The following is a 57,671-nucleotide window of genomic DNA, read 5'->3' as shown; positions in this document are numbered from 1 at the left end:
TATATTATGCTCAGTGCGATTAATTCATTATCACCTGATAAATGGACTGAATTAATTGATTATTTTACCGCTAAATATTTTGCCGACCTCTACTTACGGGATCGTACCCAGTTAGATTTCACCCTTGTTCAAGCAGGCTATTTAACTGAAAAACAAGGCACATATAAAATTACGACCAAATTGGAAGATAATGCTACAAAAGGTGAAATCACTATTGATAATGTCGCGGCAACATTAGCAGAGATACTAGATAAGCCGAATACATTTAAAAAATGCATTCCTATATTAGATGGTGACGAGGCGATTAAAACAGCCCTCAGTCGAATTTAGAAACGATTAGTTTACTGATTTTGATAAAAAACAATCTGACCCTGATAAACATTAGGGCCAGATGTGTTAGTCACGAGCTAGCTTATCAATGTACACAACCATTATTTGTTACTGACATTTATAAACTTGTCCACTCATTTTGCTATCTAGTGGCGCAAAGCTATCGACAATGCTACCTGCACCTGTACCAACATTAAAAATAACATTACCACCCATAGCGGCTGCTTTGTTGCGTAAATCATTAGCAGCACCACGTAGTGATTGGCTTTCAGTACGAGAGCCTGATAACCAATTATTCTGAACGCCGGTTACTGTGCCTAATAACTGGCACTCGCTGCCTGGTTGCGTATCAGTAATTTGTACCTGTGAACCTGCACTGGTCAATGTATTTGTTGCAGAACAGCCTGCTAACAACAACGCTGCAGTGGCTCCCAATAACAATTTAATTCGCATGATCCCCTCATTTCTTTGAGTGTCCGTTTAGTCATGACAACAATATACCCTGTCACTCCTCTTAAGCGCAAAAATAAATCATCACTATCTTACATTAGCCTATAGTCTTAAGAGGTTATTTCCACTTGTTACTTATTTTGACTTAATGATTTAGCTTTAAGATAGACAAAGCAATATCTATTTATTTTACACCGCTTTGCGGCTTTTAAAACATATTGTGTGCTTTTCAGACACCACAGTGCGAGACTGGGCACATTATTTGGTCGACGTTCTTAGCCTAGTCCTCTGCTTTAATGGCATAATCAGGTAATAGGCCATTGATAGAAATTATTTTTTGATACTTAAATAATAGGGAACATTAAATCATTATGTACTGGCTCAATAACAAATTTAACATTATTGCTATCATCGTTGGTGTACTGAGTATTTTTACTATTTTGATTAATCAAAGTTTGGAGCGCGAATATGTTCAAATGAGCCCCAAACTAGAACAAATCGTCCATGAAAAAGTGAGTAGCTTAAAAAAATCAGTCGTTGATGCGATAAAAGGGAAAACTTATCAAGCTGCTTCTATAGATATCGAGGCAGAACAGAGGCAAAAATTGTTAAATCGGATGGAACAAATCAAACAAATTGGTTTAGTTCTGAGTGTATTAGGGATTATTTTTACTGCAATTTCATTTATTCGACATGAAAATAAATACTCTTGTCGGATAGCATTAGCACTTAATGGAAGTATCCTGTCTATTTCTCTTTTAATGTATGTTGCAACAAGCATTGCTAGTATTGTTACCATATTACTTCTTATATGGCTGCTAGGTAATATCTTCGGTTTCTGTTAAAGACAATAAAAATGATATAAACAGCCAGAACGACTTATTATGTAAAAAAACCCGAGCCTAAGCTCGGGTTTTTGGTGTAAAACAGCTAGCTGATGAATTACATCATGCCGCCCATTCCACCCATGCCGCCCATTCCACCAGCAGCACCTAAATCCATTTTTTCGTCTTTAGGTAAATCTGTCACCATAGCTTCAGTGGTGATCATCAGACCTGCGATAGAAGCTGCGAATTGCAGAGCAGAACGAGTCACTTTAGTTGGATCTAAGATACCCATTTCAATCATATCGCCATAAGCTTCTGTTGCAGCGTTATAACCGTAGTTACCTTGGCCTGCTTTCACATCGTTAACTACCACAGAAGGCTCTTCACCTGCGTTAGCAACGATTTGACGCATTGGCGCTTCCATTGCACGTAGTGCAACACGGATACCAACTGTTTGTTCTTCGTTATCACCTGTCATTTCACGCAGCGCATTAGCAACGCGAACAAGTGCAGTACCACCACCAGCAACAACGCCTTCTTCAACTGCTGCGCGAGTTGCATGCAGAGCATCATCAACACGAGCACGTTTTTCTTTCATTTCAACTTCAGTTGCCGCACCGACTTTAATTACCGCAACACCGCCAGCTAATTTAGCCACACGCTCTTGCAGTTTTTCACGATCGTAATCTGAAGTTGCATCTTCGATTTGTTGACGAATTTGAGCAACACGGCCACTGATAGCCTCTTGTTCACCCAGACCATCGATGATGGTTGTCGTATCTTTGTTGATAACAACACGTTTCGCTTGGCCTAAATCTTCCAGCGTTGCTTTTTCTAACTCCATACCGATTTCTTCAGAAATCACAGTACCATTAGTTAGAATAGCGATATCTTGTAACATTGCTTTACGGCGATCACCAAAACCTGGTGCTTTAACCGCAGCAACTTTCACGATACCACGCATGTTGTTGACGACTAATGTTGCCAGTGCTTCACCTTCAACATCTTCTGCAATGATCAGCAGAGGTTTGTTTGCTTTAGCAACACCTTCTAAAACAGGAAGTAATTCACGGATATTAGAGACTTTTTTATCAACTAATAGGATGAATGGATTTTCTAACTCAGCTGTACCTGTTTCTGGTTTGTTGATGAAGTAAGGAGACAGGTAACCGCGGTCAAACTGCATACCTTCAACAACATCCAGCTCATCTTCTAAGCCAGTACCTTCTTCTACAGTGATGACACCTTCTTTACCCACTTTTTCCATTGCTTGAGCAATCAGAGTACCAACGGTTTCATCAGAGTTAGCAGAAATAGTACCTACTTGAGCAATAGCTTTAGTATCTGAACATGGAACAGACAGTTTTTTCAGTTCTTCTACTGCGCCCACAACGGCTTTATCGATACCGCGTTTCAGATCCATAGGGTTCATGCCAGCGGCAACTGCTTTTAAGCCTTCGGCGATAATTGCTTGTGCTAACACTGTTGCAGTTGTAGTACCGTCACCTGCCGCATCATTAGCTTTAGAAGCAACTTCTTTCACCATCTGAGCACCCATATTCTCGAATTTATCTTCTAATTCGATTTCACGGGCAACAGAAACACCGTCTTTAGTGATAACAGGTGCACCGAAAGATTTATCTAAAACAACGTTACGACCTTTAGGGCCTAAAGTTACTTTAACTGCATCTGCAAGAACATTAACACCACGTAACATTTTATTACGAGCGTCTATACCGAATTTGACGTCTTTAGCTGCCATCGTATATTTCCTTTGAATTCGTTCAGTTTAAGAAGATCTTAAAAGAGAAAAATTATGCTTCTACAATTGCTAAAATGTCGCTTTCAGACATGATAAGCACGTCTTCGTTATCAATTTTTTCTGATTTAACACCATAACCATCGTTAAAAATTACGATATCGCCAACTTTAACATCGAGTGGTTTGACTTCACCGTTTTCCATAATACGGCCGTTACCAACTGCTAAGATTTCGCCACGAGTTGATTTACCCGCTGCAGAGCCAGTCAGTACGATACCACCTGCTGATTTAGCTTCGACTTCTTTACGTTTAACAATAACACGGTCATGTAATGGACGAATCTTCATTAATAGATCTCCTATAAAAAAGTCCATATCAGGATTAAGGTTGATACCAGTGCCTAAGATGAACCAGTACCATGACGATACAAGTGGGGGCATCCAATAAAACTTCAAGGGGGAGAAAAGTGTTTTTTTTCAAAAAATCCCCTTTTTAGATGATTATGCTTATAGTTAATTATTTTTTATCAGAAAAATGGTCATTATCCTGATGTTCATCCTTATTATTCAGTTGCTTACTAGGTGAATCTTCTTTACGTTGATATTCACCTTCAAAAGTACTCCCACCTTGATGGGAAGAAAAGCCATTTCCGCCCTGTCCGGGGGTATAAATTTTGATACGCGTAATCAGTTTTGTTACCAATAGCGCTTGTAATGGGGGTAACAATAAAAGTAAGCCGAGGAAATCAGTAAAGAAGCCAGGGATCAATAACAAAATCCCTGCCAACACCAACGAAACGCTTTTCACCATTTCAGCCGCAGGCACTTCTCCCATGGCTAATTTTTGTTGCATTGAAGCAATATTTTTCACACCTTGATTTTTGACCAAAGAGATCCCGACACAAGAAGTCAGTACCACTAGGAATAGGGTTGTAAGAACGCCAATTGAAGAGGCAACATGCACAAAAATCACAGCTTCTATATAAATAAGAAGGCAGATAACAATTAATGGGAGCCAACGCACTTGGTTCTCCTTTTATAAAAAAGATTCATATTATTAATAGAAAGGAGTGTGAACCACCTCTAAGCTAACAGCTTATACACTCGCTTTTTCTTAGTTTATCTACATAATAATGGGGAGCCTAATCCTCCTTTTCAAGGGAGCATAAAAAGAGAAGTAGAACTGTAAAATCCATGAGATAGATCACAAAAAGAAAATAATTCAGCGTTATTTACTTATAAAGTGATCCAGCTTAAAGGTATTTGCTTACAACCCGAATATGATCGTGTCAGTACCAAGCAAAACGGTAAGTTATATTACATTATTAACCGTTAACGATATATTTTATTAACAAGCGCATAACTAGACAGTTAAAATTTTAATAAGAAGGTTCTCATGTCAAATAAAACTCGTATCGAAGAAGACCTGTTAGGTAAAAGAGAAGTTCCTGCTGATGCTTACTACGGCGTCCACACTTTACGTGCAATTGAAAACTTCTACATCAGTGATCGTACAATCAATGATGTTCCAGAATTCATCCGCGGTATGGTCATGGTGAAAAAAGCCGCTGCATTAGCAAACAAAGAGCTTCACACTATTCCTCGCGAAATTGCTGATACGATTATCAAAGCCTGTGATGTTGTTTTAGAAACAGGCAAACACATGGATCAATTCCCAGTTGATGTATTCCAAGGTGGTGCTGGTACTTCATTAAACATGAATACTAACGAAGTTATCGCAAACATCGGTTTGGAATTAATGGGTCATCAAAAAGGTGAATATCAATATCTGAACCCTAACGATCACGTGAATAAGAGCCAATCAACAAACGACGCTTATCCTTGTGGTTTCCGTATCGCAGTTTATAACTCTGTTATTAAATTAACTGAGTCTATTGAGCTACTGAAAGCAGGTTTTGATAGAAAAGCAACTGAATTTGAAGACATCCTGAAAATGGGTCGTACTCAATTACAAGATGCTGTACCAATGACTTTAGGCCAAGAATTCCACGCTTTCTCAGTATTAATGAAAGAAGAAATCAAAAACCTAAAACGTACTGCTGAATTACTGTTAGAAATGAACTTAGGTGCAACTGCTATCGGTACTGGTTTAAATACTGCACCTGGCTACCAAAAATTAGCTGTTGAAAAATTAGCAGAAGTAACTGGTTTACCTTGCGTTCCAGCTGAAGACTTAATCGAAGCAACCTCTGACTGTGGTGCTTACGTGATGGTTCACGCTGCATTAAAACGTCTAGCAGTGAAAATGTCTAAAATCTGTAATGACTTACGTTTACTTTCTTCTGGTCCTCGTGCCGGCCTGAAAGAAATTAACCTGCCAGAATTACAAGCAGGCTCTTCAATCATGCCAGCTAAAGTAAACCCAGTTATCCCAGAAGTTGTGAACCAAGCTTGCTTTAAAGTTATCGGTAATGATACTTGCGTCACCATGGCAGCTGAAGCAGGTCAATTACAATTAAACGTAATGGAACCGGCTATTGGTCAAGCAATGTTTGAATCAATTTCTCTATTAAGCAACGCTTGCCGTAACTTAGTTGAAAAATGTGTTGATGGTATCACTGCTAATAAAGAAATCTGTGAACACTTCGTATTTAGCTCAATCGGTATCGTAACTTATCTAAACCCATTCATCGGTCACCACAACGGCGACATCGTTGGTAAAATTTGTGCAGAAACAGGTAAGAGCGTACGTGAAGTGGTATTAGAACGTGGCTTATTAACTGAAGAACAACTGGATGATATCTTCTCTGTTGAGAACCTAAAACACCCGGCTTACAAAGCAAAACGCTTCGATGATTAATATTTATGTTTCATAACATAATCATGTTAAACATAAGAATGAGCTCTTAAAAATACAAGGCACGGACTCTTTAAGAGACGTGCCTTTTTACTTGATTGTAAAAACAAAAATTTAACTTATCTTTCTCATTTTTTTAATTATCTCAAGGAGTAAACGCTATGTTAGCCGTAGAATTGATTATCGTTCTGCTGGCCATTTTCCTCGGTGCGAGACTAGGAGGAATTGGTATCGGGTTTGCCGGTGGTTTAGGGGTGTTAGTATTAGCCGCTATCGGTGTTAAACCAGGTACTATCCCTTTTGATGTGATCTCCATCATTATGGCTGTTATTGCCGCAATCTCTGCGATGCAGGTTGCTGGTGGTTTAGATTATTTAGTTGATCAAACAGAAAAACTATTAAGACGTAATCCTAAATACATCACAATACTTGCGCCAATTGTGACTTATTTATTAACTCTCTTTGCAGGTACAGGTAATATCTCTTTAGCTACATTACCCGTTATTGCTGAAGTTGCTAAAGAGCAAGGCATCAAACCTTGTCGCCCATTATCAACAGGTGTGGTTGCTGCGCAAATTGGTATTACAGCATCACCTATTTCTGCTGCGGTTGTTTATATGGCATCTGTCATGGAAAACCCTGCAATGGTCGGTGAAGGTAATACAGTAAGTTATATCACTCTGTTATCTATTTTATTACCAGCGACTTTCCTTGCTATTATTCTGATGTCATTCATCATCTCTTGGGTATTTAACTCAAAACTGTCTGATGATGCGATTTATCGTCAACGTTTAGAGCAAGGTCTAGTTGAATTACGTAATAGTAAAGAGCGTAGAGAAACATTACCGGGTGCTAAATCTTCTGTAATGCTATTCTTACTTGGTGTTATTTGTGTGGTCACTTATGCCATTATCAATAGCCCAAGTTTAGGCATTGTAAAAGAGCCGTTAATGAACACCACTAACGCTATCCTTATCATTATGCTGAGTGTGGCAACACTTATTACTGTTTTCTGTAAAGTTAAAACAGATAACATCTTAAACTCAAGTACATTTAAAGCAGGTATGAGTGCATGTATTTGTATTCTGGGTGTTGCTTGGTTAGGTGATACTTTCGTTTCAAGTAATATCGATTGGATCAAACTGACTGCCGGTGATTTAATCACAGGTCATCCTTGGTTATTAGCGGTTATTTTCTTCTTCTGCTCTGCCTTATTATATTCACAAGCGGCAACAGCAAAAGCATTAATGCCGATGGCTTTAGCTTTAGGTGTTTCTCCATTAACAGCAATTGCATCATTCTCAGCAGTTTCTGGTCTATTTATTCTACCAACTTACCCAACACTAGTTGCTGCCGTTCAAATGGATGACACTGGTACAACTCGTATTGGTAAATTAGTCTTTAACCATCCATTCTTTATCCCTGGTACTATCGGTGTGATATTAGCGGTCGGATTTGGTTTCCTCTTCGGCGGTATGATTTTGTAGTTTAAAATCAATATTTAAAAAGACATTGCAAAAAGCTTTACTTTTTAACTAAATATAAAAATAAATCCCCTCACCCAAATGGATGAGGGGATTTTATTTTGACGCAATCCCTCTAGCAGCAGTGACTTTCCTTTCTAATTAAAATCTGTTAATTATGGGGCTCTTGCGACACTATGATTTAAGGAGATTTCCGTGCAACGTGAAGCATTATTAGACCACGTACTTATCCAATTAGAGCAACATGGGCTTGCCGCTACGTTGCCTGAGTTATTGCAGGGATTTGATATTACTGAATCTGAACTCCAACCTTTTTGGCCTGATAAAGACGCGTTAATTTTTGATTGTCTGCGCCATCATGGACAGCAAATTGATATTTGGCAACGCCAAGTGATGTTAGATGATACGCTGACCACAGAGCAAAAATTACTAGCACGTTACGATCAGCTGGCTATGCGCTTAGAAAAAAATCGTTTCCCAGGCTGTTTGTTTGTCGCGGCTTGTAGTGCTTATCCTGATGAGCATTCACAAATCCATCAGTTAAGCCAGCGCCAAAAGCAAAGTTCATTTGAATACTCTAGAACGCTACTACGCAAGCTTGATCTTGAAGATAGTGAGTTAGTCGCTAAACAAATGGAGCTCATCTTAGAAGGCTGTTTAAGTCGCTTAATGGTCAATCGTCGCGCTGACGATATCACGACAGCAAAACTATTAGCTCAAGATATTCTTAAAATCGCCCAATGTCGTAAAAATGGTGCGCTAAGCTGATTGCATATCAATATTGCAATTAGAGTAATTGCTCATTTCATTCTCTTATACCATTACTCTCAATGAGGGGAAGAGAAAAGCGGTTAAGTGATAAGCAAAGGAAAAATATCTCTTTAAAAGATAAAAATGGACTATCTTTACTGATTGTTATTTAAGCATTTTTTATTAGAAAATCGCTCGTGCTGAAAAATCAGACTCAAATAGAATAAAAAGAGAGCAAACAAACTTATTTTTGCATTTTTTATTAAAAAGACGTTGACGCATCACGCTGAATACGGTTTAATGCGCCTCGTTGCCCGGATAGCTCAGTCGGTAGAGCAGGGGATTGAAAATCCCCGTGTCCTTGGTTCGATTCCGAGTCCGGGCACCATTTTAAAACTTGTTAATCAGCAATTTAAATAGCTGAGAGAACAACTAAGGGTTAGAAAAATATATTTTGATATTATCATCTTATATTGAAACTCTTAAATAAAACAGGCTTGTTTTGCAAGGCTGTTTTTTTTATTTTTACTACTCTCTACCGCATTTACTTATATCGTAGTCAAATACTACTTCTAATATTCTCGCCCCATTAATTGAAACGCTTCAATATGATATTTGTCTTTTTATTTTTGGTAACTCCGCACCGAACCATCAGGAATATGAGATTTTCATAAACTAATTTAAGCTGGCTTGATTGACAGTATTTGCTGATATAATGGCGAGCGAGAAGCATAAGGTACTCGGCCTGAAGGGACATATACTGATGCTGGCTCAAGATGAACATCTTGATCATCAAAAAATATATGAGGATTGAAAGCTTTAAGTATTTTTGTTTTCTCGACCCCACCTAGAAAGAATGCCTCATCAACATTTATCCCCCAAGCTCTTAATGTTTTTATAACTCGTAGTTCAGATGGACTATTCCTTGCTGTAACAAGAGCAATTCTTATCGGTGAATAATCAACTCTTGCAGGTAATCGGTCTTGTAATCTCGCTATTTTTTTTAGCAGCATTGCATAAGGGCCTTCCGCCAATGGTTCATTTTGCTTAGCATTTTCTTGTGCATGGAAACTGTTTATTCCTTTCGTTTTATAGACAATTTCACTGGACTCATCGAATAAAACAGCATCACCATCAAAGGCAATTCTTACCTGATCTTGAGGATATTTTATAGATTCTTTTGGAGGTTCCTTTAAAATAGCTACTGCACAGGCATTAGAGTCGATAACACGCTGTGCATCATCAATACTGGTTGTAAGAAAAAGATCCACATTGAAAGCCTCAAGATAATCAACCACCGTTTCCCCACCTGTGAATACTGACCTTGTTATATCTACTCCTTTTTTCCTTATATTGTTCAATATCATAAGTCCTGTATCAGGGCTATTTCTTGACATGACCACTACTTCAACAAGAGGAGATTTATCAGCTTCTTTTTTATACTTGTTTAGTCCCAGCAAAGCCTCTACCAAAGGAAATCCAGTTCCAGGAAGTAACTCATCCTCCTCATGCAAAAGCATGTAATTTCTATATTGCTCAATTGCTTTTTCCGGAATGCTGGAACAGAATTCCTTAAAAAGATTATCTGATTTCTGCATATCAAAAAGTGCTGTTGAGCTAATACCAATGACCAGTGTATTAGTCAAATCATAAGCCATAACCACCTCCTAAAAAATTTATTAGTTAACGTTTACATATTGATTAAGAGAAAAAACCTATTCATATTCAAGACGCTATTAATTTATTTTCAATTTCTTGTTTAGCGAGAATTGGTTTATCAAACCAATATATTATTCAATAAAAGGCTGTTTTTTTATTTTTACTACTCTCTACCGCATTTACTTATATCGTAGTCAAATACTACTTCTAATATTCTCGCCCCATCAATTCCGCTTCAAGTATATCTCGCAAGTTATCAACACTTTCATCAATGTATTCTAATATTGATGTAATACTGGCATGCCCTAATAGCCTTTTCACAACATGCAGATTACGCTCTGGTGATTGCATCATAAGATAAAAATAGCGACATATTCCTCTACCAACTCCCTGAAGCGCCCCCACCACCACTCGAACCACCACCCCCACCGCTAGAAGAACTAGAAGAGCTGGATGAACTTGATGAACTTGATGAATAAGACGAACTCGAATAACCACCAGAGCCTGAATAACCACTACGTCTACGAATACGTTTTGAATATGGCAGTTGATTAAACGGTGAACCAAACGGACTAGCGACACAAATCGCTTTCCATTCTTTTCGTTGTTGCCGATAAATTGGAAATAACAGGTTGATAATACCAAATAAAACCACTAATACGATAAAATTACATAATAATGACAATATGACTATTATCACTAAAACAAAATTATCAATAATACCATCAAGAAAGACTTGTGTATAAAACATCACCGCCGCAAAACAGAGTGTCATGGGGAAAAATAACGTTGAAAATGTAGGAAAATAGTACGAATATTGCAGATAATTTTTCAACTGTTTACGTTGCTTTATACTTAACTTACCTTTTTGGTCTGCTGGATTTTTCTTTTTTCTTCCTCTAGGCGCTAATAATTGATTAATTTTGTTTTTTATTTTTCGCGTCGAGAATATCAACTGAAAACAATAAACACCGCCTAATATTACCAAATAAATTAAGATGAAATGTGTGTGGAATATTTTAAGTGTATTAGTATTTATCTGTGAGTTAGTGAAACTTATTGGTTCATGATTAACGGCTTGAATAGCCTTTTTAACCCCTTGTTCGATGCCTGCATAATAATTATTTGAACGAAAAGATGGCAACATTCCATTGCGAATAATTCGTCCTGCCAGTACATCAGTTAATGCTCCCTCATAGCCATACCCGACTTCAAAACGAACATTACGATCATTAATTGCCACCACGAGCAATAATCCATTATCTTTCCCTTTTCTGCCTATCTTCCATTGATTAAAAACACGAAAAGCAAAGGATTCGATGGTTTCTTTCCCTGTCGTTGGAACGATATAGACAACAAATTGTGATCCATCATTACGACTATTTTCGAAGTTAACCAATAAAGTATTTAACGCTTTGAATTGTTGTGCAGTCAATAAATTTGCACTATCAATCACTCTATCTGTTTTTAGTTGAGGAATATCATTCGCTGATGCACTCACTATCACGCTAAAGCTAAATAAGAACAATGAGAATAAGAATAAAACCTTACGTATCATGAGGCAAAGTCCACCACTGGTGTTACTTTTATTTCCTGTTCACTCTCAACAGTGAAATTGACTTTTTTATCATATCCCATAACGATAGCTATGAAGTTATAAGGAAACTGTCTAATCTGAGTATTATAATGACGAACTGCCTCGATATATCGCCCTCTAGCAACAGAGATACGATTTTCGGCTCCCTCTAATTGCACCATTAGATCTTGATATAATGTGTTAGCTTTCAAGTCAGGATATCTTTCTGAAATAGCTAAAAGACGTGATAAAGATTTGCCCAAATCATCCTGTGCTTTTTGATAACTGGTAGCAAGTGTAGAATTTTCAAATAAACGCGTATTGACATTAATTTGTCCAACAGACGCTCTTGCCTTTACAACATCTTGTAATACTTGGCTTTCATAATTTGAGTACCCTTTAACTGTATTGACTAGATTAGGGATCAAATCTAAACGACGTTGATATTGATTTAATAATTCTGATGCCGCCGCAGTAACTAACTCGTCATTCTTCTGGATTTTATTATAAGCATTAATCAATACAACAAAAATAATGATAAGAAGCAAAACCAAACCAACGACTAACTTACGCATAAAATATCCTTTTATTGGTGAGCTTTTAGTTCTATGACAGCAATAAATTTATCATTTTTATCAACTAAAAAAAATCATTTAATATTATTACCCATTTTTTATTGTGGTTACTATTTTTAGTCGATCTTTTCTTGAGTATTTTTCAACAATACTCCTATCTTCTTAATGAAATAGAATATTCACTCAATATATTTATTTTTTGCACAACAAAATAATTATTATCTTAAGATAAGGTATGGCCATCAGAGTAAAATCACTTTTATCTTTTTTAAAGAATGATCTGATTTTCTAATACAGAAGAATTAATACTATCTCATTGCTATCTCAGTCATTTATCTTAACTACCAATGAACATAAAAATAAATTAAGATAGACAAAATGTGTTCTCAACCACATGTTTTTGCAACCATTTAACATAGTATTATTAGTATTAACCTAAAAGAGACACGCTCATCTCGTTAATTTAAGAGAACGCTTTATGAACCTTTTTTTCCAAAATAGCTTAGCCTTTCCTAGCATTATCTTTAGTGCCTTACTTATTATTATCCTCTTTTATTGGCTATGTGCTGCTTTTGGACTATTAGATATCGATTTATTTAATATCGATAGCGAATTAGATGTCGATGCGACGGGCCTTGCGGGTTGGCTAACTAAATTAGGGCTTGCCGGCATTCCGGTAACCATTATATTAACCTTCTTCACTTTGTTCGGCTGGTTTATTAGTTACTTTTGCGTACATTGGTTTATTCGTTTTATTGAAACAGATTTATTGCGTTATGTTATCGGCTTTATTGCTTTTATTATCATCAGCTTTGTTTCTCTTAATTTAACAGCGCTATGCTTAAAACCAATCCGCAATAAGCTCATTTCTCGTAGCAAACCTAAATCAGTTCACCAACTAGTAGGAAAATTTGCTGTAGTACGCTCCGAATATGTCACAGAAAAAAAAGGTGAAGCCCTATTAGAAGATGGTGGTGCCGGTTTAATTTTACAGATCAGAGCGCCAGCAACAGAAAATATTAAACGAGGGGATAGCGTAATTATTATTAGTTATGACGCGCCTACTCATAGTTATCAAGTCGTAACGGAAGATGAATTTCACCGCTAATGATAAATTCGGTGAAAGGAAAATAAGTTAACAGACACATTAAGATTAAAAATGACGACATCGTCTGAACCTATGGAGAAAAATGTATGGATTTGGCTTTCGTTATGCCTTTCTTAACAATTATTGGCTGTGTGATCTTAGTTATTTTAGGACTCTTTGGTTTGTTCAAAGCGTTTTATATTAAGGTTCCACAAGGTACAGCATTAATTGTTAACGACATGACATCACAACCTAAAGTTCATTTTACTGGGGCTTTAGTTTATCCGGTTATCTACAAAAAAGAGTTTATGCGTATTTCGCTTTTAACCTTAGAAGTCGATCGCCGTGGTAAAGATGGATTAATTTGCCAAGATAATTTACGTGCAGATATTACTGTCGCCTTCTACCTGCGTGTTAATGAAACGACAGAAGATGTATTAAAAGTCGCTAAAGCGATTGGTGTAGATAGAGCATCAGATCATCAAGCCGTGAGTACATTATTTAGTGCTAAATTCTCTGAAGCCTTAAAAACCGTCGGCAAACAATTTGAGCTATCGAAATTATTTGAAGATAGACAAAATTTCCGTGATCGTATTGTTGATGTGATTGGTAAAGATCTCAATGGTTATGCGTTAGAAGATGTGGCCATCGACTATTTAGAGCAAACCCCTAAATCAGCCCTTGATCCAAATAATATTTTTGATTCAGAAGGTATTCGCAAAATTACCGAAATTACTGCAATACATAATATCGAAACGAATCAAAAAGAGCGTGACCAAGAGTTAGCGATCCAAAAGAAAAATGTTGAAACTCGCGAAGCAAGTCTGGCTTTAGAGCGCCAACAAGCAGATGCAGAAGCTCGCCAACAGCGTGAAATTGATAATATCCGTGCCCGTGAAAGTTCAGAAACCTTACGAGTACAAGAAGAAGAGCGTCTAAAAGCAGAGCAAGCTCGTATTCAAACTCAGCAAGAAATTGAAATACGAGAAGAAAACCGTATGCGTGAAGTCGAAGTCGCGCAACAAAACCGCACCAGAGCGGTAGCTATCGAGCAAGAGCGCGTTAATCGTGCCCGTGAATTAGAAATTGTCGCTCGTGAGCGAGAAGTTGAACTACAACGTATTGAAAAAGAAAAAGCGTTAGAAGAAGAGCGCAAAAATATTTCAAATGTGATCCGCGAGCGTGTTGCTGTTGAAAAAACGGTCGCACAAGAAGAAGAGCGAATTAAAGAAGTACGTGAAGTCTCAGAAGCTGAGCGTATGCGCCAAGTGACGGTGATTAATGCGCAAGCTGAAGCCGAAGAATCTTTAGTACGCCAAGTGAAAAAAGCCGAAGCGGATGAATCAAGTGCAAAACATAAAGCTGAAGAAATCAGCACCATGGCAAAAGCAGAATTAGAAGCCTCTGTGAAACAAGCTGAAGCGAAAAAACGCTTAGCTGAAGGGATCGAAGCTGAACACGCAGCATTAGGCCTTGCCGAAGCACGTGTTCGTCAAGCAACTGCCGAAGCAGAAGAAAAAGAAGGTTTAGTACAAGCTAATATCACAGCGGAACAGCTGTTGGCACAAGCGCGTGGCTTGAAAGAAAAAGGCTTAAGCGAAGCGCAAGTCATGGAAGCAAAAGCACAAGCGCAACAACAACAAGGTTTTGCTGAAGCGAAAATTCTTGAAGAGAAATTAGCAGCTCAAGCTCGCGGTGAAGAGCAACAAGCGAATGCTAAAGAAAAACTGGGTCTTGCTGATGCGAAAATTCTTGAAGAAAAACTGGCCGCTCAAGCGCGTGGTGAGGGTCAATTAGGTTCAGCACAAGCAGAAGTGATCCGCCAACGTCTGAAAGCAGAAGCTGACGGTTTAACAGATAAATTCAAGTCAATGGATCACCTCAGTGATACTGCTCGTGCTCATGAAGAGTTCCGTATGCGCCTTGAAAAACAATTTGAACAAGCCATGGCTTCTATTGAAGCAAATAAAGAGATTGCTCGTGAGCAAGCGGATGTATTAGCAGCAGCACTGAGCAAAACGAATATTGAAATTGTCGGTGGTGATGGCAACTTCTTTAATACCTTCTCTAAAGCACTGAGCTTAGGTAAAGCGGTTGATGGTTTTATGGATAAAAGTAGCTTTGCCAAAGAGAACGTTGAGAAATTGATTAATCGTACTCAGCAAGATAAAAAATTAGATGTTGCTTCACTGCTAAAAAATCCAGAAGTTCAAGAATTAATTAATGGATTTATGGCGACTAAAGGTGCGGGTCAACTGATCAAAGAAGTCACAGCAAAATCAGACACCCCAAAAGAAGATTAATATCGCTCTAAAAGGAGAGGAAAAGACATAGAGAAATTCTCTATGTCTTTTCGATTGTTTCTATCGTTTAAGCCAAGGAAATCCGTTATACCATGTCTGATATTCATGATACGAATCGCGAACAGGAAATACTTGATAGCGCTGTTGCACAAGGTGGCGCATATGAAATATTGCGTAAACGCCTTACCGAGCAAGGTCAGCAGTTACATGTAAAAGCCACTGAACTCAATCAGCATCGATTAGCTGAATTTGGTCAAAGCCAAATGGATATCATTGGCCGTATTCGTATTCGAACAGAGAATAATTGCCAAGCAAGAGATATTGTTCGCGTTGGTGAATGGTTACTATTTGGTTATAACGTTTTCCTCGGTTTAAAACGAGAAACGCATCTTGAAGATGTTTTTTCACTTTATCGCTTAATTGATAATGATGGCGAGTTTGATGTTGAAGCGGTTGCTTATGAAGGCACTTTTTTAAATGATAATCGCTTTATCCAAGATTTTACCGAGTTATACACTTACTATAAAAATACGCAACTACTACAGCTAGTTGAGCGTGATGGTAAATTACTCGCTAGTTTTCAAATTGGCGATCGTATTACCGATGTACGCGTCTTCCGTTGGTCGATATCCAGTGACAAACAACGTATTGAATATATTGATAATCGTGGCGAACGCGATATAGCACTCCCCCCTGCTTACGATTTTGATTGGATAAAAACACAACGTGAAGATACGGTAAATGGACGTTTTCCTCATATCAACATTTTAGATACAGTCTTTGTAGAAACCACCGGTGGCGATCTGACTGTCAAATGTGAAAACAATACCGAAGATGGTTTAGGAATTTATCGTGAAGCGGTGTTAGATAAAAACCAGTCCCTTGATGATGCACAAATTGAATATGCACAAACTGGCAGTTTAATTTTATTAAAAGTGCTTCCTTACCGCGAAGAGAATTGGCGTTATTTAGTCTATAACACACTAACACAAAGTGTTCAGCGTATTGATGCCATTGGGCAAGCTTGTGTGCAACTTCCGGAAGATCACGGTATCATTTTCCCTGGTGGCTACTATCTACAAAATGGCGATTACAAAACCTTTGATCAACCAATGGAAGGTATGTATTTTCGTCGTTTACGTCGTTCACCTAACGGTGAAGATGTGCTGTATGTCTTCTATTCACCGACACAAGGTCGTCTCGCGCTATTTAATTACAATATGATTGAGCGTAAATTGGCGACACCATTGGTCGGTCATGGCTATGCCATGCTAGAAGATGGCAAAATGGTGCTATTTGAAGGGGAAGGCGAAGAAGCTACCCGTGTTCACCCGATGCAAGTTTGGCAAACGCCCTTCTATTCTGAAGAATTTGCCGATAAACAACCGCCACGAAACGGCTTTTATGGGCGTATTGGTAATGCCGATTTAGTTCGCGGGATCTCAGAAATTTTACATGTCGCCAAAGAAATTGAAGGTAGCCAAGTTTCCATCGCTCGTTATGAGCAACTTAGCCAACAACCAAAAAGCTTATTAGATCTCTATTACTGGTTTAATGATGAACACTGTCTAGGTATTGGCCCCTTACTAAAAGAGATCGCTCAAACAAGTGAATTAGTGCTTGATGAATATGAAAAAGTCGAAAGTATTCGTCAACAATCAGCGAAATCAATGCAAGAAGCGATCAACCGTCAGAAATCTCTGTTATCACTGACACTGCCTGATAGTTGGACCGATATTCAACAATTTGTTGATAGTTTAAATTCGCTCAATACACACCATGGACACCTTATTTCTTTGCGTGAATTCCGATATATGGATTTAACGCAATTAAATAAAATGGAAACGGAAATAACCGAGGCACAGCAACGTGTTTCGCAAGCCACAGCCCAATTTCTTGCCAGCGACAAAGCGCTACAGCCTTTTAAAACACAGCTTACTACTTTTGAACAACAGATAGAAAAAGCACAAAACAGTGCTCAGCTTGATGTACCAATGAATGAGATGGCGCAGATGTCAGAAGATTTAGACATGCTGTCAAATCTGATGGCATCACTCACCTTTGAGGATGTGACGCAACAAACACAGATTATTGATGCCATCTCCCAAATTTATGCACAACTCAATCAATCACGAGCTCGCTTACAGCAAAAAAGAAAATCACAAAGTAGCGTAGAAACCGTCGCTCAATTTGGTGCGCAATTCCGCCTATTTAGTCAGGGGATCACCAATGCTTTATCACTGGCAACAGATCCGGAACGTTGTGAAGAGCAGCTTTCACGACTGCTAGTACAGCTAGAAGAATTAGAAAGCCAATTTAGTCAGCATGATGAATTTCTTGATGATATCTTGTCAAAACGTGAAGAGTTATTAGAGACTTTTGAGGCGCATAAACAATCGTTACTTGACGATCGTCAACGTCGTTCACAAAGCTTATTAACTGCTGCTAATCGTCTCTTAGAAAATCTGCAACGTAGAACAACTCGGTTGCAATCACAAGATGAATTAAATGCTTTTTTTGCCTCTGATCCTTTAGCATTAAAAACACGTGAAATCATTGAAAAACTAAGAGAAATCAATGACAACGTTAAAGCAGATGATATTGATGCCCGTCTTAAATCGTCTCGTGATCAAGCCATCCGTATCTTACGTGATAAAACGGATATCTTTGAAGAGGGTGGCAATGTTATTAAATTAGGCCCTCGTCACCGTTTTAGTGTTAATACACAAGAGCTAGATCTTACTATTTTACCGAAAGAAGATAAGCTTTGGTTATATCTAACCGGTACCGATTTCCAAGAGCCAATCGACCATCCAGAGCTTGAAACACTGCGCCCTTACTGGAATGCGACATTAAGTTCAGAATCTGAAACGGTGTATCGTGCGGAATATCTCGCCTATTCAATTATCTATGCTGCATCAAAACGTCAAGATGGATTAACCCTTGAAATCTTAAAAGAAGCACTGAGTGTACCTGAAAAATTAGAAAAGTTAGTACGTGATTTCGCAACACCTCGCTATAAAGAAGGCTATGAAAAAGGGATCCACGATCATGATGCTATCGCCATTCTAAAGAAACTCCTACCTGTAGGTGAAAGTGCCGATCTGCTTCGTTACAACCCAACAGCACGGGCAATTGCTGCTATTTTCTGGGAAAAAGTACAAACTAATGAATACCCAGCATTATGGCCAGAGCGCGCACGAACGGCAGTGAATATTCAACAACTGTTTCATAATGATGATGCATTAATTGATTTACAGGCAGAAATAGAAGCGGATATCCGCCTATTCCTTACTGATAATCCGATTAAATGTGGATCTTATGTTCCGATCCAAGCCGCTGAATATTTAAGTTTTGCACTAGCAAGAACACCAATAGAATTGGTTTACAGTAAATATGCCAAAGAGCTCGTTGTTGCCTTACAAAACCGATTAGAAGCCGCTCATATGTGGATTGATTTTAATCGTTCACAACAAAATTTAGCCTCACGTTATGCACAACGTTGGGCATTGATTCAAAATTGGCTACAAGGATTGTGCTCTCAAGCCGATTATGCTCATCTAACCCCTTATATTCCGGGGGCAATTGCCATTATTATGTTAGATAAAATCGCCTCTGCACGTTATAGCGAGGTTGATTTATACTTTAAGGTAAACGGATTATTAGGTGAGCATCCTACTATTGAAAATCAAACACTTTCATTGAGTTTAGATGATTATTTCAGTCGTATGCGCGGACAGCGTAAAACCTTTATTCCCGCCTTTAATCATTATCTGACTTTACGACAAAAAATTGTTCTTGAAGAGCGCCAGCGTTTAAAACTAGATGAGTTTAAAGCAAAACCTCTCAGTTCATTTGTGCGTAATAAACTGATTAACGATGTCTATTTGCCAATTATTGGTGACAATATGGCAAAACAGATCGGTGCATTAGGTGAAGGGAAACGCACTGACTTGATGGGATTATTATTAATGATCTCCCCACCAGGTTACGGTAAAACGACCTTAATGGAATATGTAGCCGATCGTTTGGGACTGATCTTTATGAAAATAAATGGTCCTGCTTTAGGTCATAATGTTTTGTCATTAGATCCCGAGCAAGCGCCAAACGCAACAGCAAAACAAGAGCTAGAAAAACTCAATCTTGCCCTTGAGATGGGCAATAATGTGATGTTGTATGTCGATGATATTCAGCATACACACCCTGAATTCCTACAAAAATTTATCTCGCTATGTGATGGCACACGCCGTATTGAAGGGGTTTGGAAAGGGAAAACCCGAACCTATGATATGCGCGGTAAAAAATTCTGTGTGGTGATGGCGGGTAACCCTTATACCGAGTCTGGTGAACTATTTAAGATCCCCGATATGTTAGCTAACCGTGCTGATATCTATAATCTTGGTGAGGTATTAGGGGGAATGGATGACGCCTTTGCACTCAGTTATATTGAAAATAGCTTAACCTCTAACTCAGTTCTTGCTCCCCTTGCTTTACGTGATCTAAACGATCTCTATCTTTTTGTTGATAAAGCCATGGGTAAATCAGTTTCAACCAATTCCCTCAGTTATCCTTATTCGGATGCGGAAATTAATGAAATTGTGATGGTATTAAAACATCTAATTACTTTGCGTGATGTGATTTTAAAAGTAAATCAACAATATATAGCAAGTGCCGCACAATCCGATAAATATCGTACTGAGCCTGCATTCCGCTTACAAGGCAGTTATCGCAATATGAACAAATTAAGCGAAAAAGTCTCTGCGGTTATGAATGAGAAAGAAATTGAACGCTTACTCGACGATCACTATCTTGGCGAAGCCCAATTACTCACAACGGGTGCTGAAGAGAACTTATTAAAACTGGCGGAAATACGTGGCACATTAACCGAACAAGATGCTATTCGTTGGCAGCAAATCAAAAAAGATTTTATGCGCAACAAAGCATTAGGTGGCGATAATGCCTATATTGGCGATCGCGTAGTGTCACAGTTGGCGAATTTAGTAGAAAGTGTGCAGAGTTTGCGCTAAAGAGATAAATTAACCTTATTTAGCTCACTTATTTTAGTGGGCTAAATAGGGCATAAATAATGGTTTATAAATCGAGTAATCCTCCCCAAAAATCATTGATTAATTGAAATACTACAACCCATGTACAATCCTTACTAACAATCTTTCTCATGTTTCCATGTTCACGATATGCATCTGTTCAAGATTAGTGAACAAGGGAATATCGTGAACAGAATATGGTTAAATATTTTTACAATTAATATTGTATGGTCTTAAAAATAAAAATGTATACATAATATAAACATTATTAATGTTAATTTTATTTGCTACATAATAAATGCCTTTATTATTAACAATAAATAAAAATTTAATTTAACAATCCATTGCATTAAATACATAAAATACATATCTACTCATATATTGAAATAAAAGAAACAACTTAAATATCAATATGGATTTACTATTTATAAATTTATGAGATCTCTATCTAAAGATAAATAGTTAGCTTAGAACAAGGTATTTAAAAATGATATAATTAAAAATCGCTATAAACCAACCATATAGATTATAATAATTTCCATTTAATAAATTGGAAATAAATAAAAATATATTAGCTTTATTTTATTAACACTCTTGGCAATATAAATATTTTATTTAAAATAAGATTATTATAAAAATTATTCTATTCTTATCTGGTTTAACCTCGTTTTTATACCAGATAAGTAGCAACACAACAAAAATATATCAATAAAGTGGGCGTACTATGAAAAGCATGTTTACGACTCGAGAGCTCCCTGACGTAGATCGGTTTTCCGTATTCAGGGATACCATAAAAGACCGCTTTTTATCGTCTTATGAATGCAATGAAGTCGAATTACCGCCTCATTCTCGATTTTATGCCAACATTGTCGAGCAGAAGGTGGCTGATATTCGCTTTATTCAGCTAGAATCTAACGGTCATTGGGCAAGTAGCCGTCCTTTAAGAAACAAATTGAGTCTAGAAGAGCATTTTCAAATAGAACTCCAACGCTCAGGTACAAGTCATCTGACTCAAGATGGCAGAACGGCCTTTCTACGACAAGGCGATTTCTGTATTTTTGATATGGCAAGACCCGTTTCTTGGTCGTTCGATAACGACTATTCGTTATTTAAGCTTTTGATCCCAAGAGAAAAATTGGCACCACGTTTAGGTAATACACAGAACCTAACAGCAAGAGCAATACGAGGTAATAGTATTACAGGCTCCCTCGTTTATAGCTTTGTGATGCGTTATATCCCTTTCTTAGATTCTATGCCCACTCAACATGCTCAGCAACTAGCTGATATTTTATTGAATTTAATTACGTCAGCTTTCAGTGAATACAGTATTGCAACTCCACCTCAAAGCTTAGGAAGATCAACACTGTTTTATTTTGCTCAACACTATCTTGAGCAACATCTGTCTGATCCAGATCTCAGCGTGAATGAATGTGCAAATGCTTGTGGGATCTCCGTGCGCTATTTACAGATGTTATTTAAAGAACAAAATACATCTGTACTTCGTTGGATCTACCAAAAACGTCTTGAGAATTATAAAACGGCTTTAGTAAATCCTCTTTTAGCAGAGAAAAATATTACACAATTAGCTTATGAATGTGGATTTAGCGATATTTCTAATTTAAGTCGAAAGTTTAAATCTGAATTTTTTATGACCCCATCAGAGTATCGGAAAATACATTCATTAAGATAAATAAACTTATTATCTCCCCCTCTAGTTAAATTTTTGGAGGTTATTCTAGAAGGGGGATAAAAGTTATCATATCAGCCGTAACGAAACTCAATCCCTAATGTGCCACACGGATATTCCCATTTTTTTAAAATCGTTTCGCCACATAAAATACGGCAAGTACCACACTCTAAACATCCGGCATAATCAAAAAGATATTGCCCTTTTTCATCTTTCTTATATAAACCAGCAGGGCAGGCTTTCATTAAGATTTCAAATTGAGCCGGATCAATATCATCCTTTAAGACGATATGTGGATTTTCTTCATCCACATTAAATTTATTGACCCCTAATTTAACGTCTACGTTTACCTGACTCATAAAGAACGTACCCCCTTAAATCCATCTTTAATTAAGTTCATCACACCGACTTTCTTAACCTGAGACAGTATTTTCTTACGCACTGGTTTTTCTGGACCATTAATCACGAATAAGTCATGCATGACATTGGTCGCCATTTGCGGATAATCCGTAAAGAATCTTGTATTATCGAGGAAAGAAGGTAAATCTTTGTATAACTTCATATCTTTTATGACGAAACTATCATTTAATAAAGATTGATAGCAACTTAGTTCTTTCTGGCTATAGCTGTTTTGCTCTTTCGCCATTAATACCGCTTTTGCAGCCGCTTCACCTGAAGCAATGGCTAAATCCATTCCTCTTACGGTATAGCCAACGTTAAGGCAAAATCCAGCAGCATCTCCCGCAACTAGTACACCATCTTTGACTAACTCAGACACCATATTCATACCCCCTTCAGGTACCATATGTGCTGAATATTCTAATAATTTTCCGTCTTTGATAAGTGGAGCAACAACCGGATGTTGTTTAAAATCTTCTAATAATTGAGGAACCGTTTTTTCGAATTTGTCGACATTATGTAGTCCCAATACAAGACCTAAAGAAACTGTATTTTTATTGGTATATAAAAATCCACCACCTAAATACCCACCTGAAGGTGCGCCAGCAAAAAGCCAAGCTAAACCTTCATCATTAGTACAACCAAATCGGTCTTCCATTTGTTGTGGTGTAAACTCGAGTAGCTCTTTAACGCCCACAGCTACGGTGTGAGGATCCACCTTTTGTGTCATACCTAATTGCTTTGCTAACAGTGAATTCACACCATCTGCTAAGATCACCACATGAGCTTCAATTTCATCATCACCCGCTTTAACACCACAAACTTTTCCGTCTTTCACTAACACTTCATCAACGCGAACACCGGTGATCACTTGTGCGCCTGCGTCTTCTGCTTTCTCCATTAGCCATTGATCAAAAGAAGAACGTAATACGGTATAAGAGCGAGCGGCTTCCTCTTCTTGTTGAGTATGCTGATAATCTAAAGTGACCCCATCTGTTTCCGTTAGCATGGAAATTTTTTCACGCATTACAAGGCGCTCAACTGGCGCTTCTTGAGCAAAATTGGGAATGATTTTTTCAAGACTGTGCGCGTATAAACGTCCCCCCGTCATATTTTTACTGCCAGCGAAATTACCTCGCTCTACAACTAAAACATCACACCCTGCTTGTGCTAATACATAGGCAGCAGTACCACCAGCAAGTCCACCACCCACAATAATGGCGTCAAAAATATCGTCTGACATACTTTCCTATCCTTTTATTATGTGTGGTCGCTTAGTACATTATCACTAAGCGACCTACGGTGATTAGTCGCCGAGCTTCGCGGTTAATGCAGGTAACACTTTGTAGAGGTCGCCAACAATACCGTAATCTACCATATTGAAAATAGGGGCATTTTTATCTTTGTTGATCCCAACAATGATTTTTGCTCTATCCACACCCACCATATGCTGGATTTGCCCTGAAATACCGACAGCGACATAAACATCTGCACCTAAGGTCACCCCTGAAACACCAATGTAGCGATCGTGTTCCATCCAGCCTTCACCTTCAGCAATTGGACGAGAACAACCCACTTCGCCTTGGAGGGCTTTCGCTAATGCTGACGCTAATGCAATATCATCAGCCTTACCAAAACCGCGTCCGACACCCACAACACAATGCGCTTTACCTAAATCAACAGTACTACCTTGTTTTGGCTTACGTGCTAATACTTTTAATGTATGTGCGGGAGCGATAAAGATACTTTGCACCACTTGTGCATTGGGTGCATCTTTAATGGCTTCCACATCTAATGCACTGCCCACAGTAGCAATAGCATAAGGTGAACGAATTTCTGCTTTCGCATGCGCTAAACCACCGTAGACTTGATGTGTGGCAATCACAGTATTATTTTCAATAGCAAGACTTAAAGCATCGCTGACAACACCAGCTTTTAAAATCACACCAAGACGAGCCGCAATCGCTTTTGCGCGTTTTGATGCAGCAAGTAAAACCAATGCATTTGCCCCCGCTTCTTTAATAATTTCGGCAAAAGAAGCTGCATAATCTTCAGCAATCACACCGTCTTGCGGGGCAAAACAATAAACACAGTCAGCTCCTAAGTTGACACATTCGCGCGTGCTTTCATCATCACCAATAAACAGCACATTAACCTTTTCACCAAGGTCACGAGCAAACGCAATCAGCTTTGCTAAATCATCCGCTTTTTCGGCATAAACAAAGGTAGTAGGTAGTAAACTAGCCATTTTTAATCTCCTTATTGATTAACCGCTTGGCGTAAATGTTCAGCAAAAGTGGCAATATTTTCATCTGAATCACCGTCTAAAATAATCCCAAGGCGATCAGACTGCTCAGGGGCACTCACTTGTGTTTGCACAACCGTCAGAGCAGAAATATCAACACCGATATCGCCTAATCCCAGTTTTTCGACCGGCTTTTTATTCGCCGCTAAAATCGCTTTCATTGAAGGGAGTTTTGGGGTGTTAATGCTTGAAGTGACACACACAATGGCAGGTAATGTCAGTTCAAGTTCTTCTGTGATATTTTCTAAATCACGCTCAACAATAATTTTGTCACCTTCAACAGTGATTTTGTTTACGGCGTTTACACAAGGTAGACCTAAATATTCACCTACCGCTAAACCCGTTTGTTGAGCGTATAAATCGCCAGAACCTTCACCGAAAACCAATAAATCAAAACCCACTTTCTGTGCTGCTTGCGCAATAATATTGGCAGTATCCATTGAATAAAGCGCATGACATGCATCATCCGCCACCAGAGTTAATGCATCAGGACCACGCGATAAAATATCTTTTTTAATTTTCGCGTTTTCAACCATGGCACGTGTTCCTACACTTAATGCAGTGACTGTGCTATCGCCAAGGGTAGAGGCAATTTCTACGGCGGTTTCAATTGCATTCAAGTCATACAAACTAATTTTTAAACCCGCATTATCGGTTGCGAGTGTACGATCAGGCCGTGTTGTGATGTCTTGTTCGTCATGAACAACCTTACAGCAGGCAATAAGTTTCATAATTCACATTCTCCGTTTTGCACAATGCAACAAATTAATCTCATTACGCTAAAATATGCTTAGCGATGACCATACGTTGTACTTCATTTGTGCCTTCAAAAATCTCAGTGAGTTTTGCTTCACGCATTAAACGTTCAACAGGATAGGATTTGGTGTAACCCATACCGCCATGTAATTGGACGGCTTTTTGAGTCACATAAGTGGCAGCTTCTGCGGCATAAAGTTTGGCTTGAGCAGATTCACGCGTGTAAGGAAGACCCGCCATTTTGGCGGCAGCAGCGCGATAAACCAGCATACGGGCGCAATCAACACGCGTTGCCATATCCACTAATACCCATTGAATACCTTGATTAGCTGCAATGGGTTTACCAAATTGAATACGCTCTTTGGTGTAAGCAATCGTGGCATCTAAGGCACTTTGTGCGATCCCTAATGCAAGTGCAGAACAACTTAAACGCCCGCCATCTAAGGTTTCCATTGCGATATTAAAGCCTTTACCTTCTTTACCTAGCATTGCACTAGCAGGAACAACACAATCACTGAAACTCACAGAGCAAGTTTCAGAGCCATTCATCCCCATTTTGTCTTCAGGTAAACCAATGCTAATACCTGGGTTATCACGCTCAACTAAGAATGCCGTGATCCCTTTTACGCCTTTGCTTTTATTTGTCATGGCAAACACGATAAAGAAAGCACCCTGAGGTGCCGCCGTGATCCACAGTTTAGAACCATTGATCACATAGTTATCACCTTGGCGAACGGCTGTTGTCTCTTGAGCCGCTGCATCACAACCCGCACTAGGTTCTGACAAACAGAAACACCCTAATTTTTCACCCGAAACCACCCCCGGCAAAATACGTGCTTTAGTCTCTTCATCAGCATATTTTTGAATAATGGGTCCGGTTAAAGAACATTGTGATCCCATGATCATTGCGTGAGAGGCACTCACTTTTGCCATCTCTTCGGTGGCTAATACATAACTAATTGCATCTGCTTCTGTACCGCCATAAGTTTCATCAATATTGAAACCAAAGAGTCCTAATTCAGCCATAGGTGCAATACTTTCACTTGGAAAGCGGTGCTCTTTATCAATTGCACCTGCAATTGGTTTGATGTCGTTTTCAACGAACTCTCTGACCGTATCGCGGATCAGGACTTGCTCTTCTGTTAGCTGAAAATCCATGTTTATTTTCCTCTGAGAATATTTAGGGTTATCTCTACGGTGTGCGATTTCACGTTTGTCGTCTTATCGCACGCATTAATGGGTTAACGTTATTTCTACATCGTCGCGATAGATGCAGGTAAAAAGGTGTACAGCAGCAACATAAACATCATGGCTAACAGTGGGATAGCGAGGGTTAATGTCCCCACAGGACCGTATCCCTCTTTATGGCTGACACCACAGACGCTAAAGACAGTAATAATCAATCCGTTAAATGGCGGTGTTGTACTCATAGATGCCATTGTGGCGACACGGTGTAATGAACCTTGATCAACCACGGTGGCAGGGAACATCGCAGCAATCATTGGCATGGCGATACTTAACGCCCCAGAGCCTGAACCACTGATAAACACCAGAGCACCGACGGAAATCGCCGTGACGACAAGGGGATTAAGTCCCGATTGCGCAATCGCTTGGAATGATTCTTTGAACGCAGGTAATGTCATGACTAACGCACCAAATCCGACAATCACCGCGGTATTAAAGAGGGAGGTCACCCCTTCCATTGTCCCTGCGGCTAAATTAGGGACGAGTTTTTTCCAATCGAGATAACGCAAGTACACAAGCAAGGCGGCAATAATGGCGCAGAACAGCGCAATAGCCGGATCCCATTTCAGGATATTCAGCACGACAAGCAGAATAAGCATCGGCAGTAATGCAACGAGCACATTAGGTAATTGACGATCTTTTTTACCTTCCTCTGCTTTCGCTGTTTTTTCGTCTTCAACCCAGCCTTCACCTTTTGCTTTTACACGCTTAAATAACCAAGTGAGATAAATAATCACTAAAGTGACTTGAAACAACGCGGTCAACATACCCGGTACTAAACCCGCTGTTGCTGAGGTACCTAAGAATTTCATTGGGATAAGATTTTGGATCTGAGGCGATCCTGGCATTATCATCACAAAGGTACCCGCACCTGCAAAATAGACAGCCGGAATAAGTCTGCGAGGAAGATTCGCTTTGCGGAATAAACTCACCATCATTGAATAAACGGTAAACAGTGCAACAAACACTGAAACACCGCCGTAGGCTAAAATGGCACAAGCCGCAACTAATGAAGGAATAACGGCTCTTTCACCAAATTTACCAATAATAAAAGAGGCAACACTATCAGCAGCGCCACTGATAGCGGTTAATTTGCCAAAAATCGCACCAAGTACAAAAATGAAGAAGAAGCTACCGAAATAACCACCTAATCCGCCGGTATACACTTGCAATAGTGCATCGACAGGATTAAGCATATCTGGTGATACAAGCCATGCGGTCACAGCAAGAAACAGGCTGGTGGTAAAGACAGAAATAAAAATATGTATGCCTTTCATACACATAATCATTAATATCGCAAGCCCGATGATTAAACAAATAATACCCATGATTGCCCCACTTATAGGTGTTAGGGTTCAATTGACCTGCGTAAAGCACACAGGCCTTTTGTGACTATTAATTAACGTTGTTAAGCAGAAAGCACATCTGCAAAAGTTTGCAGCGCCGTTCTTGCCTGCTCATATGTTTTAGTTTGCTGATCAATTTCGATAATGATGGAAGGAATACCTTCTCTATCGAGGAATTTCTTCACAATAGGGGCATCAAATTCTTCAGGATCGCAAAACTTCGTCAGCAAATAGACGACACCATCAGCGCCTGTGTTTTTCACCATATCGGCAATTAAACGACCACGTTTTTTCTTTGGGTCATACAGCAATGAGCACCCTTCTAGCTGGGCCATTTGCTCTGCCATCGCTTCATAAGGTGAGTTATTTTCAGGAATGTCTTGGCGAAACTGACGAGATTCATGCGCGACTTCATCCGCTACAATCGCCATTTTGTTATCAGCCAAAATTTGTAGAATAGAAGGGCTATCGGCAATAATGCCTGTGACAACAATCTTGTGCCCTTTCCAAGGTTCTGGAGACAAGGTTTTGCATTGTGTGACAATAGCTTCAACAGCTTTTGTATGTTCAACGACATCCATAAGATAGCCACTTTTGATCACGGTATTACGACGTTGTGGTGTGACTAAATTTGGATGGAGTGCTGCTATTTGAGAGAATTCACGTAATGTAGCACGACGCTGATTAAAAAGACGGATGGCATTTTTCAGTGCATCGTCAGTCACCGTTTGGCCTGAAATTTCCCCTAATTGCAACGCTATTTTCTTATATTGTTCAGTTAAAAATGCAATACCTGCTGGCGTTTTACGGTTCTGTGGATGTACCAATTGAATAAAAGGCACTTGTGGTACACCCGCTTTCCAGTTTTGCCCTAAGCATTTTAAGGTGTCACAAAGAGAAGGAATTAATGCCGCAGACAACTTATTTAATGCCCCATCTAATCCCATCTCAAGAGAAGAAAGCACTAACGCACAATAGAAGGGAGGAAAATATTTCTTTGCTTCTGAGATCTCACGTCCTTCTGCGCCCCAAATACCAAAAGGCACCATACCCGCAGCATAGACGATTTCATTTGGCGTATATTCAGGGAAACAGCCAACAACCTTTTTACCGCTACGAATAAAACCATCTAATTGAGCAACTGGGTTATCCACCACGGCTTGTAACTCATCAAACAATTGCGTTAATGTCTTCATCAGAAGTCTCCCTTTTTCATTTCTGCTTTGTTAGCAGCCATAATTTCAGTCAATGCTTCAACACGGGTGACATACTGCGCTTCAGAGAAAACTCGAGGATCAGCTTGGTCGCCATCAAAAGTCACAGTTGGGATCTTAAGTTCATGACGAATACGGCGCTCAATTTCAGGCATAATGCCACTCCAGAGCTTGCAACTACGATTAACATGAATAATCGCACCATCAACTTTATTCTGACGGCTCACGTTAATACGCATATCAGCAGCACGCTCAACAGAGACACAGTTAGGGACATAAGAGTAAGCACGCATCATCTCGTTACTGTTTTGATAAATCACACCAAATGCAGTGGCGTAAACAGTTGCAGTCACGTTGATACCCTGCTCTTTTAACGGGGTCGATGTGGCTCGTAAGTAAGGCCAGCACGCAATACCTTCAAAGAGAACACGGTATTTTTCTTCACCGCGGTAAGTCGATTTTTTCTCTTTGATATTTTGTTCCATCTCTTCACACAGTTGCTCAAAAGCCAGAGCAGCTTCTAATTTACCGCGAGCACAAACAGCAACAGCCATGTGATTAAAGAGATCAAAACCATTCATTGGAGACGGCTCATATTGGCAATATTCAGCCGCTTTTAACCATGCACGCCCTGTACGTTGCGAAATTTCACAGACTTCTTTAAATTTCTCTTCGGAGAACACTTTGCCTGTAACTTTTTCGAGCTGTTTGATGGCATCATCAAATTGAGCTTGAACGTATTTCACCGTGACATCATCGGTGTCATAGTCATTTTTATAAGGAATATCGATAAGGATCATCGGAATATTCAGCTCATAAGCGATATTTTCATACCACTTGATCATACAGTTACAGATATTGTTACAACACAGTAAGAAGTCTGGCTGTGGCATATCCATCTCTTCACACTGTTTAATATCCATGTAAGAGAGGCTGATACGAGCATAAGCACAGATATCGTTGGAATATCCCATGCTTTCTGCATGCTCACACATTTTTAAACCCGCACCTTTCGCTGCAATTGCAGCGGCTTGGTTTTCAGGGTAAACCACACATAAACCTAATGTTTCAGCAATTTCTTGAGGGAAGTTAGAGGCACACCACCCTATTTTTTCACCGCTGTTTTTTGCATCCCACGCACGTTGATAAGCATCAGCAGCGATTTTTTGCAGTCGTTTTTTCGCAGGAATGTAATCCGGCGCATTCATATCTATATTGCTCATTTTAATGTTCCTATTGTTAACGCATCGTCTTCCAGTTGATGGCGATACGCTTCAAAGGCATAAATGGCTGCACCTATTGCCCCGTTGTATTGTGATAATGGTGAAGTGGCGATAGGGACGTTCAGCTCTTCGCTAACATAACGAACAACTTCAAAATTACTGGCTACACCGCCTGTCATGACAACAGGAGCTTCCACACCGACTCGTTTGGCAAGACCGGCAATACGACTAGCCACTGAGCGATGAATACCATTAATGACGTCGGGTATTGTTTCGTTATTCGCGAGATGGGAGATAACTTCAGATTCAGAGAACACAGTACAGGTTGAGCTAATAGTGACTTTTTTAGTGGACTTAGCGCCCTCTTGAGCGAGATCGGAAATCTTGGTTTCTAATACTCGCGACATCACATCTAAAAAACGTCCTGTACCCGCAGCGCACTTGTCATTCATCACAAAGTTTAATAAACGGCCTGTACCATCCATATGAAGTGCTTTAACGTCTTGGCCACCGATATCAATCACCGTTTTCACACCCGGAAAAAGAAAGTGCGCACCTTTCGCATGGCAGCTAAGTTCACTCACCTCTTTGTTGGCTTCTTTCAGAGAATTACGGCCATATCCGGTTGCACAGATCCAGCTGATCTGACTGAGATCGCCACCAAATTGATGTAATACTTCATTGATTGCTTTTTCAGGCCCAGAGGTTCCAGCTCCTACTGATGCCAACGACTTCGCGACAATAGTGTCACCATTTTTCATGATGATGCATTTTGATGCAGACGATCCGATATCAACGCCCATTGTGAAAATGTCTTGTTGCATGCCTTTGCTCTCCTGAAAATTAAAAAAATCAGTGGATTATTCTTTCCACGTCATCACGTCTTTATTGGCTTCAAGGTTTGCTATCTCTTCAGCGCTATACCCTAATTCAGCTAATACAGACGGTGTGTCTTCGCCTAACAAAGGACCACGACGGTATTCAGGTAAACCACTTTCCAAGAAATCAATCGGTGGACGAACCAAGGCTTTTTCACTGCCATTTTTGTATTTCATGTGGTAGAAGGTGTTAATTGCCCAAGCTTGTTTATCTTCCAACACTTCTTCCCAAGTTTGAGCAATGCTGAATGGGATATCGTTTTTGGTGAAAATATCAGCCCACTCTGACGCTGTTTTTTGCTCTACTTGTTGCCAAATCAGATCATACAGTTCAGGAGATCGATTATTTTTTGCCACTTCTTGTAGACGTGTATAACGAGCATCCTCTGCTAAATCTGGACGACCAATACACGAAATAAAGGTTGGATAATAAGCATCGTAAACAGGCATACAGACTTGAATAAAACGATCGTCTTTCGTTTTATAAGCCAAAATAAATGGGCTGGTAGTTGTACGGCGATCGATAGGATAAGCTTGGCCATAATCTGGATATTGCGCCGCTTGGATCATAATCGCTTGAGTGTAAATAGAGGTATGCAGTAAGTTTGTTGAAACGTACTCACCTTGACCGATGTTTTTAGCACGAATATAAGCGGCTAACACACCTGAAACCAAGCCTAATGCACACTGGTGATCGCCAAGACCGGGGATCACATTCATCGGTACTGTGCCTTTTTGGTACAGAGAACCTAAGATACCACCACGGGCAAAGAATGCAGTATAATCAAAGCCCGGTAAGTCTTTATCTGGACCTTCATCGCCATACCCCGTCACACTGGCGTACACTAATTTTGGAAAACGTTGTTTTAATGTTTCATAATCTAAACCTGCACGCTCTCTTGCGCCGGGACGCCAGTTAGTTAAGAAAATGTCCGCCTTTTCTAATAGTTCAAACAGGATTTTTTTCCCTGCTTCTGTTTTCGTATTTAACACAATCCCACGTTTATTCGCATTTTCTAAATCAAAACTGGTGTTTTCATGTTGATCTAATGGACGGCCTTCTGTTGGTGCTGTATAGCGTAAGTTATCGCCACTTGGAGATTCGATTTTAATTACGTTCGCACCCATATCAGCTAAAATACGCCCCGCTGCAGGTACTGCGATAAAGGTCGCCAATTCAACTACGGTGACACCTTCCAGTGCTTTATGACTTGTCATTTCTTCTCCTAATTATTTTTAGACTTCATACTGCTGTTGTCAGAATGTGGATAAATCCGTTGCCACTTAACCCGCTACCATGTTTTTTTCATCCTTGATTGAAACGCCATAACCCAATTGCAATTTCAGCGCCTGCACATCAATTTTTCCGCAAGGGGTATGAGGAAATTCTGTAAAGAAATGGAGTTCTTTGGGGATTTTGTAGCGAGCTAGTCGCTCTTGTAGAAATTCACGTAATTCACTTTCACCAATGCTGTAGCCTTTTTGCACACAAATAGCGACAATCACTTCTTCACCTAAATCGGCAGAGGGGATCCCAAATGCTTTTGTTGCATCAACACCCACATATTCAGCAATGGCTTCTTCTATTTCACACAGGCTGATATTTTCACCACCGCGTACCACAATCTCTTTTATACGATAGGCATAGTGATAATTTCCTTGTTCATCGATATAGCCAATATCCCCCGTGTGCAACCAACCCTCTTCGTCTAACGCTTCTTTGGTTTTGTCTGGCGCATTGTCATAACCCATCATCACATGAAAGCCACGGGTGCAAATTTCACCTAAAATGCCTACTGGCACCGGTTTACCTGTTTTCAGATTAATAATTTTCATTTCAACAAAAGGTAAAGGCTTACCAATAGAATGACGTTTTATCTCTAAAGCATCATTAGGGAGAGTTTGCGTGCAACACGGTGAGGCTTCTGTTTGACCATAAGAGATAGTGATCCCTTTCATTCCGAGGATAGTTTCAATGTCATCAATTAACGCAGGAGGGAAACTTGCTCCTGCGATAATGCCTTTATCAAGACTCGATAAATCATAGTGAGAAAATTGTTCATGCTTCATTAAACGACTAAAAATGGTCGGTACACCATGCATAATGGTGCAACGATGATGTTGAATGGCTTTTAATACATCTTCAGCGTTGTAATTATCAAGAAGAACAAGTTGGCACCCTGTTGTTAACGCAAAAAAGAGACAAGAAGAGAGTCCAAAGCAGTGGAATAGCGGAACCGCAAGACAAATCACATCATCATGCGTAACACCTAAGCGCTGTGCTGACAGCATGGCATTATTAATAACATTATATTGGCTTAACATGACACCTTTCGGCATTGCTGTACTGCCAGAGGTCATTTGAATAGTTAGTAAATCTTTTACGCTAACTTGTTCAATAGCATGTTGATATGCTTTGTCTGATATTTTTTGGCTAATTTCTTTTAATTGAGATAAAGAGACGCTTTTTTCTGCCTGTTGATTTCCCATGCTAATAAATAATTGAGGTAATGCGTCTTTATTTTTTGATGCTTTTTTAGAAAGATAATTAATAACCTCAATAAAATGATTACTTTTAAAACCATCAGAAAAACAGAGTGCTTTAATTCCAGTTAATCGGCATAAATCTAATAACTCTCTTTTTTTAAATGAAAGTTAATACAAACAACCGGAATACCAATTTGAGCAGCTGCAAGAAAACAAATTATCCATTCTTTACTATTAGCAGACCAGATACCTAAACGATCGCCTTTTGTTAACCCCATGGATAAAAAGCCACGCGCAACACTCTCGACTTCTTGTTGTAATTGTTGCCAAGACAGTGTTTTTTTACTTTGGTTTTCAATTAAGGCCGTTTGTGACGCATATTGCTTCACTACATTGTTTAGACATTCTTTAACTGTCGTTTCTAATAAGGTCATAAATACCTACTTAACCGCTTCTTTTCTGATGTTTACATCTGTAATGACCTTATTCTGGGTAGGGGAAATAATTCATTCTTGGTAAATAACGAACTGTTTTTCGTCATTTGAATAATCTGAGAGAGATTTGTGATTGAGGTCTATATTTGGTGAGTTAAATATAATTTGTAATTGAAGTATAATTAATAACAATAAGATAAAATTGAAATCAAGGCGTTATAAAGGTGTTATTATTAATAAAAAAAGAGAGCGGTATTTTATTTAAATAAGAAAACAACACCACTCTCTTTTTCAATATAAAAACACACAAATCATTTAAGAATATAAAAAAATCTTATCAATAAACATTAACGTAATCATTAAAATCAAAATAATATAAAAACAATAACAATTAATTTTTATAACATCTAAATAAAAAATTATTTAAAGCACTTAACTTATTTTATTAATGATCAATTAAAGGTTTTATTTACCACGTCGCATAGGCATCGTTGATGTCTGCTTTAACGTTAATCCCTTCGTTTCTGGTGCAAACAGTACTGATACCATCATCCCAAACAGAGAAATAGCCGCCCCCACCAGCATTGTGGTATTGATCCCATAAGTGGCAATAAAAGCGGGAAGCGCACAGGTGGAAATAACCGTCCCAATACGGCTTATCGACATAATAACCCCCACCGCCGATGCTCGGATATCGGTTGGAAATAATTCATTCGGATAAAGCCACTGTAAAATTCCAGGTCCTCCCGAGAAAAAAGCATAGGTAGCAAACGCTAAGATAACGAATAAAATCGGTAAATTCGGGAATATCCCCAGCGTGAATAATGCTAAAGTCATCATCGCAAAACTACCAATTAACAGTGGGCGTCGCCCCGTTTGGTTTAACCAAAACATTGCGGGAATACAACCCAACATAAAAAATAGGCTGATCACGACATTGCCTAATGCCGCACTTCTTCCTGTATCCCATCCTAATAAACCGACAATTTGAGGGCCAAAAGTATAAATGGCAAACATCGGGATCACTTGGCAGGTCCAAATTACGGCAACAAAGAGCACAAATGAGAAGTGGCGTTTATTAAATAATTCGATAAAACGGGTCGTTTTAGCATCTTCTGCTTCAAAGACCACAGGCTCGCCAAAGAGTTTGATCATCATTTTATTACACTCTTTAATACGCCCTTGGCGTATTAACCAAAGCGGTGATTCAGGGAGATCAAAGCGACCAATTAGAATAATAACGCAAGGAATAAAAGCACTGCCTAACATCCAACGCCAGCCATCTTGGACATCATATAAAAGATAACCCACTAAATTGGCACATGTCGCACCGATATACCACATAGCAGCAATAAATCCGACGGCAAAGGCACGTTGCTTTTTATTGGAAAATTCGGTGATCATCGAAGTTGCAATAGGATAGTCAGCGCCAATCACAATCCCAATAAGGAAGCGCATCACTAACAACCCTATTGGTGTTGAAACAAACATGGTCGCAATAGAAATCACCGCAATAGCCACAATATCAACGAGGAACATTTTACGGCGCCCTACTTTGTCACAAATATAGCCAAAAAGTGAGGTACCAATAAAAAGCCCTGCTAATGTTGCCGCACCAAGCAAACCAATCCATCGCGTATCAAGCTGTAATATAGGTGTTAATTGTTCGAGCGCCACACCAATAATGACTAATACATAACCATCAAGAAAAGGGCCGCCACTTCCCCATAACATCACTCGACGATGTACTGAGGTAAAACGAATATCATCAAAGTTTCTGGGCTGCATGACTGCGTCCTAGTCTATTTTTAACCAAAGAAAGAAAAGCTCCCAGGCCGGAGACAGCGCTGGGAGAAAAGTAGCGATATATCATCCGTAACGATATTCCACGCCAAACGTTCCGCGTGGGTATTCCCATTTTTCAAGCGCACTGTCTAAACCGAGAATTCGACACGTTCCACACTCTAAGCACCCTGCATAATCAAAGCTGACGCTACCATCTTGTTGTTTTTTATAAAGACCCGCAGGACAAGCTTTTACCAGTGTGTCTAATACTTGCATATCAGGTTGCTGTTTAATGATGATATGTGGATTTTCTTCATCGACATTAAATTTATTGATGCCCAATTTGACATCGACATTTACAGGAGAACTCATATTGCTTTTACTCCTTTGATCCCATCTTTTATTAAATTCATCCACCCCACTTTTTTGCTATGACGCATGATGGTTTTACGCATCGGTACAGGGGCATCATCGGTGACAGTAAAGAGATCTTTTGCAATACCAACCACCATGTCAGGATAAGCAGTAAACATACGCGGATTATCTAGTAAATCAGGCATACGTTGATATGCTTTCATATCGCGCAAAGGCCCCTGTGCTAAATGGTTGAGATACTCATTAAGGGTTTGTTTACTAAAATCATTTTTTGCCATTGCTGAAAGCACCGTTTTTGCAGCAGCTTCCCCTGATGCCATGGCTAAATCCATCCCTCTAATGGTAAAGCCTAGATTCATACACATGCCTGCCGCATCTCCTGCTATCAAAACACCATCGCGAACAAGTTCGTGTTGCATTCGCAAACCTGCCTCAGGTACCACATGGGCGCTATATTCCACCATTTTTCCATCAGCAATCAGCGGTGCTACAACGGGATGTTGTTTAAAATCTTCTAGCATTTGTGGAACCGATTTTTTGGCATCTTTAATATGGTGAAGCCCACAGACAAGCCCCAAAGAAAGCGTCGTTTTATTGGTATATAAAAAACCGCCCCCCATTAGCCCATCGGTAGGAGAGCCGGCAAATAACCAAGCCACACCTTCGTTATCTTTTAGGTTAAAACGATCTTTAATGACACTTTCAGGCAGTTCGATGATCTCTTTTACGCCCACGGCAACATTTTCAGCTGCAACTCGTTTTGTCATGCCTAACTGTTCAGCCAAAAGTGAGTTCACACCATCAGCCAAAATCACTGCTTTGGCTTCTAATACATCACCATCTGCTTCTACACCGACAATTTTACCGTCACGCTCAACTAACTTATCAACACGAATGCCCGTGATACACTGGGCGCCTGCATCTTCGGCTTGCGCCATTAGCCATTGATCAAATTCACCACGTAATACAGACCAAGAGGCATGATTAGGGTTATGCGTTTCAGCGTTTTGATAGTCGATAGTCATAGCCCCTGTTTGTGTCATAAATGACAATTTTTCATGGGTGATCACCCGCTCAACCGGAGCCTGTTGCGCAAATTCAGGAATGATGCGCTCAAGGGTATGGGCATATAGACGACCACCCGTTACATTTTTTCCGCCGGCGTAGTTCCCTCTTTCTATTAGCAATACCTGCGCACCTTCTCTGGCTAAAACAAGTGCAGCCACAGAGCCCGCTAATCCTGCGCCAACAATAATGGCATCGAAAATATCTTCGGAATCGGACATAACATCTCCAGAACTTGCAAATAAAGCAGAGAAGTTATCTTCTCTGCTGACTAAATCAGTTAGATAGTTGACGGGTAAGTGCAGGCAAAATCTTCATTACATCACCGACAATGCCGTAGTCAGCAAATTGGAAGATAGGTGCATTTTTATCTTTGTTGATCGCCATAATGGTTTGTGATCCATTTGCACCAACCATATGTTGGATTTGCCCTGAAATACCTACCGCCAAATACAGATCTGGCTTAAGCATCAAGTTAGAAATGCCAACATAACGCTCATGCTCCATCCATTTTTCATTTTCAGCCACAGGGCGGGAGCAGGCGATTTCAGCCCCAATCTCTTTTGCTAACTCTTCTGCAATAGCAATATTTTCTTTACTGCCAATACCACGACCAACACTGACCACAAAACGGGCTTTATCCAGATCGACGGCATTGATTTTTCTTGGCTGAATGGACTGGCAAATAATGCTTTGTGAAGGGGCAATCCATGCTACTTTTTGTGCCGTACCCGTAGCCTGTGTTTCTGATGCAACGTCAAAAGCACCAGTACTTGCGGTAACAACACAATAAGGTGTTGTTAATGTTTCATCACCAAAGGCAAGTCCACCGTAAACCATATGTTTTGCCACTAATGCATCATTTTGGGTACTTAACGATTGTGCATCATTTGATACTACCGCGGCTAAACGGTGACCTAAACGAGCGGCAAATAATTTGCCACGACGCGTATTTGGCAGTAAGACCAAGCCGGCATCGCTATGTGATTTAATGGTTTCAACGATACTTTGTGCATAATCTTCCATAATGCGATCATCAGGTTTACCTTCTAATTGGAAAACCGCTGTCGCCCCTAATTTAAAGGCAGCGATGCTTTGCTCATCATTAAAGGTAAAGACATTGATTGATTGACCTAATGAAGAAGCTCCCCCCATTAATTCTGGTAAAGGGGAAAGTACATCACTCAACACCCAAACAGTTGAAAACTGGCTCATAACTCCCCCTATTACTTAATAATTTTTCGTAAATATTCTGCAAATTCAGCAATTTGATCGTCGCCATCACCTTCAATAATGATGCGCTGACGTACTTTTTGTTTCGGTGCTAACACGGTTTGCTCTGAACGTGGTGTTATGGGCTCTAAACCAAGATCGGCCACACTCCATTGTTGAACCGGCTTTTTAGCGGCACCTAAAATGGCTTTCATGGATGGAATTTGCGGAGAGTTGATATCGGTAGAAACGGCAATCACCGCAGGTAAGGTGATAGTAAGCGTTTCAATTTCGTTTTCTAATTCGCGTTCAACGGTGATGGAATCAGTTGTAATAGAAACAATTTTATTAACCCCATTAATGGCAGGAATATTCAAGATCTCCCCCACCAGCAAACTCACTTGTTGGGAACTTAGATCTGCCGAGCCATCACCACATAAGATAAGATCGTACCCCTGCTTAGTTGCAGCTGCTGCAAGCACTGTCGCCGTTTGATAAGGAAGAGAAGCTTCCAATTGCTCATCGACCACCACCACGAGATCATCAGCACCACGAGATAACACATCTTTACGTGCTTTAACGTTAGTCAGCGCGTTACCACCTACGCTCATTGCCGTAATTTGAATACCATCAAGTTGTGTTTTTAACTGATTTGCCGCTTCAATCGCATTTAAATCATATTGGCTAATTTTGTTATTGGCGCGCGAAAAATCGAGTGAACCATCGGCATTATTGACCACAATATCCTGTTCATCGGGAACACTCTTGTAACATGTAATAATCTTCATTACATCTCCTGAAATTAATAAATATGTCATTTACTCTGGCAATGTAATATACAATTAACACAATTAAATGATTAAGAAATTAAATCTAGATCACCAATATTGAAGATTATTAAATAAGAGATGGATAGCGTTCAATATTGCTAAATACATCACCAATATTGAAATTAAATTTAATTAAAGTGATTAACTTTCAATATTGTTATCTGGATCAACAATATTGAACATAATAAGAAATGATTTATTTAATATTCAATATTGCCACAAAGATCAACAATATTGAAAGAGCGAATATAACACATTTATTACAAGCCTAAATATATCATTATTTATCAATCAATTAAAATGAAAATAAAAGGTTATAAAACGTAACATAAAATCGACAAAAAGAATAGTGTGAAGTGAATAACAGAATGAAACATTAATAATATCCATTATTCTTCTTCATTAATGATTTTATAAATTAGCCAATCGGCTTGTTTTTTGATTATGATAAAAACCAATTAATGGAATATATAGGATCTAACTAATAGAGTTTATTCGAAATTAGGAATTAACACTTATTAAACTTCTGCGCTAAATATATTTGGAAAATTTACCTATGAGCAAAGATAATAAAAAGGCAGGAATAGAACCGAAGGTTTTTTTTCCGCCATTAATCATTGTTGGTATTTTATGCTGGTTAACGGTACGCGATCTTGACGCTTCAAATGAAGTGATCAATGCCGTTTTCAGCTATGTTACCAATGTCTGGGGTTGGGCCTTCGAATGGTATATGGTGATCATGTTCGGGGGCTGGTTCTGGTTGGTTTTTGGACGTTATGCCAAAAAACGCCTGGGCGATGAGAAACCAGAATTTAGTACGGCAAGCTGGATCTTTATGATGTTTGCTTCTTGTACATCAGCGGCTGTGCTGTTTTGGGGCTCAATTGAAATATACTACTACATTTCAAGTCCTCCTTTCGGTATGGAAGGTTACTCCGCACCAGCCAAAGAGATAGGGTTAGCTTACAGCTTATTCCACTGGGGCCCGCTACCTTGGGCAACCTATAGTTTCCTGTCTGTCGCCTTCGCTTACTTCTTTTTTGTACGCAAAATGGAAGTGATCCGCCCAAGTAGCACTTTAACGCCATTAGTGGGTGAAAAACACGTTAATGGTTTATTTGGTACTGTCGTCGACAATTTCTATTTGGTCGCCTTGATCCTAGCAATGGGCACCAGCCTTGGGCTTGCAACGCCTTTGGTAACTGAATGTATTCAATACTTATTTGGTATTCCTCACACTCTACAATTAGATGCCATTATTATCTCTTGCTGGATCTTACTCAACGCTATTTGCGTGGCATTTGGTCTACAAAAAGGGGTAAAAATCGCCAGTGATGTGCGTACTTACCTGAGCTTCTTAATGTTAGGTTGGGTATTTATCGTGGGTGGTGCCAGCTTTATTGTCAATTACTTCACAGATTCTGTGGGTACATTGCTGATGTATATGCCACGTATGTTGTTTTACACCGATCCTATTGGTAAAGGGGGTTTTCCTCAGGCTTGGACTGTCTTCTATTGGGCTTGGTGGGTTATTTACGCCATTCAAATGAGTATCTTCTTAGCGCGTATCTCTAAAGGTCGTACTGTTCGTGAATTATGTTTAGGAATGGTATCAGGTTTAACCGCAGGAACTTGGCTGATTTGGACTATTCTGGGGGGTAACACTTTACAACTGATTGACCAAAATATCCTTAATATTCCGCAACTGATTGATCAATATGGTGTGCCACGCGCCATTATCGAAACATGGGCCGCTTTACCCCTCAGTACAGCAACCATGTGGGGCTTCTTTATTCTCTGCTTTATCGCCACAGTCACTTTAATCAATGCCTGCTCTTACACACTAGCAATGTCAACTTGTCGCTCCATGAAAGAAGGGGCTGAACCACCATTATTGGTACGCATCGGCTGGTCTGTATTAGTCGGTATTATCGGCATTATTTTACTAGCATTAGGCGGCTTAAAACCGATCCAAACCGCCATTATTGCCGGAGGATGCCCACTATTTTTCGTCAATATCATGGTCACCTTGTCCTTTATAAAAGATGCCAAAGTGCACTGGAAAGATTGATCTCCCTATACGCAAAAAATGACACATTAAGAGGTTATTAACATGGATTTTAGATTGAATGATGAGCAGGAACTGTTTGTTGACGGTGTCCGCGAATTAATGGCCAGTGAAAACTGGGAAGCTTATTTCGCACAGTGTGATCGCGAAAGTAAATACCCAGAGCGTTTTGTTAAGGCCTTAGCGGATATGGAAATTGACAATCTGCTTATCCCTGAAGAGCACGGTGGCTTAAATGCCGGATTTGTTACTGTTGCCGCAATTTGGATGGAATTAGGTCGTTTAGGTGCGCCAACCTATGTGCTCTATCAATTACCGGGGGGATTTAACACCGTATTGCGTGAAGGGACTCAAGAACAAATCGACAAAATCATGGCGTTTCGTGGTACAGGCAAACAGATGTGGAACTCAGCGATCACTGAACCGGGGGCTGGCTCTGATGTGGGTAGCTTACAAACCACTTATACCCGTAAAAATGGCAAAGTTTACCTCAACGGTAGCAAATGCTTTATCACCAGTAGTGCTTATACCCCTTATATCGTCGTGATGAGTCGTGATGCGGCTTCCCCTGATAAACCCATCTTTACCGAATGGTTTGTCGATATGAGTAAACCCGGCATTAAAGTCACTAAGTTAGAAAAACTGGGTTTACGTATGGATAGCTGCTGTGAAATCACCTTCGACAACGTTGAACTTGAAGAAAAAGATATGTTTGGTCGCGAAGGTAACGGCTTTAACCGTGTGAAAGAAGAGTTTGATCATGAGCGTTTCTTAGTGGCACTGACTAACTATGGTACCGCCATGTGTGCGTTTGAAGATGCGGCGCGCTACGCCAACCAACGGGTTCAATTTGGTGAGACTATCGGTCGCTTCCAACTTATTCAAGAAAAATTCGCCCATATGGCGATCAAACTCAATTCAATGCGCAACATGTTATATGAAACTGCATGGAAAAGTGACAATGGCTTAATTACCTCCGGTGATGCTGCAATGTGTAAATACTTCTGTGCGAATGCAGCCTTTGAAGTGGTTGATAGTGCGATGCAAGTGCTGGGTGGTGTGGGGATCGCAGGTGAACACCGTATTGCACGTTTTTGGCGTGATCTACGCGTTGACCGTGTATCTGGTGGCTCTGATGAAATGCAGATCCTGACATTAGGACGCGCTGTACTGAAACAGTATCGTTAATTAATCGCAGAGCACTCTCTTAACATCGAGTGAGGGAGTGTTCAAACAGTCCACTGACGAGGTGACATTATGACAGAACATTTACCCATGCCACAATTTGGGCCACTAGCTGGAGTTCGTGTGGTGTTTTCAGGTATTGAGATTGCCGGGCCATTTGCAGGACAGATGTTTGCAGAGTGGGGTGCGGAGGTCATTTGGATTGAAAACGTTGCATGGGCGGATACCATTCGTGTTCAACCCCATTATCCACAGCTTTCCCGTCGCAATCTACATGCGTTATCGTTAAATATTTTCAAAGACGAAGGCCGTGATGCTTTCCTAAAATTAATGGAAACCACGGATATTTTTATCGAAGCCAGCAAAGGTCCTGCCTTTGCCCGTCGCGGTATTACCGATGAGGTTTTATGGGAGCATAACCCTAAATTGGTTATCGCGCACTTATCCGGCTTTGGTCAATATGGCGATCCGCAATATACCAACCTTCCAGCCTACAACACTATTGCTCAAGCATTTAGTGGCTATCTCATTCAAAACGGCGATAAAGACCAACCTATGCCCGCTTTTCCTTATACCGCTGACTATTTCTCTGGTATGACGGCAACCACCTCAGCATTAGCGGCACTGTACAAAGTGCAACAAACGGGCAAAGGGGAAAGTATTGATATTGCAATGTATGAAGTAATGTTGCGAATGGGGCAATACTTTATGATGGACTATTTTAATGGCGGAGAAATCTGTCCACGAATGACCAAAGGCAAAGATCCATACTATGCCGGCTGTGGCTTATACCGTTGCCAAGATGGTTATATCGTGATGGAAGTGGTCGGCATCACTCAAATTGAAGAAATTTTTAAAGATATTGGTCTTGCTCATCTATTAGGTACTCCTGAAGTCCCCAAAGGGACACAACTGATCCACCGTATTAATTGCCCTCATGGTCAACTCTTTGAAGATAAATTAGATGAATGGCTAGCCAACCAGCCGATTACCGCCGTACTAAAACGCCTATCTGAACTCAATATTGCCAGTGCAAAAGTGTTAACCATTCCTGAATTAGAAGGCAATCCACAATACGTGGCTCGAGAGTCAATTACTCAATGGAAAACGATGAGTGGTGAAACCTGTAAGGGACCAAATATCATGCCGAAATTCAAAAATAATCCAGGAAAAATCTGGCGTGGTATGCCTGCTCACGGCATGGATACCAATGCGATTTTGAAAAATATCGGTTATAGCGACGAACAAATTAGGGAGCTAGTCGATAAAGGGCTAGCTAAAATCGTAGAGTAAATACCGTTAGACTCAGGTACAAGTGGCACTATCCCACAATACCTGAGCTTACGGCAAAAGCATGGGATAACAGTTTAATGGATGTGATTGGCAGACAACACTTACGGCAAATGTGGGATGATTTAGCTGAAGTTTATGATAAAAAAACAGCGCTAATTTTTGAATCTGCACAAGGGAAAGTCAGACAATTTAGCTACAGTGAATTAAATGAAGAGATCAACAGAGCCGCAAATCTTTTTCATGCCTGTGGTATAAAAAAAGGCGACCATGTTGCCTTACATCTTGATAACTGCCCAGAATTTTTCTTTTGCTGGTTTGGACTGGCAAAAATTGGCGCTGTTATGGTGCCCATTAATGCCCGCTTTATGTATGAAGAGAGTGCTTGGATCATTAACCATTGCCAAGCACACTTTGTGGTAACAAGTGATAATTTCTCTCCAATTTACCAACCGATGTTGCACGATAAGCACTCTCCTTTAACGCAACTGTTTTTAATAACAGAAAACTGTCTCCCCACTGAACAAGGGGTTGTTGATTTTTTAAGTGAAAAAGCCAAGCATCCCGTTACGCTTAATCATCACACCCCATTAAGTGTGGATGACACGGCTGAAATCCTTTTTACCTCAGGTACTACTTCACAACCCAAAGGAGTAGTTATTACGCATTATAATTTACGTTTTGCTGGCTACTACTCCTCATGGCAGAACGCCTTACGGGAAGATGATATCTATCTTACCGTCATGCCTGCTTTTCATATCGATTGCCAGTGTACCGCATCACTTCCTGCTTTTTCTGTAGGTGCCACATTTGTACTACTGGAAAAATACAGTGCAAGAGCCTTCTGGAAGCAAATTCTCAAATACCAAGCAACGGTAACAGAATGCATACCCATGATGATGCGCACCTTAATGGCACAACCAGTCTCACCAGATGAAAAGCAACATAAACTGCGCGAAGTGATGTTTTACCTCAATCTTGCAGATGAGGAGAAAGATGCCTTTATTGAACGCTTTAATGTGCGATTACTCACCTCTTACGGCATGACAGAAACCATTGTTGGCTTAATCGGTGACAGACCTGGTGATAAACGCCGCTGGCCATCTATTGGTAGACCGGGATTTTGTTATCAAGCGCAAATTCGCGACAAACAAAATCAGCAAGTTCCTAACGGTGTAGTCGGTGAGATCTGCGTCAAAGGTGAAGCGGGAAAAACCTTATTTAAAGAGTATTACAATCGCCCCGATGCAACAGAAAAAGCGCTAGAGCCTGATGGTTGGTTACACACGGGTGACTATGGTTATCGAGATGACGAAGGCTTTTTCTATTTTGTTGATCGCAGTTGCAACATGATCAAACGCGGTGGTGAAAACGTCTCTTGTATTGAAATTGAAAATATCATCGCATCACACCCTAAAATCCAAGATGTAGCAGTAATTGGTGTACCTGATGATATTCGCGATGAAGCCATTAAAGCCTTTGTGGTACTGGTTGACGGTGAAACGTTAAGTGAAGAAGCCTTTTTCGCCTTTTGTGAACAGAATATGGCGAAATTTAAAGTGCCTTCCGCCGTTGAGTTTAAACAGGGGTTACCACGTAATTGCTCGGGCAAAGTGATCAAAAAGCATTTGCAATAAGCCATAAGTGGGTTTTCGTGACAGTTAATTATAACTGCTTATTTTTATTGAAAAAGGAATATGACATGAGCCAATCATTACATCTAACAACACGTGGTTCAGTGCTTGAAATTATATTAGATAGACCGAAAGCCAATGCAATTGATGCCAAAACCAGCCATGAAATGGGTGAGGTATTTATGCGTTTTCGTGATGATCCTAGTTTACGCGTTGCCATTATTACAGGTGCTGGTGAACGATTCTTTTGTGCCGGCTGGGATTTGAAAGCCGCAGCTGAAGGAGAAGCCCCTGATGCAGACTTTGGTGCTGGTGGCTTTGCGGGCTTAACGGAATTATTTGATCTTAATAAACCTGTCATTGCTGCCATTAACGGCTATGCTTTTGGGGGTGGCTTTGAATTAGCACTGGCAGCCGACATGATAATTTGTTCAGACAATGCTTCTTTTGCCTTGCCAGAAGCACAATTAGGTATTGTTCCTGACAGTGGCGGTGTTTTACGTTTACCTAAACGCTTACCTCCTGCAATTGTCAATGAAATGCTCATGACTGGCCGTCGTATGAATGCACAAGAGGCGCTACGCTGGGGCATTGCTAACCGCGTTGTCAGTGCGACTGAACTGATGGATAGCGCCCGTGAATTAGCCGATCAAATCGCCAACAGTGCGCCACTTGCAGTCGCTGCATTAAAAGAGATCTACCGTGCCACTAGCGAGCTTTCGATTGAAGAAGGCTACAAATTAATGCGCAGTGGTGTTCTAAAATATTACCCACGTGTTTTACATTCAGAAGATGCACTCGAAGGCCCGCTAGCCTTTGCCGAAAAACGCTCACCTGAATGGAAAGGACGGTAATTATCACTTGAATTGATAATACAACTAAGAGGAAAACTGATGAGTATCTATGCATTTGAAGGGGTTATTCCTGTTGTTCATCCAACAGCTTACATTCACCCATCAGCAGTACTAATTGGCGATGTCATTATTGGTGCTGGTGTTTATATTGGCCCTTTGGCTTCATTACGGGGTGATTATGGCCGTTTAATTGTTGAAGCAGGTGCAAATCTTCAAGATGGCTGTGTTATGCATGGCTATACGGATATGGATACCATTGTGCAAGAAAATGGTCATATTGGTCATGGTGCTATTCTTCACAGTTGTATTATCGGTCGTGATAGCCTAGTCGGTATGAATAGCGTGATTATGGATGGTGCGGTCATTGGTGAGGAAAGTATTGTTGCCGCCATGAGCTTTGTGAAAGCGGGCTTTCAAGGGCAGGCGCGACAAATGTTAATGGGAAGCCCAGCAAAACATGTACGTGATATTAGCGACCAAGATATGCAGTGGAAACGTATGAACACTCGTGAATATCAAGATCTCACTGTTCGTTGTCGTCAAGGCTTAGTTGAAACTACACCATTAACAGCCCCTGAAGCTAATCGTCCTCGTTTAAGGGGCACGACAGAGGTAAAACCTAAAGGTCAATAAACCAACAGCGACAGGCACAACAAACGCCTGTCGTATTGCTTTATTTTAACACTCGGCTATCAATTAACGCCGTTGTGATTTTGACAACATCCATTGCCATTTTTGTTGGTGATTCAGCCCATGGGGGATCATAGCTGCTAATTTCTCTGGGGCGCTTAAACGACTTTTACTTTGCGTATGACCTTTTAAACGAGAGTAAAGAGCAGGATCAATATGACTGACTTTGATCATCCGTTGGCATTGGCACCCTCTTCCTTCCAATTGATTAGGCACACTTTTGGTTTCACACTCAATCTCTTTTACATCAGAAAGAATATAAGAAACGATATTAATCGCATTACATTGGGGGATATCAAAATTTTTAGCGATCTCTTTCGCACTCACCCAGCGTTGTTGCTCTTGAACCCAGTCTGCAATTAACAAATAGAGTGGTTTATTTATGTCTTCTTCACACATATTTACTCCAACAATATTACAAATCAAAGTTTATTTATCTCTAAATAAAGATAATAACTATATGTTAATTTTATTTAACCGCGGAGTATCGGCTTTCCCTGTTAATTCATTCAGTTAGTTATTTAAAAATAAATAATATTTTGTATATCATTAACAACCAAACTCTTTAATTAACACATTAATTACAATTTATTTTGTTGTTATTAAATATAAAATAACACTAATAAAAATAAATAAAATCAACTTACTGAGTTTACAGTAAGAACGGACAAAAAGAATAAAAGAACATGATAAAAGTGTTTATAAACAACAAAATAGCATAAAAATATTATATTATTAATCCATTAAAATGCTAAGGTTATAGTAATAGATTTATTTTTAGATTACCAGAAAGGCAACTTATTATTAGATATAAATCAATAAGTGACTAAATTACGCCTTATCCGCGTACATGATAATTTGGTAGAGAATAATCTTACTTTAAAAACATAAGTCGATATAATAAATTATTATCAATCAATTTAATCAGACAATATTTCTACAATATAGTACAACATTCAGCATTCTATTCTTTTAAAACACTCTATTTTATCAATAGCGATTTTATTTAATATAGACAGAAAAATTGAATAAGAATAATATTTATTTTACCTATGATTATTATTTTATTGGCGCCATTAACATTAAATGGCGCCAAATAACAAACACAATAAAATCATTACAATGATTGGCGATTAAAGGCTAATGACCAATCATCAGTAAATTTATTAATCGCATCATCGACTACGGGTGAACGGATAATAGAGTAGGCAAGCTCTATCGGAAGGGTTACTGCCGAAGCGCCAGACAACAGACAATCAACCACTTGGCGTGGTGTTTTAAAACTAGCTGCCAGTATTTTAGTGGGTAAATTATGCATGGAAATCAGCGTTTGCAACTCTCTTACTACTCTCACACCATCAGAGCCTTGTCTATCCATACGATGCACATAAGGAGCGATATAATCAGCCCCTGCTAGCGCCGCCATCAACCCTTGAGACACACTGTAAATAGCAGTCCCCAATACCAACATATTTTTTTGCTTTAATTGTTTAATAGCAACCAAGCCAGCTTCAGTGACGGGAATTTTAATCACAGTATTATCGGCAATATTACCAATGCGCAATGCTTCTTCAATCATGGTATCGATATCACGGGCAATCACCTGCGCAAATATCCGCCCTTTGCCACCCATAGCGGCTTTTAATTCAGGTAATAACGTTTCAATGGGCTGCGCTGATTGAGCAATAATAGAAGGATTGGTAGTGACACCAGCAATAGGAAGCACTTGTGAAAGTTTTCTCACTTCTTCAATATCTGCGGTATCTAAATAGATTTCCATAATCGCGCCTCAATGATGTTGGTTTTAAGCTAAATAATTATAGGTATAGATTAGAAAGTAGCATTGTGAGCGAAGGATTTCCAGTCAGTTTAATGAAAATAGCGCCATTTTCACGGCGCTAACAATTAAACAAAAATAACCGTTATATTTATTTAATTCTTATCATTAATATAATTTTTTGTTATTAATCCTAGCCAAAATCTTAATAGTGTTAAGATTAACAGTATGACAAAAATAATTATTTAAATAAAATATAGCGAGTTATTTTTTAAATTCAGCATCAATAACTTGATAAAAAGCATTACCCGTATCAGCAATATCCCAAACACCTAAAATAATTTGATAACCAGAACGCTCTGGTATATTACAATTTAATGTTACGGTTTCTGTGGGTATTTTCCCATTATCATTTCGTTGGCAGAAAGGTGTTAAATCAAAATCAGCACGGGTCAATGGTTTATTAACATCCCACCCGGGTTTAGTAATAAAGAAGCGCCATGATTCAGTGCTATGTTTTGCAGTTAATGTCCACTTAAAAGTATTTTCGTCACTTTTCATTGCCACTTTATGCCAGCGATCTGCACTTTGTGCATTTAAAGCAGAAAAAGTTGCCTTTCCACCACTGGCAATTTCACCATCTGCTGGGCCACCTTTAGGGAACCCTTTATCCCCTTCAATGGATTGCGGTTCATACTGTATCGGACCACAATTTTTATTTAAATTCTCCCCTTCGGATGAACAAAGAAAAGCTCTGCTGGGTGGGATATCAATATAGCCATGCTTTAATGTCACCTCAGCTGATGCTGTTGAAATAATACCTGCAGATGATAATAATAATGTTGCAGTAAATAGCATAAGTTTATTTTTCTTCATAATAAATCCTCAATAATAATTAAATTTTTTAAAATATAATGATTATGTCAATCACATTAGATATTAGTCAAAAATAGATAATTAAATATATATTTATTAAAATCTGTGAGCAATATCGTCATTTAATTTAATATTAAAAGGAGACTAAAACAGTCATTTAATATTTATTAGATGATGATTAACTATTGAAATAATAAAAATATAAACAAGAGTATATAAAATAAGTTTATTATTAAAGAATAGTTTTAAATTAACATTTCACTTAAATTAACTATTCTTTATAAAAATTAGTTTGATGATAAATATGCCATGGCACTTCGTTAATCAATTAAAATAACGCATTGATATAATCAGAAGTAAACCCTCGATATTGGAGATAGCGGATCTGTTTCGCTCTTTCTTTAAAATCTTTGGGTTTACCTGTACCAAATTTTTTCTCTTTAAGATCTTGGCAGAGTGCATACCAATCAGTTTCTGTTTCTTCTAGTACCCGTGCAATAATTTCACTGGGAAAGCCTTTTTGCCGTAACTCTTGGCGAATACGCAGCGGGCCATAAGATTTACTTAAATAACGACGAAAAAAAGCATATACCGTGCGATTATCATCCAGATATTGGCCTTCTAATAATCGCTCGATCACTTGCTCTAAGCATCTTTCATCGGTTGTGCTCTGTTTAGCTTTATCGACTTCGTTGATCCTTCGTGCTAAACGGCGTTTCAGCTCAGTGGTACCATAATCACGACGCGACAACATAAATATAGCGTATTGGTATAATTCATCATAAGTCATCGCAACTCCTTAATGTTATTGCACCCCAGTTTGGTATCCTGCATATCTTATCGCAGTTACTTATCAATGCGACCAATTAATCGGAACTTATCAATAGCTGTACAAAAATAGTACAATCACGCTTGGTAAACCCCGTTATTTATCACCATAAAATCATCTGCTTTTATTAAGAATAACTGAAGATAAAGATGATTATTAGTTAAAAACACTTAGATAATACCGTGATAATACATATTGCTAAGCATTTTTATCTGCAATTAGCACTTATAGCTGGTGACCATATATAAGAAAAAGACTAAAATTTCGCGCTACTCTTTTACTTACTATTTGGTTATTTTTTATTTTTGTGGGTTATATATGAACTTTTCTCATTTTAATAAGGTAGTGTTTGCTGCCTCTCTTCTTGCTACTGGCTTTTCTTATGCGGATAGCGATCGCCCTCTGCTCTCTTTAAGTGTAAGCCAATCTGGCGGCACTGCGTTAAATAGCGAAGGTTCGTTAGATACCCGTACTCCTGCAAGCCAATCTCGCGTATTACCTATTTGGGGTGATGAAGCTCGCGCCCGTGGTTATGATTTACCAGAGCCATTTGGTGCAAGCTATAGCTATATGAATCTACGTCAAGATATTATTGTGGATAAAATTGGTTTTTCATCACCAGCACTACCTCAACTTAGTGATATAGTCAAAATTGATGTTGGACATACACGCGAAAAGAGTGAAACTCATATGCTCAAATTAGATAGTTGGGTTTTGCCTTTTTTCAATGTTTATGGCTTATATGGTAAAACAAAAGGTACATCTCGTTCAGTCTTAAAAAATGTTAATGTTCAAATCGGCCCTTTGGTTATCCCTGTTGCTAAAAATGAAATATTTAATTTAGATTTTGAAGGAAAAACCTATGGTGCTGGTTTTACTTTAGCGGGTGGTTATAACCAATTTTTTGGTACTTTTGATTTAAACTACACCAAAACAAGTCTTGATATTCTTGATGGGGATATTAAAGCCTTAGTCATTTCACCTCGTGTTGGCTATGAATTTGTTTTTCAACCTTTAATCACCGGCCAAGGTAATACCAAGCTACAAGTGTGGACAGGTGCCATGTATCAAGATATTACCCAACGCTTCAAAGGTGACGTAAGTAAATTAAGCTTACCAGCTAACTTTGAAGATATGGTTAATTCATTTGGTGGCAATATTAAATTCGACGTTGAACAACATCTTGCTCATAAATGGAACCAAACGGTAGGGGCTCGTTTAGAAGTCACCCGTAACTTTAATGTGATCACCGAAGTGGGCTTTAATAATCGTAATAGTTTCTTTGTTTCTGGTGAGTTCCGTTTTTAATGGTTAAAACATCTTTTATTTATGGGCTGGCCTTTGCCAGCCTATTTATTTCACACACAGCGAATGCCCAACTCTTTCCTGATAGACAACAAATCGACCAATGGTTAAATCAACTAGGAGGGAGCAATAATTTTGATCGCAGTAAAACCATCGACTGGGGCGTTTTACCCGGGCCTTTCTATACCCCTGAATTAGAGTTGGGGCTTGGGATCGCCGTTGTTGGGCTTTATCAAGCAGATAGTCGTCCCGACAGTAAAATTTCATCACTGTCATTAAGTGGCTTTGGTTCATCAACCGGGGCTTTTGGTATGACTTTTAGTAACTATACTTACCTTGCTGATGATACATGGCGCTTTTACCTTACTGGCGCATTAAATAATGTGCCGACCAACTTTTGGGGACAAGGCTATCATGAAGGACGAGTTAAAAAGAACTTTGCACAATATCGTTCACAAGAGCTACATTTAACGCCGACATTGCTACGTCAAATTACCAAAAACACCTATATTGGCTTAGGTTGGGATTACGCTAACTTACAAGCAGCAGCACCTGATGATGAGTTTAAAGCCTATATGAGCAAACGTCATTTGCCATTACGCTCTACCAGTTCAGGATTAAGTGTGCGCTTTACCTACGACAGTCGCGATTTTTTGCCTAACGCTCGCCAAGGCCAAGCCTTTGATATTAGCTATACTCATTATTCATCGGATACCGGTAGTAATAACCGTTTTAATGCAACTCAAATGCAGTACAACTATTATTATCCATTAACCGAAGATGCGGTACTCGCCTTTGATAGCTATGCTCGCTTTACCTCAGGAGATGTACCATGGACGCAACTGTCTAAATTAAGTAACGGCCATCAGATGCGTGGCTATTATGAAGGGCGTTATCAAGATAATCATGTCTTTTCTAGTCAGATAGAGTATCGGCAAAAACTTAGTTGGCGTCATGGTATTGCATTATGGGCCGGAGGTGGCACATTGAGTAATCAAGCACGTGATCTCGGTAAAGGACATTGGCTACCCAGTGTTGGTATTGGTTATCGTTTTGAATTTAAACCACGCATGAATGTACGCCTCGATTTTGGTGTCGGTAAAGAGAGCACGGGATTTTATTTCCAAGTGGGTGAGGCATTTTGATGTTAACGCGTTTGGCTATTTTTAATATCATCTTCATATTGGTCATTTCAGGATGCACTACCTCATCTGTGTCTGAAACCATTGCCGCTCATCTGGAAAGTGAAACTCAAGAAGAAGCCTCACAAGTTTGGCAAACGCCCCCCGCACTTGATGCGCCTAATGGATTAAGGCCTTGCTGTGCTTTTGGCTATAATTTAAAAGTTAAAGCATGGGGAATACCTATCCCCTTTTATCGTATCGATAATATTGTTGAAGCTTCTACTTTAGGTGATCATCGCTATAACGATAACTTTTGGCTGGGAACTGCCGCAGTATTAGGCATAGGCAGTGAAAAGTCGGGCATAGTCTATTCACATAAAGGGGGCTTTCTTGATATCGCCCATATTCGTGATACCGCAGATTATACTTATTATCTCTTTAGCCATATCTATCCCAAATTAGGCCAAGAGTGGACGCTAACACTTAGTGAAGAATTAGCACAGCGTAAAATTCACTTTAACCGCTTTACTCCTCCTAGTAGTGATCGACAACGTTATACCTTAAGTGCTTATCTTGCCGCGCGTTTAGCTTATCGCCTTGCCGTATGGCATGAGATTGCACAGTGGTACGGTTATCGCTCTGTGGCGGGATTTTCAGAAGGGATCTCCGCATTCTCACCAGAAGATCTCTACTCTAACCTAATAGGGGCGCGCTTATCACTTACCCTGATCCTCAATGGTGATGCCACAAACCTTGAGTACTATAACCAATCAATGCAGCGTATTATTCCCTCAGCACTCGCTCAACTAGAGGCGCAACCTCGTCAGGCCACCCAGCAGTGGTTTGATTTAATTGATGGTCAATGGTGGAATAGCCAAGAGCGGGTACCCGATAAATTTTTAGTATTAAAGCGTGATTATCATCTTGCTGATAAACGCTATCCGGTATTGCCTTTTGGGGAGACAACTCCACCTCATTACCTGACATTACCCGATGTTTACGCAGGCTATTCTTTAAAACAATTAGCAGAATTTCAGCTTTGGCCTACTAAACAGATGGCAAATTTACCCATCCCTAAAACTTATTGGAAAGAAGCGGATTTTGCTGATTTAGCAGAAAAAGCTCGCCAAATTGATCAAAAAACTCGACCAAAAACAACAAAAAATGACTAAACATTGAACAAAATTGACATATTAAAAACGCTAAATTATGATAAATTTGAGTTAAATAGCATTAATTTATATAAGAATAACTGAACAATAATCAAAAATCACATTTTTTGTTAAAAGAAAAAAGCGATTATAAAACGAGGCGTTCCAGTAAATAAGATACATTTTATTAACAATGCACTCGTAGTTATCCTAATGTAAGGCGATATTTTGTAGCTATAGAAAAAGTAATTTGCTAGTATTCGTTCGATTTTTATCCAGTTAAACGAGGAGAAGCAATGCCCTCTCAATTGATGAGGACAAGTGCCGTCTTCGCTTTCTTGATTTCACTACTCTTTACTGGTGTGAGTTTTGCCTCTACCAGTACCGGCAGTTCCCGAATGCTGCAGGCGGATACATTCAAAAGCACGACAACCTCGTTGCCAGATTTGAAAAAATATCCCTCGGGAACTCAGCGTAAGAAAGCGTTTTTAAATGTCATAGTTCCTATTATTGATAACATTAATAATAAGATATTGAGAGATCGTGAGTGGTTAACCGCTCAACGTAAAGCCCAACACTGGGGCAGCGCAGATTTGAAAAAACTGCGTGAAATCTGTCAATACTATGGCGTAACATGTACCAGCCCCAAAAAAGTGAATTGGGATTCGTTACTGGCTCGCGTTGATATTATTCCGACTCATTTTGTCGCAACGCAAGCCGCAACAGAATCAGGTTGGGGAACATCAAAATTGGCACAGCAAAACAATAACTTATTCGGTATGCGATGTGGTAACCGGTCTTGCAATAATGTCCCTGGGAAAACCAAAGGCTATGCAGCCTACCCGGATATTGAAGGCTCAGTGATTGCTTATATGCGTAATCTCAATACGCACCGCGCCTATAATTCACTGCGCTCATCAAGAGCACAGCAAAGAATGACGCAACAGCAACTCGATCCACGCCAGTTAATCACCGACTTGAAAGGCTATTCAGAATTAGGTTCAAGTTACAATGATTATCTGACCGAAATGTTCGACTCAAATAAGAAGCTGATCACGCAAGTTCAGTTACAGTCGAAACGAGAAAGTTAGTCCTAAATAGCTATTCATAGCAAACAAAAGCCACTTTTCATTTATCTGAAAAGTGGCTTTTATTTATCACAAGATAATCTTTTGATTGAAAGCAAGCTAATAATTCATAATATAGGGAGTAACACATTTGGTATGACTGTTAAATCACACCCTTAGAGCCATTTATGAATTTTTTTTCATTCGAGTTTCTCGGAGCCTTTACGAGCTTTTTTATTATCTATTGGCTCTTCCAAAAACAGGTTAAGATCCAAAATATCTTACTCATCATAGTAAGTTATGCTTTTCTATTCTATGTCGACTACCGTCCTGCTGTTATCTTATTAAGCTATACGCTTTTGATTTACTCATTAGCCAATATACTCACCCGCTATACATCAACGAAAGTGATTTATTGGTTACTGGGGCTGTTAGTTGCCCTCTATTTTACTGCCTTTAAATATTACTCATTTTTCCAAGAATCATTGACACAACTATTCTCACAGTGGGGATTAAGTGTTGAATTACCAATTATTGAACTACTGGCACCATTAGGGTTATCGTTTTATATCTTCCACTCTGTTAGCTATGTCGTTTCAGTGTGTCGCAAAGAGATCCCTAAAGCCCCTTTTCTTGATGTCGTGCTCTACTTATGCTTTTTCCCAAGCATTGTGGCGGGACCGATTAATCGTGCCAAACAATTTTTACCACAAATTCAAGCACCAAGCCGTAAAATTATCGACTATAAAGGGGCTATCATGCTGATTGTATTAGCAATCGCTAAGCTCTTTTGGTTAAGTGGTTGGTTGTCGACAAATTATGTCGATCCTATTTTTAATGCCCCTGATTTAGCCACTAGCGGACAAGTACTGGTGGCGACCTATGCTTATGCATGGCATATCTATTTTAACTTCTCGGGTTATACCAATTTAGTGACAGGTATTGCGCTATTACTAGGTTTTGTTGTCCCTCGTAACTTTAATGCACCTTATTTAGCCATCAATCTTGCTGATTTTTGGCGTCGTTGGCATATAAGTTTATCAACGTTTATTCGCGATTATGTTTATATCCCTTTGGGGGGAAATCGTAAGGGCGTTATTCGACAAAATATGAATGCCTTTGCCGCGATGGTTATCTCTGGTTTATGGCATGGCGCAGCTATGACGTTTATTATCTGGGGAGCCATTCATGGTATTGGTGTGGTGATATTAAATATCAAACACCGCCTTTTCCCCGCCGCCAAACATGACGCCAATAGCATGCTAGCATCATTAAAAATGTTGTTATCTTGGATAATTACCTTCCATTTTGTGTGCTTTGCGTGGATCTTTTTTCGCAGCCAAACCGTCAATGATGCTTGGATATTAATCCAACAACTCTTTAGTGCAGGTGCTTGGCAGTCGCTACAAGCCGAAGGGCTAACCCTGTTTATGTTCTGGGGGCTGTTCTTACTTTATCCTTGTTTTGTCACTTTAAGGGCAATTATTGCGCGACTTGAGAAAAGAGTGCCTTGGTATGTTTATCCACTACCATTAGCGTTGATCCTTACAATTATATTTATGTTGTCTCCTGATGGGGTTCCGGGATTTATTTATGCCAGCTTTTGATTTCAGTTCAAATTTAAAAAAGACCGTAAAAGTGGCTTTAATGGTGCTCTTCAGCACACTATTTCTTATTTGGCTAAACCAAACATCATTAGAGCGCTTTTGGCAACAACAATACCATCGCCCTGCCCCTTGGTCGGGTTTATCACAATATTATGCTTGGCAAGTGGGAGGTCAGTTGCGAGATGGCGTATTTGTCGCAGTAACAAGCTATAGTGATTATTTGCGAGTTAATCACCCGGATAATCAGGCTAAACCAATAACGCCTCGTCAAGAACAAACCGCCTTTCCAGAAGGATTTGCAGTAGGGCT

At 39.5% G+C, this 57,671-nt stretch carries 50 protein-coding genes and 1 tRNA gene (2 of these 51 cut by a window edge); 22 read left to right on the top strand and 29 right to left on the bottom strand.

The window, feature by feature from the left end; translation table 11 throughout:
• Positions 1-330 carry the 3' portion of an NAD(P)H-binding protein gene (locus tag AACV01_RS06435; protein WP_046334527.1) on the top strand. 309 nt of this gene lie to the left of the window's left edge, so only the last 330 of its 639 coding nucleotides appear in the window; its start codon lies beyond the left edge, outside the window; the stop codon is at positions 328-330.
• A 108-nt stretch (positions 331-438) separates the two neighbouring features.
• Here AACV01_RS06435 and AACV01_RS06430 read toward each other — a convergent pair whose 3' ends face one another.
• A complete protein-coding gene (locus AACV01_RS06430) occupies positions 439-783 on the bottom strand; it encodes a DUF4156 domain-containing protein (protein WP_004245715.1) in 345 nt (114 codons plus the stop codon).
• Between the two features lie 368 nt (positions 784-1,151).
• On the opposite strand from AACV01_RS06430, the gene AACV01_RS06425 reads away from it, so the two are divergent.
• Positions 1,152-1,625: a hypothetical protein gene (locus tag AACV01_RS06425; protein WP_004249266.1), complete on the top strand. Its 474-nt coding sequence runs from the start codon at positions 1,152-1,154 to the stop codon at positions 1,623-1,625.
• A gap of 97 nt (positions 1,626-1,722) precedes the next feature.
• Here AACV01_RS06425 and groL read toward each other — a convergent pair whose 3' ends face one another.
• The 3 genes from groL to AACV01_RS06410 form a co-directional block, all read right to left on the bottom strand.
• The gene (gene groL / locus AACV01_RS06420) at positions 1,723-3,369 is read right to left on the bottom strand and encodes a chaperonin GroEL (protein WP_004245716.1); all 1,647 of its coding nucleotides are present in this window, start codon (positions 3,367-3,369) and stop codon (positions 1,723-1,725) included.
• Positions 3,370-3,421: 52 nt separating this feature from the next.
• The gene (locus tag AACV01_RS06415) at positions 3,422-3,715 is read right to left on the bottom strand and encodes a co-chaperone GroES (protein ID WP_004249265.1); all 294 of its coding nucleotides are present in this window, start codon (positions 3,713-3,715) and stop codon (positions 3,422-3,424) included.
• A gap of 169 nt (positions 3,716-3,884) precedes the next feature.
• Positions 3,885-4,391 carry an FxsA family protein gene (locus AACV01_RS06410; protein WP_004245719.1) on the bottom strand — a complete coding sequence of 169 codons (507 nt, stop codon included), beginning with the start codon at positions 4,389-4,391 and terminating at the stop codon, positions 3,885-3,887.
• A gap of 372 nt (positions 4,392-4,763) precedes the next feature.
• Between AACV01_RS06410 and aspA the strand changes: the two genes are divergently transcribed.
• The 4 genes from aspA to AACV01_RS06390 all read left to right on the top strand — a co-directional run bounded on the left by aspA (position 4,764) and on the right by AACV01_RS06390 (position 8,807).
• Positions 4,764-6,188 carry an aspartate ammonia-lyase gene (gene aspA, locus AACV01_RS06405; protein WP_004245720.1) on the top strand — a complete coding sequence of 475 codons (1,425 nt, stop codon included), beginning with the start codon at positions 4,764-4,766 and terminating at the stop codon, positions 6,186-6,188.
• A 158-nt stretch (positions 6,189-6,346) separates the two neighbouring features.
• Entirely contained in the window at positions 6,347-7,672 is a 1,326-nt protein-coding gene (locus AACV01_RS06400) for an anaerobic C4-dicarboxylate transporter (protein WP_004245722.1), read from the top strand.
• 192 nt (positions 7,673-7,864) lie between these two features.
• Positions 7,865-8,437, top strand: coding sequence for a division control transcriptional repressor DicD (gene dicD / locus AACV01_RS06395; protein ID WP_049218956.1), 573 nt, complete (start codon positions 7,865-7,867; stop codon positions 8,435-8,437).
• 294 nt (positions 8,438-8,731) lie between these two features.
• A tRNA-Phe gene (locus AACV01_RS06390) sits at positions 8,732-8,807 on the top strand.
• 292 nt (positions 8,808-9,099) lie between these two features.
• On the opposite strand, the gene AACV01_RS06385 is transcribed toward AACV01_RS06390, so the two are convergent.
• From AACV01_RS06385 to AACV01_RS06370, 4 genes are all read right to left on the bottom strand, one after another.
• Positions 9,100-10,077, bottom strand: coding sequence for a 5'-nucleotidase (locus tag AACV01_RS06385; RefSeq protein ID WP_104836756.1), 978 nt, complete (start codon positions 10,075-10,077; stop codon positions 9,100-9,102).
• Positions 10,078-10,285: 208 nt separating this feature from the next.
• Entirely contained in the window at positions 10,286-10,432 is a 147-nt protein-coding gene (locus AACV01_RS06380) for a hypothetical protein (RefSeq protein ID WP_004245778.1), read from the bottom strand.
• 25 nt (positions 10,433-10,457) lie between these two features.
• Positions 10,458-11,636, bottom strand: coding sequence for a TPM domain-containing protein (locus AACV01_RS06375; protein ID WP_104836757.1), 1,179 nt, complete (start codon positions 11,634-11,636; stop codon positions 10,458-10,460).
• On the bottom strand, positions 11,633-12,229 hold the full coding sequence (locus AACV01_RS06370) for a LemA family protein (RefSeq protein ID WP_004249259.1): 597 nt from the start codon (positions 12,227-12,229) through the stop codon (positions 11,633-11,635). Before AACV01_RS06370 ends, AACV01_RS06375 begins: the two co-directional genes overlap by 4 nt.
• Positions 12,230-12,707: 478 nt before the next feature.
• Here AACV01_RS06370 and AACV01_RS06365 point away from each other — a divergent pair, with 478 nt between their 5' ends.
• The 4 genes from AACV01_RS06365 (at position 12,708) to AACV01_RS06350 (ending at position 22,354) form a co-directional block, all read left to right on the top strand.
• Positions 12,708-13,337 carry an OB-fold-containig protein gene (locus AACV01_RS06365; protein WP_161682604.1) on the top strand — a complete coding sequence of 210 codons (630 nt, stop codon included), beginning with the start codon at positions 12,708-12,710 and terminating at the stop codon, positions 13,335-13,337.
• Positions 13,338-13,423: 86 nt separating this feature from the next.
• Positions 13,424-15,619 carry a hypothetical protein gene (locus AACV01_RS06360; RefSeq protein WP_004245785.1) on the top strand — a complete coding sequence of 732 codons (2,196 nt, stop codon included), beginning with the start codon at positions 13,424-13,426 and terminating at the stop codon, positions 15,617-15,619.
• 92 nt (positions 15,620-15,711) lie between these two features.
• Positions 15,712-20,646 (top strand): DNA repair ATPase, encoded by a 4,935-nt coding sequence (locus AACV01_RS06355; protein ID WP_161682602.1) that lies wholly within the window; start codon positions 15,712-15,714, stop codon positions 20,644-20,646.
• 742 nt (positions 20,647-21,388) lie between these two features.
• Positions 21,389-22,354: a helix-turn-helix domain-containing protein gene (locus tag AACV01_RS06350; protein WP_004249253.1), complete on the top strand. Its 966-nt coding sequence runs from the start codon at positions 21,389-21,391 to the stop codon at positions 22,352-22,354.
• A gap of 71 nt (positions 22,355-22,425) precedes the next feature.
• On the opposite strand, the gene AACV01_RS06345 is transcribed toward AACV01_RS06350, so the two are convergent.
• From AACV01_RS06345 to AACV01_RS06265, 17 genes are all read right to left on the bottom strand, one after another.
• The gene (locus tag AACV01_RS06345; RefSeq protein ID WP_004249251.1) at positions 22,426-22,710 is read right to left on the bottom strand and encodes a ferredoxin ydiT; all 285 of its coding nucleotides are present in this window, start codon (positions 22,708-22,710) and stop codon (positions 22,426-22,428) included.
• On the bottom strand, positions 22,707-23,993 hold the full coding sequence (locus AACV01_RS06340; protein WP_161682601.1) for an FAD-dependent oxidoreductase: 1,287 nt from the start codon (positions 23,991-23,993) through the stop codon (positions 22,707-22,709). Before AACV01_RS06340 ends, AACV01_RS06345 begins: the two co-directional genes overlap by 4 nt.
• A gap of 63 nt (positions 23,994-24,056) precedes the next feature.
• Positions 24,057-24,998: an FAD-binding protein gene (locus AACV01_RS06335; RefSeq protein WP_004249249.1), complete on the bottom strand. Its 942-nt coding sequence runs from the start codon at positions 24,996-24,998 to the stop codon at positions 24,057-24,059.
• An 11-nt stretch (positions 24,999-25,009) separates the two neighbouring features.
• Complete coding sequence (gene fixA / locus AACV01_RS06330) at positions 25,010-25,786, bottom strand: putative electron transfer flavoprotein FixA (protein WP_004249247.1); 777 nt, start codon at positions 25,784-25,786, stop codon at positions 25,010-25,012.
• Positions 25,787-25,829: 43 nt separating this feature from the next.
• The gene (locus tag AACV01_RS06325; RefSeq protein WP_004249246.1) at positions 25,830-26,969 is read right to left on the bottom strand and encodes an acyl-CoA dehydrogenase family protein; all 1,140 of its coding nucleotides are present in this window, start codon (positions 26,967-26,969) and stop codon (positions 25,830-25,832) included.
• A 95-nt stretch (positions 26,970-27,064) separates the two neighbouring features.
• The gene (locus AACV01_RS06320; protein WP_004249245.1) at positions 27,065-28,384 is read right to left on the bottom strand and encodes a GntP family permease; all 1,320 of its coding nucleotides are present in this window, start codon (positions 28,382-28,384) and stop codon (positions 27,065-27,067) included.
• Positions 28,385-28,464: 80 nt separating this feature from the next.
• Positions 28,465-29,598, bottom strand: coding sequence for a 2-hydroxyacyl-CoA dehydratase subunit D (locus tag AACV01_RS06315; RefSeq protein ID WP_060555141.1), 1,134 nt, complete (start codon positions 29,596-29,598; stop codon positions 28,465-28,467).
• Complete coding sequence (locus AACV01_RS06310; protein ID WP_004249243.1) at positions 29,598-30,839, bottom strand: 2-hydroxyacyl-CoA dehydratase subunit D; 1,242 nt, start codon at positions 30,837-30,839, stop codon at positions 29,598-29,600. Before AACV01_RS06310 ends, AACV01_RS06315 begins: the two co-directional genes overlap by 1 nt.
• Positions 30,836-31,663: an acyl-CoA dehydratase activase gene (locus AACV01_RS06305; protein ID WP_004249241.1), complete on the bottom strand. Its 828-nt coding sequence runs from the start codon at positions 31,661-31,663 to the stop codon at positions 30,836-30,838. The genes AACV01_RS06310 and AACV01_RS06305 overlap by 4 nt, the downstream gene beginning before the upstream one ends.
• A 36-nt stretch (positions 31,664-31,699) precedes the next feature.
• Entirely contained in the window at positions 31,700-32,935 is a 1,236-nt protein-coding gene (locus tag AACV01_RS06300; protein ID WP_004249239.1) for a CaiB/BaiF CoA transferase family protein, read from the bottom strand.
• 66 nt (positions 32,936-33,001) lie between these two features.
• The gene (locus tag AACV01_RS06295; RefSeq protein ID WP_236545611.1) at positions 33,002-34,207 is read right to left on the bottom strand and encodes an AMP-binding protein; all 1,206 of its coding nucleotides are present in this window, start codon (positions 34,205-34,207) and stop codon (positions 33,002-33,004) included.
• Positions 34,208-34,344: 137 nt separating this feature from the next.
• A complete protein-coding gene (locus AACV01_RS06290; RefSeq protein ID WP_236545610.1) occupies positions 34,345-34,638 on the bottom strand; it encodes an AMP-binding protein in 294 nt (97 codons plus the stop codon).
• Positions 34,639-35,103: 465 nt separating this feature from the next.
• On the bottom strand, positions 35,104-36,426 hold the full coding sequence (locus AACV01_RS06285; RefSeq protein WP_049218962.1) for an MFS transporter: 1,323 nt from the start codon (positions 36,424-36,426) through the stop codon (positions 35,104-35,106).
• Between the two features lie 81 nt (positions 36,427-36,507).
• Positions 36,508-36,795 carry a ferredoxin-like protein FixX gene (gene fixX, locus AACV01_RS06280; protein ID WP_004245788.1) on the bottom strand — a complete coding sequence of 96 codons (288 nt, stop codon included), beginning with the start codon at positions 36,793-36,795 and terminating at the stop codon, positions 36,508-36,510.
• Positions 36,792-38,084, bottom strand: a complete 1,293-nt coding sequence (locus AACV01_RS06275; RefSeq protein WP_036907358.1) for an FAD-dependent oxidoreductase — start codon at positions 38,082-38,084, stop codon at positions 36,792-36,794. The genes fixX and AACV01_RS06275 overlap by 4 nt, the downstream gene beginning before the upstream one ends.
• A 55-nt stretch (positions 38,085-38,139) precedes the next feature.
• A complete protein-coding gene (locus AACV01_RS06270) occupies positions 38,140-39,078 on the bottom strand; it encodes an FAD-binding protein (RefSeq protein ID WP_004245790.1) in 939 nt (312 codons plus the stop codon).
• A gap of 11 nt (positions 39,079-39,089) precedes the next feature.
• Positions 39,090-39,863: an electron transfer flavoprotein FixA gene (locus AACV01_RS06265; protein WP_046335020.1), complete on the bottom strand. Its 774-nt coding sequence runs from the start codon at positions 39,861-39,863 to the stop codon at positions 39,090-39,092.
• 598 nt (positions 39,864-40,461) lie between these two features.
• On the opposite strand from AACV01_RS06265, the gene caiT reads away from it, so the two are divergent.
• From caiT to caiE, 6 genes are all read left to right on the top strand, one after another.
• The gene (gene caiT, locus AACV01_RS06260) at positions 40,462-41,976 is read left to right on the top strand and encodes an L-carnitine/gamma-butyrobetaine antiporter (protein WP_004245792.1); all 1,515 of its coding nucleotides are present in this window, start codon (positions 40,462-40,464) and stop codon (positions 41,974-41,976) included.
• Positions 41,977-42,018: 42 nt separating this feature from the next.
• Positions 42,019-43,161 carry a crotonobetainyl-CoA dehydrogenase gene (caiA, locus tag AACV01_RS06255; RefSeq protein WP_004245793.1) on the top strand — a complete coding sequence of 381 codons (1,143 nt, stop codon included), beginning with the start codon at positions 42,019-42,021 and terminating at the stop codon, positions 43,159-43,161.
• 69 nt (positions 43,162-43,230) lie between these two features.
• Positions 43,231-44,451: an L-carnitine CoA-transferase gene (gene caiB, locus AACV01_RS06250; protein WP_004245794.1), complete on the top strand. Its 1,221-nt coding sequence runs from the start codon at positions 43,231-43,233 to the stop codon at positions 44,449-44,451.
• Between the two features lie 77 nt (positions 44,452-44,528).
• On the top strand, positions 44,529-46,085 hold the full coding sequence (gene caiC / locus AACV01_RS06245; protein ID WP_060555137.1) for a crotonobetaine/carnitine-CoA ligase: 1,557 nt from the start codon (positions 44,529-44,531) through the stop codon (positions 46,083-46,085).
• Positions 46,086-46,150: 65 nt separating this feature from the next.
• The gene (gene caiD / locus AACV01_RS06240; protein WP_012368456.1) at positions 46,151-46,936 is read left to right on the top strand and encodes a crotonobetainyl-CoA hydratase; all 786 of its coding nucleotides are present in this window, start codon (positions 46,151-46,153) and stop codon (positions 46,934-46,936) included.
• Positions 46,937-46,975: 39 nt separating this feature from the next.
• Positions 46,976-47,569, top strand: coding sequence for a carnitine operon protein CaiE (caiE, locus tag AACV01_RS06235; RefSeq protein WP_094959327.1), 594 nt, complete (start codon positions 46,976-46,978; stop codon positions 47,567-47,569).
• Between the two features lie 63 nt (positions 47,570-47,632).
• Here caiE and caiF read toward each other — a convergent pair whose 3' ends face one another.
• The 4 genes from caiF to AACV01_RS06215 form a co-directional block, all read right to left on the bottom strand.
• Positions 47,633-48,025, bottom strand: coding sequence for a carnitine metabolism transcriptional regulator CaiF (gene caiF, locus AACV01_RS06230; protein ID WP_004250151.1), 393 nt, complete (start codon positions 48,023-48,025; stop codon positions 47,633-47,635).
• A 718-nt stretch (positions 48,026-48,743) separates the two neighbouring features.
• Positions 48,744-49,406 (bottom strand): fructose-6-phosphate aldolase, encoded by a 663-nt coding sequence (gene fsa, locus AACV01_RS06225; protein WP_004250150.1) that lies wholly within the window; start codon positions 49,404-49,406, stop codon positions 48,744-48,746.
• Between the two features lie 261 nt (positions 49,407-49,667).
• Positions 49,668-50,279, bottom strand: a complete 612-nt coding sequence (locus AACV01_RS06220; protein WP_161682599.1) for a lytic polysaccharide monooxygenase — start codon at positions 50,277-50,279, stop codon at positions 49,668-49,670.
• A 328-nt stretch (positions 50,280-50,607) separates the two neighbouring features.
• Positions 50,608-51,069, bottom strand: coding sequence for a regulatory protein RecX (locus AACV01_RS06215; protein ID WP_012368461.1), 462 nt, complete (start codon positions 51,067-51,069; stop codon positions 50,608-50,610).
• Between the two features lie 357 nt (positions 51,070-51,426).
• Here AACV01_RS06215 and AACV01_RS06210 point away from each other — a divergent pair, with 357 nt between their 5' ends.
• From AACV01_RS06210 to AACV01_RS06185, 6 genes are all read left to right on the top strand, one after another.
• The gene (locus tag AACV01_RS06210) at positions 51,427-52,416 is read left to right on the top strand and encodes a hypothetical protein (RefSeq protein WP_004249227.1); all 990 of its coding nucleotides are present in this window, start codon (positions 51,427-51,429) and stop codon (positions 52,414-52,416) included.
• A complete protein-coding gene (locus tag AACV01_RS06205) occupies positions 52,416-53,558 on the top strand; it encodes a BamA/TamA family outer membrane protein (RefSeq protein ID WP_004245803.1) in 1,143 nt (380 codons plus the stop codon). The genes AACV01_RS06210 and AACV01_RS06205 overlap by 1 nt, the downstream gene beginning before the upstream one ends.
• Entirely contained in the window at positions 53,558-54,709 is a 1,152-nt protein-coding gene (locus AACV01_RS06200; RefSeq protein WP_060554898.1) for a DUF4056 domain-containing protein, read from the top strand. Before AACV01_RS06205 ends, AACV01_RS06200 begins: the two co-directional genes overlap by 1 nt.
• Before the next feature lie 275 nt (positions 54,710-54,984).
• Positions 54,985-55,779 carry a protein bax gene (locus AACV01_RS06195; RefSeq protein WP_004250146.1) on the top strand — a complete coding sequence of 265 codons (795 nt, stop codon included), beginning with the start codon at positions 54,985-54,987 and terminating at the stop codon, positions 55,777-55,779.
• Between the two features lie 164 nt (positions 55,780-55,943).
• Positions 55,944-57,362 carry an MBOAT family O-acyltransferase gene (locus tag AACV01_RS06190; RefSeq protein ID WP_161682597.1) on the top strand — a complete coding sequence of 473 codons (1,419 nt, stop codon included), beginning with the start codon at positions 55,944-55,946 and terminating at the stop codon, positions 57,360-57,362.
• Positions 57,349-57,671: the 5' portion of an SGNH/GDSL hydrolase family protein gene (locus tag AACV01_RS06185; protein WP_004245807.1), read on the top strand. Its footprint extends 871 nt past the window's final position; only the first 323 of its 1,194 coding nucleotides appear in the window; the start codon lies at positions 57,349-57,351; its stop codon lies beyond the right edge, outside the window. The genes AACV01_RS06190 and AACV01_RS06185 overlap by 14 nt, the downstream gene beginning before the upstream one ends.

Source organism: Proteus sp. G2609, from assembly GCF_963896135.1.
In the GTDB taxonomy this organism is placed as follows: domain Bacteria; phylum Pseudomonadota; class Gammaproteobacteria; order Enterobacterales; family Enterobacteriaceae; genus Proteus; species Proteus mirabilis.
Note: the sequence above shows the minus strand (reverse complement) of the source record. Positions and strands in the feature narration are given on the sequence as shown.

Bases quoted from the DNA above. Each gene is read 5' to 3' on its own strand.
- AACV01_RS06400 (WP_004245722.1), top strand. From the start codon at position 6,347: ATGTTAGCCGTAGAATTGATTATCGTTCTGCTGGCCATTTTCCTCGGT.
- AACV01_RS06360 (WP_004245785.1), top strand. From the start codon at position 13,424: ATGGATTTGGCTTTCGTTATGCCTTTCTTAACAATTATTGGCTGTGTG.
- AACV01_RS06380 (WP_004245778.1), bottom strand. From the start codon at position 10,432: ATGATGCAATCACCAGAGCGTAATCTGCATGTTGTGAAAAGGCTATTA.
- AACV01_RS06220 (WP_161682599.1), bottom strand. From the start codon at position 50,279: ATGAAGAAAAATAAACTTATGCTATTTACTGCAACATTATTATTATCA.
- AACV01_RS06205 (WP_004245803.1), top strand. From the start codon at position 52,416: ATGGTTAAAACATCTTTTATTTATGGGCTGGCCTTTGCCAGCCTATTT.
- AACV01_RS06275 (WP_036907358.1), bottom strand. From the start codon at position 38,084: ATGTCCGATTCCGAAGATATTTTCGATGCCATTATTGTTGGCGCAGGA.
- AACV01_RS06200 (WP_060554898.1), top strand. From the start codon at position 53,558: ATGTTAACGCGTTTGGCTATTTTTAATATCATCTTCATATTGGTCATT.
- AACV01_RS06340 (WP_161682601.1), bottom strand. From the start codon at position 23,993: ATGTCAGACGATATTTTTGACGCCATTATTGTGGGTGGTGGACTTGCT.
- AACV01_RS06365 (WP_161682604.1), top strand. From the start codon at position 12,708: ATGAACCTTTTTTTCCAAAATAGCTTAGCCTTTCCTAGCATTATCTTT.
- AACV01_RS06350 (WP_004249253.1), top strand. From the start codon at position 21,389: ATGAAAAGCATGTTTACGACTCGAGAGCTCCCTGACGTAGATCGGTTT.
- AACV01_RS06290 (WP_236545610.1), bottom strand. From the start codon at position 34,638: ATGACCTTATTAGAAACGACAGTTAAAGAATGTCTAAACAATGTAGTG.
- caiE (WP_094959327.1), top strand. From the start codon at position 46,976: ATGAGTATCTATGCATTTGAAGGGGTTATTCCTGTTGTTCATCCAACA.
- AACV01_RS06265 (WP_046335020.1), bottom strand. From the start codon at position 39,863: ATGAAGATTATTACATGTTACAAGAGTGTTCCCGATGAACAGGATATT.
- AACV01_RS06425 (WP_004249266.1), top strand. From the start codon at position 1,152: ATGTACTGGCTCAATAACAAATTTAACATTATTGCTATCATCGTTGGT.
- caiD (WP_012368456.1), top strand. From the start codon at position 46,151: ATGAGCCAATCATTACATCTAACAACACGTGGTTCAGTGCTTGAAATT.
- AACV01_RS06325 (WP_004249246.1), bottom strand. From the start codon at position 26,969: ATGGATTTTCAGCTAACAGAAGAGCAAGTCCTGATCCGCGATACGGTC.
- AACV01_RS06300 (WP_004249239.1), bottom strand. From the start codon at position 32,935: ATGACAAGTCATAAAGCACTGGAAGGTGTCACCGTAGTTGAATTGGCG.
- AACV01_RS06215 (WP_012368461.1), bottom strand. From the start codon at position 51,069: ATGACTTATGATGAATTATACCAATACGCTATATTTATGTTGTCGCGT.
- AACV01_RS06335 (WP_004249249.1), bottom strand. From the start codon at position 24,998: ATGGCTAGTTTACTACCTACTACCTTTGTTTATGCCGAAAAAGCGGAT.
- AACV01_RS06210 (WP_004249227.1), top strand. From the start codon at position 51,427: ATGAACTTTTCTCATTTTAATAAGGTAGTGTTTGCTGCCTCTCTTCTT.
- caiA (WP_004245793.1), top strand. From the start codon at position 42,019: ATGGATTTTAGATTGAATGATGAGCAGGAACTGTTTGTTGACGGTGTC.
- AACV01_RS06270 (WP_004245790.1), bottom strand. From the start codon at position 39,078: ATGAGCCAGTTTTCAACTGTTTGGGTGTTGAGTGATGTACTTTCCCCT.
- AACV01_RS06320 (WP_004249245.1), bottom strand. From the start codon at position 28,384: ATGGGTATTATTTGTTTAATCATCGGGCTTGCGATATTAATGATTATG.
- caiT (WP_004245792.1), top strand. From the start codon at position 40,462: ATGAGCAAAGATAATAAAAAGGCAGGAATAGAACCGAAGGTTTTTTTT.
- fixX (WP_004245788.1), bottom strand. From the start codon at position 36,795: ATGAGTTCTCCTGTAAATGTCGATGTCAAATTGGGCATCAATAAATTT.
- AACV01_RS06315 (WP_060555141.1), bottom strand. From the start codon at position 29,598: ATGAAGACATTAACGCAATTGTTTGATGAGTTACAAGCCGTGGTGGAT.
- AACV01_RS06345 (WP_004249251.1), bottom strand. From the start codon at position 22,710: ATGAGTCAGGTAAACGTAGACGTTAAATTAGGGGTCAATAAATTTAAT.
- AACV01_RS06190 (WP_161682597.1), top strand. From the start codon at position 55,944: ATGAATTTTTTTTCATTCGAGTTTCTCGGAGCCTTTACGAGCTTTTTT.
- caiF (WP_004250151.1), bottom strand. From the start codon at position 48,025: ATGTGTGAAGAAGACATAAATAAACCACTCTATTTGTTAATTGCAGAC.
- AACV01_RS06415 (WP_004249265.1), bottom strand. From the start codon at position 3,715: ATGAAGATTCGTCCATTACATGACCGTGTTATTGTTAAACGTAAAGAA.
- AACV01_RS06285 (WP_049218962.1), bottom strand. From the start codon at position 36,426: ATGCAGCCCAGAAACTTTGATGATATTCGTTTTACCTCAGTACATCGT.
- AACV01_RS06355 (WP_161682602.1), top strand. From the start codon at position 15,712: ATGTCTGATATTCATGATACGAATCGCGAACAGGAAATACTTGATAGC.
- AACV01_RS06375 (WP_104836757.1), bottom strand. From the start codon at position 11,636: ATGATACGTAAGGTTTTATTCTTATTCTCATTGTTCTTATTTAGCTTT.
- AACV01_RS06370 (WP_004249259.1), bottom strand. From the start codon at position 12,229: ATGCGTAAGTTAGTCGTTGGTTTGGTTTTGCTTCTTATCATTATTTTT.
- AACV01_RS06385 (WP_104836756.1), bottom strand. From the start codon at position 10,077: ATGGCTTATGATTTGACTAATACACTGGTCATTGGTATTAGCTCAACA.
- AACV01_RS06310 (WP_004249243.1), bottom strand. From the start codon at position 30,839: ATGAGCAATATAGATATGAATGCGCCGGATTACATTCCTGCGAAAAAA.
- AACV01_RS06430 (WP_004245715.1), bottom strand. From the start codon at position 783: ATGCGAATTAAATTGTTATTGGGAGCCACTGCAGCGTTGTTGTTAGCA.
- caiC (WP_060555137.1), top strand. From the start codon at position 44,529: ATGGATGTGATTGGCAGACAACACTTACGGCAAATGTGGGATGATTTA.
- caiB (WP_004245794.1), top strand. From the start codon at position 43,231: ATGACAGAACATTTACCCATGCCACAATTTGGGCCACTAGCTGGAGTT.
- AACV01_RS06305 (WP_004249241.1), bottom strand. From the start codon at position 31,663: ATGCAACAAGACATTTTCACAATGGGCGTTGATATCGGATCGTCTGCA.
- AACV01_RS06295 (WP_236545611.1), bottom strand. From the start codon at position 34,207: ATGGGAAATCAACAGGCAGAAAAAAGCGTCTCTTTATCTCAATTAAAA.
- fsa (WP_004250150.1), bottom strand. From the start codon at position 49,406: ATGGAAATCTATTTAGATACCGCAGATATTGAAGAAGTGAGAAAACTT.
- fixA (WP_004249247.1), bottom strand. From the start codon at position 25,786: ATGAAACTTATTGCCTGCTGTAAGGTTGTTCATGACGAACAAGACATC.
- aspA (WP_004245720.1), top strand. From the start codon at position 4,764: ATGTCAAATAAAACTCGTATCGAAGAAGACCTGTTAGGTAAAAGAGAA.
- AACV01_RS06195 (WP_004250146.1), top strand. From the start codon at position 54,985: ATGCCCTCTCAATTGATGAGGACAAGTGCCGTCTTCGCTTTCTTGATT.
- groL (WP_004245716.1), bottom strand. From the start codon at position 3,369: ATGGCAGCTAAAGACGTCAAATTCGGTATAGACGCTCGTAATAAAATG.